This is a genomic window from Rhodococcus yananensis, assembly GCF_020515525.1.
GTDB classification, from domain to species: Bacteria; Actinomycetota; Actinomycetes; order Mycobacteriales; family Mycobacteriaceae; genus Rhodococcus; species Rhodococcus yananensis.
Genome location: NZ_JAIYEP010000027.1, coordinates 1 through 50374, shown reverse-complemented (window position 1 = coordinate 50374; position 50374 = coordinate 1). Strand labels below are relative to the sequence as shown.

Genomic DNA, 50374 nt, shown 5'->3' with positions numbered 1-50374 from the left:
ATCAGACACGAGTCCCGAGCCTACCCGCGCGTGTTTCTCCGTCCGTGCGGTGGCGACCCGGACGGCGTGTGAGCTCAGGAGCGGTGCACGGCGGCGGCGGCGATGTTGGACGCGAGCACATCACCACGCGGTTGACATCGGCGACCTCGTTGGTGATGCGGGTGGAGATCCGTTCCAGCGTCTCGTACGGCAGTCGGGTCCAGTCCGCGGTCATCGCGTCCTCGCTCGAGACGGGGCGCAGCACGATCGGGTGGCCGTAGGTGCGGCCGTCGCCCTGCACGCCGACGCTTCGGACGTCGGCGAGCAACACCACCGGGCACTGCCAGATCTGCCCGTCGAGCCCCGCGGAGGTCAGTTCCTCACGGGCGATCGAATCTGCGTGCCGCAGAATCTCGAGCCGGTCGCGGGTGACCTCGCCGATGATGCGGATGCCGAGGCCCGGTCCGGGGAACGGCTGCCGGCCGACGATCTCCTCGGGCAGGCCGAGCTGGCGGCCCACCGCACGCACCTCGTCCTTGAACAGCAGACGCAGCGGTTCGACGAGGTCGAACTGCAGGTCCTCGGGGAGTCCACCGACGTTGTGGTGGCTCTTGATGTTGGCGGTGCCCGTACCACCACCGGATTCGACGACGTCGGGGTACAGGGTTCCCTGCACGAGGAACTCGACCTTCTCGCCCTTCGACGCACCTTCGCCGAGGACCTCGGAGACGGCGCCCTCGAAGCTACGGATGAACTCGCGTCCGATGATCTTGCGCTTGGTCTCGGGGTCGGTGACTCCCGCGAGTTCCCGCAGGAAGGTCTCGGATGCGTCGACGGTGACCAGACGCGCGCCGGTCGCGGCGACGAAGTCCCGCTCGACCTGCTGACGCTCGCCCTCACGCATCAGGCCGTGGTCGACGAACACACAGGTCAACCGGTCTCCGATGGCACGCTGCACGAGCGCGGCCGCCACCGCCGAATCGACACCGCCGGACAGCCCGCAGATCGCGCGCCCGTCGCCGACCTGCTCGCGCACCTGTTCGATGAGCGCATCCGCGATGTTGGCTGCGGTCCACGCGCCGGGGATACCCGCGATCTCGTGCAGGAACCGGCTCAGGACCTGCTGACCGTGGGGCGAATGGAGCACCTCGGGGTGGTACTGGACGCCGGCGAGACGACGCGCACGGTTCTCGAACGCGGCGACGGGTGCGCCCGCGCTGCTGGCGGTCACCTCGAATCCCTCGGGGGCGGCGGTCACGCCGTCGCCGTGGCTCATCCACACCGGTTGCGTCGCGGGCAGACCGTCGTGCAGCAGCCCACCGGTCACCGACATGTCGGTGCGCCCGTACTCGCGTCCACCGGTGTGCGCGACGGTGCCGCCGAGCGCCTTCGCCATCGCCTGGAATCCGTAGCAGATCCCGAAGACCGGCACGTCGAGGTCGAAGAGCCGCGGATCGAGCTGCGGGGCACCGTCCTCGTACACGCTGGACGGACCACCGGACAGAACCACCGCGAGGGGTTCCTTCGCCGCGATCTCCTCCACACTCATCGTGTGCGGGACGACTTCCGAGTACACCTTCGCTTCACGTACGCGGCGGGCGATCAGCTGCGCGTACTGGGCTCCGAAGTCGACGACGAGGACGGGCCGGGACTGCTGGGTTTGCGACACCCGGACAGTCTAGTCTGCGCGCACCCCCGGACCGGAGCGGGCCGGGTCGTCGCGATCAGGCGATCTCGGCTCCACCGCGGACCTCGACGATGGGCAGCGACAGCGCACCGGGGGCGCCTTCCGGCACGACCGGATTCCGGGGCGCGACCGGCTGCACCCTGCGGTAGGGCCGGCCCTGGGCGGGGCGCACGTCGTCCTCTCCCTTGTTCGGCCACAGCGATGCTGCACGTTCCGCCTGTGCCGCAATGGTCAGCGACGGGTTGACCCCCAGATTCGCAGACACTGCGGCCCCGTCGACGACGCTCAGCGTCGGATACCCGAAGACCCGATGGTAGGGGTCGATCACGCCGTGCTCGGGGTCCGTGCCGATGACCACACCGCCGAGAAAGTGCGCTGTGAGCGGGATGTTGAAGATCTCCCCCCAGGTACCACCGGCGATGCCGTCGATCTTGTCCGCGATGCGGCGGGTCGCCTCGTTTCCGGCGGGAATCCACGTCGGGTTGGGTTCACCGTGTCCCTGCTTGCTGGTGACCTTCCGTCGCCCGAACAGGCCCTTCTTCGTGTAGGTGGTGATGGAGTTGTCGAGGTTCTGCATGACGAGCGCGATGATGGTGCGTTCGCTCCAGTCCTTCACCGAGAGCATCCGGAGCATCCGTGCGGGATTCTTCGCCACCTGGGCGAGGAACTTCACCCACCGCGGAACGGGACCGTCGCCGTCGGTCATCAACGTCTGCAGCAGTCCCATCGCGTTGGAACCCCTGCCGTAGCGGACGGGCTCGATGTGGGTGTCCGGAGTGGGATGGAAGGACGACGTGATCGCCACGCCCTCGGTCAGATCCATGTCGGGGTCGACGGTGAGCTTTCCGGCCCCGACGATCGACTCGGAGTTCGTGCGCGTGAGTTCGCCGAGCCGATCGGACAGCTTCGGCAGGGCTCCCGTGTCCTTGAGGTGGTGCAGCAGATGCTGGGTCCCCCACGTTCCGGCGGCGAGCACCACGTGCGATGCCGTGAGCATGCGCCGACCCTTGCGCAGGCGCGTGCCGGTGCGTTCGGTGAACACCTCCCAGCTTCCGTCCGGCACCGCCCGCAGATCGGTGACGGTGGTGAGCGGAAGGATGTCGACGCCGGCCTTCTCCGCGAGCCCGAGATAGTTCTTGATCAGTGTGTTCTTCGCGCCGTGACGACATCCCGTCATGCATTCGCCGCATTCGATGCACCCGGCACGATCGGGCCCGACTCCCCCGAAGTAGGGGTCGGGCACCGTACGTCCCGGTTCACCGAGGAAGACACCCACCGGTGTCTTGACGAAGGTGTCTCCGACACCCATGTCCTCGGCGACCTCCTCGATGATCTTGTCGGCTGCGGTCATGCGCTCGTACCGAACGACGCCGAGCATGCGCCGCGCCTGGTCGTAGAAGGGGCTCAGTTCGTCGTGCCAGTCGGTGATGTGCGCCCACTGCCGGTCCTCGAAGAACGCCGCCGGCGGCTTGTACAGGGTGTTGGCGTAGTTGAGCGAGCCCCCGCCGACCCCCGCCCCTGCGAGGATCAGGCAGTCGCGCAGCAGATGCACACGCTGGATGCCGAAGCATCCGAGTTTCGGTGCCCACAGGAAACGCGCGAGATCCCAACTGGTCTTCGCGAAATCGGCGTCGGCGAAGCGCCTGCCCGCTTCGAGCACCCCGACCTTGTACCCCTTCTCGACGAGTCGGAGCGCGGTGACGCTGCCACCGAAACCCGACCCGACGATCAGAACGTCGTAGTCCGTGACTCGTTTGCCCATGGGTGCACCTCCGCCGGAGCCGATTGTTACCGGTCAGTATGCACCCCCGATGTGACATTGCCTACACCGGATGCCCAACTGCTACTGCGGGTACCAGAAACCCCAGGTCACGCAATACGGGCGTGGCCGGACACCTGCCCGTGGTGTCACGGGAGGATGTCCGGCCACGAACGACGGAACGGGTCAGGCACGCACCGACAGTCCGACCTTCTGGAACTCCTTCAGGTCCGAGTAGCCCGACTTCGCCATCGCACGGCGCAGACCGCCCACGAAGTTCAACGATCCGTACGGATCGTCGGACGGACCGGTCAGCACGCGGGACAGACCCGCCCGGTCCTCGAACTCCTCCACCTGCAGCACCGCCCCACGCGGCAGCGACGGGTGAGCGGCAGCCGACGGCCAGTACCAGCCGCGGCCGGGTGCTTCCTCGGCCAGCGCGAGCGGCGCGCCGAGCACCGCGGCGTCGGCACCGCACGCGATGGCCTTCGCCAGATCACCCGAGGTCTCGATGTCACCGTCGGCGATGACGTGCACGTACCGTCCACCCGTCTCGTCGAGGTAGTCCCGACGGGCCGCCGCGGCATCGGCGATGGCCGTGGCCATCGGCACCCCGATACCGAGCGACGCGCTCGTGGTCGTCGCCCCGGCCGTCGAACCGAATCCGACGATCACGCCCGCCGCACCGGTACGCATCAGGTGCAGGGCCGTACGGTGGTCGCTCACACCGCCGGCGATGACGGGAACATCCAACTCGGAGATGAACGTCTTGAGATTGAGCGGTTCGTCGTCGCCGTGGGCGACGTGCTCGGCCGAGATGATCGTTCCGTGGATGACCAGCAGGTCGATGCCGGCACGCACGAGATCCGGTGTCAGCACCCGGGCGTTCTGCGGGCTCACCCGCACAGCCGTCGTCACCCCGGCGTCGCGGACCTGCGCGACGGCCGCGGCCAACAGATCGGGCTGCAGCGGGGCAGCGTGCAGTTCCTGCAGATACGCCACCGAAGCGTTGGGGTCGGGATCGGTTTCGGCGATCTCGATGAGCCGGGCGATCGCCGCGTCGACGTCTGCGTGCCGGCCCCACAGACCTTCACCGTTGATCACGCCGAGGCCACCGGCCTTGCCGAGTTCGATCGCGAACGCGGGCGAGACCAGCGCATCGGTCGGGTGTGCCAGCACGGGGATGTCGAAGCGGTAGGCGTCGATCTGCCACGCGGTCGACACCTCTTTCGACGACCGGGTGCGGCGGGACGGAACGATGTCGATGTCGTCCAGCTCGTACGTGCGGCGGGCGGTCCGGCCCATGCCGATTTCAACGAGGTCGCGCACGCGCGCCCCTTTCTCGTGAGAAGACGGTTCCCGCCGCAACCGGACGGGACCACGGTCTACCGAACGCGCAACCGCTAGCGGGTCGCGTAGTTCGGCGCCTCCGCGGTGATCGTGATGTCGTGCGGGTGGCTCTCCTTGAGTCCCGCCGCGGTGATCTGGACGAACTGTGCGTGGTGCAGCTCCTCGATCGTCGACGAGCCCGTGTAACCCATCGCCGCGCGCAGGCCACCGATCAGCTGGTGGGTGACCTGTTGGAGCGGACCGCGGAACGGCACCCGCCCCTCGATGCCCTCGGGCACCAGTTTGTCCTCCGACAACACGTCGTCCTGGAAGTAACGATCCTTGGAATACGACTTCGCCTCGCCGCGGCTCTGCATGGCGCCGAGCGAGCCCATGCCGCGGTAGCTCTTGAACTGCTTGCCGTTGACCAGGATCAGCTCACCCGGAGACTCCGCGGTGCCCGCGAGCAGAGATCCGAGCATGGCCGCGGATGCACCGGCGGCGAGCGCCTTGGCGACGTCGCCGGAGAACTGCAGGCCACCGTCCGCGATCACGGGGACGCCGTGGGCCTTCGCCGCGGCGGACGCCTCGAGGATCGCCGTGATCTGCGGTGCACCGACACCGGCGATGACGCGGGTCGTGCAGATCGAGCCGGGCCCGACGCCGACCTTGACCGCGTCGACACCGGCCTCGATGAGGGCGAGTGCGCCCGCGCGGGTTGCGACGTTGCCGCCGATGATCTGCACCCGATCACCGATCTCGGCCTTGAGCTTGGCGATCATCGACAGCACACCGGCCGAATGCCCGTGGGCACTGTCCACGACGAGCACGTCGACGCCGGCGTCCGCGAGGGTCATCGCGCGCGACCACGCCTCGTCGCCGACGCCGACTGCGGCGCCGACCAGGAGCCGGCCGTCGCGGTCCTTCGTGGCGTTCGGATGCTGCTCGGTCTTGACGAAGTCCTTGACCGTGATCAGGCCGGTGAGGCGTCCCTGGCCGTCGACGATGGGCAGCTTCTCGATCTTGTGGCGGCGCAACAGCCCGAGTGCGGCCTCCGCGGTGACCCCCTCGCTGGCCGTCACGAGCGGCGCCTTGGTCATCACCTCGGCGACCGGGCGGTTCTGGTCGACCTCGAACCGCATGTCGCGGTTGGTGATGATGCCGACGAGTTGACCGTCGGCGTCGGTGACCGGCAGTCCGGAGATGCGGAACCGGGCGCACATCGCGTCGACTTCGGCGAGCGTATCGGTCGGCTTGCAGGTGACCGGGTCCGTGACCATGCCGGCCTCGGAGCGCTTGACGGTCTCGACCTGCGCGGCCTGCGTCTCGGTCGCCATGTTGCGGTGCAGCACACCCATGCCACCGGCACGCGCCATCGCGATCGCCATCCGAGACTCGGTGACGGTGTCCATCGCGGAGCTGACGAGCGGGATCCGCAGGGTGATGTCGCGGGTGAGGCGGGTCGAGGTGTCGACCCGGTTCGGAACGACATCCGACGCGGCCGGCAGCAGCAGCACGTCGTCGAAGGTCAATCCCAGCATCGCGACCTTGTTCGGGTCGTCACCGCCGGTGTGCACATGCCCTCCGGTACTACTCATGCGGTTCGGACCCTCCGTGACGATCGATGGGTGCGGACGGACTCGAGGCCGTCCGGCAACGGGAAGTGGGGGACGACGGCGCCGTGGAGGCACAGCCGCCTGGTGTCCATGGTATCGGTTTGCGTCGGCGGATCCGCCGACTACCCGGCCACAGCCGCTTCGAGGTGCGCAAAATCTCTCCGCTCCGCGATCGCGTCGGCGTGTCCCTGCCTCGACCGCTGGCGCAGAACCCCTCGACCTGCGTACCGTGGTGGCGTGCGTGATCAGTTGCCCCCCGGTCTGCCACCGGACCCGTTCGCAGGAGATCCCGACGATCCGTCCGCGGCGCTGGACGCGATCGAACCGGGCCAACCACTGGATCCCGCCGAGAGACTCGCGGTCGAGGAAGACCTCGCCGACCTCGCGGTCTACGAGGCGTTGCTGGCGCCTCGCGGTGTGCGCGGCCTCGTGGTGTGCTGCGAGGACTGCAATCAGGAGCACTACCACGATTGGGACATGCTCCGCGCCAACCTGCTGCAGTTGCTCGTCGACGGAACGGTACGACCGCACGAACCCGCCTTCGATCCGTCGCCCGACGCGTACGTCACGTGGGACTACTGCCGCGGGTACGCCGACGCCTCGATGAACGAAGCGCTTCCGGCCGATCCGTACGGTCTCGATTCCTGACGTCTCCACATGAACGAGGGGGTCCGGCAGTTGCCGGACCCCCTCGTTCATGTTCTGGCCACGCCGGTCGGCAGACGCTCAGGCCTCGCCGGTGGTGGTCGCCTCCATCACGTCCTGGGGAAGACCCTGGCTCGTGGTGGTCGTCTCGGTACCGGTGGCCGGTGCGGATGCCGTCGTGGTCACCGGTGACGGTGTCGTGGCGGTGGGGCTCGGTGTCGACGGCGCCGAGGTCGGAGACGTCGGCGTTGTCGGCTCCGGGGTGCCGGTCCCGGTTCCGGGATCGTCGAGGATCGTCGGGTCCGGGGTCGTCGACGGCGCCGTGGTCGCGTCGGGGGACGGGCTCGGCGTCGTGGTCACCGGGGCCGTCGGGCTCGGCTCCGTGGGGACGACGGTGGTGTCGGGGGTCTCGGGCGGCGGGGCCAGCGGCAGTTCGGTCGGCAACGGCGGCGGTTCGGTGGGGATCACCCGGTTCAGTTCCTCGGTGAGCCGTCGCAACCAGTCGCCGAGTTCGTCGCGTTGCCCGACGTCGGTGACCGCCGACGACCGGACCTCGGCGGACTCGAGCAACTGCTGCGCTTCGGCGGTCTCCCCGGATGCGATGAGTTCCTCCGCGCGCTGCAACGACGACGTCGTGTCGATCCGCGCCACGGTCGATTCCGCTTGCTCGCTGAACACGACCGATTTCACGCCCCACAACGGGTCGCCGGGCTCCGCGCTGTAGGAGAAGACGGCCGCACCGCCGAGAGCTGCGGCGACGAGCGCCGCCGCACCCGCGAGAGGCCGCAGCAGACGCAGCGGCGCCGACGACGACCCGCGACGTGTCGCGAGCGCGTCACGCGCTCCGATCTCGCGGTTGACCGCGGCGACGACCTCGTCGAAGTCGGGCCCCGCCGGCAGCGGTTCGGACACGATCTCTGCGCGCCAGCCCGCCAGCAGCGTGGCCAGTTCGTACTCCTCGCTCGACTGCGTCTCGACCGGACCGTCGCCGGCGATCGCATCGATGAGGGCGTCGTCGCGACGGATGGCGGCGATGTCGGCGGGCATGCCGTCGTCGGGAAGACCCTCGGCAGAGTAGTCGTCCGAGTCACGCCTCCTACCCATGTCGCTCACCTTCTTCCGTCACAGCTTTCTTGAGTTTCGCGATGGCACGGTGCTGAGCCACCCGGATGGCGCCGGCCGTGCTGCCGACGGCGGCGGCGGTCTCCTCCGCGGACAGCCCCATCACGAGCCGGAGGATCAGGATCTCGCGTTGCTTCTCCGGCAACGTGCCGAGCAGGTCCTTCATCTGCCGGCTCGCTTCGGAATTGAGCGCGTGCTCCTCCGGGCTGTCGTCGAGCGAGATCACGTCGGGAACGTCCGCGACCGGTTCCGCCCGGTTCCGCGCGGCGCTGCGATGTGCGTCGGCGACCTTGTGTGCCGCGATGCCGTACACGAACGCCATGAAGGGCCGTCCCTGGTCCTGGTATCGAGGCAGAGCCGTCATCACCGCCAGGCACACCTCCTGCGCCACATCGTCCGCGGAGAGCTGACCGCGCTCCGCGGAACCGACCCTTGCCCGGCAATACCGCACGATCGGAGGCCGGACACTTGCAAGTACCCGAGCGAGAGCAGCCCGATCGCCCTGCGCAGCCGCAGCGACGGCGGAGTCCAACTCCTCACCCATAACAGTCATCGAATGCGCAAGTCCTGGCGTTACAAACGGCACGTTCCACACGGAAGTGCTTCCACCCGGTGGTGGAACACACCCAGACTAACGACCCGCCACGACCGCCCGCGGAGCGCATGGGCGCACTAGCCGTGCAGCGGCACGAAGACCCCACCGCCGCGCTTGACCGCCGCGGCACATTCGTCACGGATCCCGACGGCGCCCGGACCGGCATCCAACCCGGTCAGAAGCATCGCGGCCGCCCATCGCAGCGGGACGAGACCGTGTTCGCCCGCCCGTTCGCAGACGTCCTGCGCCCGCTCCCGCGCCTCCAGCGTGTCGCTGTCGCCGGTCGCCGCAGCAGCACGCAGCAGGTCCGATTTGACGAGGTGACGTACCGAGCCGAAGCGGTGCGCGTCGTCCACCGCCCGCGCCGCGAACGCACGGGCGGTCCCGAAGTCGCCGCCCGCCAGCGCGGTCTCCGCCGTCACCCACGACAGGCGGATGCGTTGCCGCAGGAACACGTCACCGTGCACCGCACGCTCCGCACCGGCGAGAAGCCCGTCACATCGCCCCAGGAGCGCCCGCGCCTGTGCGAGTCGGCCGCGGCCGAGCGCATCCGCCGCCAGACCCGTCAGGGCGTCCGCCTCGGCCTCCACGGCCAGGTGTCCCCCGCCCGGATGCCCGGCACGGTGCCGGGCGTGCTCGGTGATCGCCGCGAGCGCCCGGCCGTCGTGGACCGCGGCGGCGCGGTGCCCGCCCAGTTGCCGGAGCAGTGACGCCTCGGTGCTCGCCGCGAGCGACGCCCACACCCCGCGGCCCCGTGTGATGCCCCGGATCTCAGCGAGTTCGGCGCGGGCCGCGGCGTATCGCCCCTGACCACCGAGCGCGACCGCACGGAGCCACCGCGCGGAGGGACCGCTCGCGCACGGAACGGCGCGCAGGCCCGGCACGGATCCGAAGGCGGCGGATTCGAGGGTCGCCACCACGTCCGGTGCATCGGCACCCGACCCGGTGACGATGTCCGTTTCTCGGCCGGTACACATCGACATCCCGAAATCATCGCACCGACGCCATCATCCGTTACATCCGGTTCCACCATTATTTCGCACCGGGTAGGCAAATTATCTCGCCATCCGGGAACCGGTCCGGGTTTCGCGAATTGAACATCCACCGAAACAACAGGTGAATTACGTACAGGATGTTTGTATGTACGAATATCGTCCCTCCCGGTGACGACTTCGCGGCACCGTCGACAGAACGACACGCGATCCACAGAAACAGCAGGTAGAACGCATCGGATGGCACCGCTGCATTCATCCGGCACAGAATGCGCGGATCCCCCGGCCGTACGGAATCACGGTCGGTGCAGGTTGTAAACCGGTACGACGTTAATTCTTGCCCGCCCCGTTATGGACTTCGCCACTGGCTGAAAGCATTGACGGCAAATCGAGACCCTAATTACGGTGGAGATGCTGAATTTGTTCGGTTCGGCCGGGGGGATCATTCCGGTCGACGGTCCGCTCGCTTTCGGTTACGCGAGCACGCTGCGAAGGAGTGCCACATGCCTGCACCACACCACCTCCCCGGCCCCAACGCCGATCTCTGGGACTGGCAGATGCACGGCAAGTGTCGCGGTGTGGACTCCTCGGTGTTCTTCCATCCGGACGGCGAGCGCGGACGCGCGCGGGCACAGCGCGAGAGCCGCGCCAAGGAGTTGTGCCGGACGTGCCCGGTTCTCGCGCAGTGCCGCGAGCACGCACTGCGCGTCGCCGAGCCGTACGGGATCTGGGGTGGGATGTCCGAAGCCGAACGCGAGTTGTACGCGCGCCACCACCGGCGGAGGGCGGTGGCGGTGTGACCGTCCCCGCCTCCCCCGCCGAGCCGCTCACGCTGCTCGGCGGAGGAGGACCGCAGGGATGACCTGCCCCGATACCCGACGAAGCCCCGCACGGATCGGTCCGTGCGGGGCTTCGTGCACCCCCGGAGGTGCTGTGCCCACCGGGGGTGGCACATCCCTAGTGGGCGTGTCCGTGGCCGTGCGCGGCGTCGTCGTCCTCTTCCGGCTTGTCCACGACGGCGCTCTCGGTGGTGAGCACCATGCGCGCGACGGACGCGGCGTTCACGACGGCCGACCGCGTGACCTTGACCGGGTCGACGACACCCTCGGCGACCAGATCGCCGTAGGTGAGGGTCGCGGCGTTGAAGCCCTGCCCCTGGGGCGCGTCGCCGACCTTGTCGACGACGACGGAGCCGTCGAGACCCGCGTTGGTCGCGATCCAGTACAGCGGCGCGGTGAGCGCCGTGCGCAGCACGGCCACACCGGTCGCCTCGTCACCCGACAGCGACGACTCGAGGTCCGCGAGGGCACGCGAGGCCTGGACGAGGGCGGAACCGCCGCCGGGGACGATGCCTTCCTCGACAGCCGCCTTCGCGGCACTCACGGCGTCCTCCACCCGGAACTTGCGTTCCTTCAGGTCCGTCTCGGTGGCCGCACCGACCCGGATGACGGCGACGCCGCCGGCGAGCTTGGCCAGCCGTTCCTCGAGCTTCTCCCGATCCCAGTCGGAATCGGTCGCCTCGATCTCCCGACGCAGCTGCGCGGCGCGCGCCTCGATGTCCTCGACGGTGCCGGCACCGTCGACGATCGTCGTGGTGTCCTTGGTGACGACGACCCGGCGCGCGGAGCCGAGCAGGTCGAGTCCCGCTTCCTTGAGGCTGAGCCCCAGATCCGAGTTGATCAACGTGCCCGAGGTGACCACGGCCAGGTCCTCGAGGAACGCCTTGCGGCGGTCACCGAAGAACGGCGCCTTGACCGCGACGGCCTTGAGCGTCTTCCGGACGGCGTTGACCACGAGCGTCGAGAGGGGCTCGCCCTCGATGTCCTCGGCGATGATGAGGACGGGCTTGCCCGACTCGGCGATCTTCTCGAGCAGCGGGAGGAAGTCGGGCAGCGAGCTGATCTTCTCGCGGTACAGCAGGACCTGCGCGTCCTCGAGGACGGCTTCCTGCGAGTCGACGTCGGTCACGAAGTAGGGCGACAGGTAGCCCTTGTCGAACTGGACACCCTCGGTGACCGCGAGCTCGGTGTGCAGGGTCGAGGACTCCTCGATCGTGACGACACCGTTCTCCCCGACGACGGTGAGTGCCTCGCCCACCATCTCGCCGATCTCCTCGTCGCGCGAGGACACGGTCGCGACCTGCGCGATCGCGGTCTTGCCCTCGACGGGGGTCGCGGCGGTGCGCAACGCCTCGGAGACGACCTCGGCACCCTTGGCGATACCGACGCCGAGCGCGATCGGGTTGGCACCGGCTGCGACGTTCTTCAGTCCGCCCTTGACGATGGCCTGGGCGAGCACCGTGGCGGTGGTGGTGCCGTCACCGGCGACGTCGTTGGTCTTGGTGGCGACGCTCTTGACCAGCTGCGCACCGAGATTCTCGAACGGATCCTCCAGCTCGATCTCACGCGCGATGCTCACACCGTCGTTGGTGACGGTGGGTCCGCCGAACGCCTTGGCGAGAACCACGTGGCGCCCGCGGGGGCCGAGGGTGACCTTGACGGCGTCGGCGAGCTGGTCGACACCGCGTTCGAGGGCGCGACGTGCGGTCTCGTTGAACTCGATTTGCTTGGACATGTTCTCCGACTACTCCTGGACTCGGGTGTTGCCGAACGCATTCCGCCCCGGGTCCGTGTCGGAACTCCGGGGCGGAACGGTTACGGCCTACTTGGCGACGACAGCCAGGACGTCGCGAGCCGACAGGATCAGGTACTCCTCGCCGGCGTACTTGATCTCGGTTCCGCCGTACTTGCTGTAGATGACGACGTCGCCTTCCTTGACGTCCAGCGGGATGCGCTTGTCGCCATCCTCGTCCCAGCGGCCCGGGCCGACGGCGACGACGGTGCCCTCCTGGGGCTTTTCCTTCGCCGTATCCGGGATGACCAGGCCGGAGGCAGTCGTCGTCTCGGCCTCGTTGGCCTGGACGAGGATCTTGTCCTCGAGCGGCTTGATGTTCACGCTCGCCACGATGAGCCCTCCACTTTCAGGGGTTCTCGGGTCCGAGGCTCTCGTCGTCCTCGGACTCTGGGTTGTTCAGTCACCACGGTGACTCCGCACGCGGTCCCGTCGTCGCGGGTGCCGGGCCGGCGTTCGGCGTCACTAGCACTCTATACATGCGAGTGCCAGCGCTCAAGAGCTGCGGGTGCTGACACACGGAAAGCACGGATCGGGGCCGCTATGTTACGGTTCAATAACGGAAACCGAGAGCGTGACCATTCGGTGACCTCGGGGTCGCGACAGCGCCGTCCCGACGTCACCGGGCCCACGCACGGGAGGTGAACGATGCGAACATCGCTGGGTATCTCCGTCGGCGCCTCGGGCGTCGGCGCAGCCCTGCTCGCGGAGACCCCCACCGGTCATACGTCCGAGTACCGCCGGCTCGCCCTCGACCCCGATCAACACCGCAGGACCGGCGATCTCGTGTTCGATGCCATCGACCTGATGGCGACCCAGGTCGGCGGCGACCGGACCCCCGACTCGATCACGGTGGCCTACCGGACCGAGGAACACGCCGAGTCCGTGCGCCGCGCGGCCCAGAGGAAGGGCCGCCTCGTCCGGTTGGTGCCCGAGACGACCGCCGTCCTCGCCTACCTGCACACCGTCGGGGTGCGCGCCGACGCCGGAACCGTGGCCATCGCCGACGTCGGAGCGTCGGGTACCACCGTCTCCGTCGTCGAACGATCCAGCGGCGCCGTGCTGCGATCCTCGCGCACCGACGCAGTCGGCGGCGACGCCGTCGGCGCACGCATCTACGACCACGTCCGCGGCATCGCCGACGGTATGCGCACGCGCATGCCCGTCGATCCCGACCTGCTCGCGTCACGCTGCCAGGGCGCCCAGGAGGTTCTCACCACCGGCGACAGCGCCCGCATCGACATCGTGGAGGGCGGACCGGACACCCACATCACCCTCACCCGGGCCGATGTGGCGGATCTGACGGCCGACCTGGGCGACACCGCCGCCGCGTTCGCCCGCCGGATCTGCGACGACGCAGCGCCCCGACCGTCTGTCCTCGCGCTGGTCGGCGGGGCCTCCGCCGTCCCCTCGATCGCCGATGCGCTCACCGACGGTTTCGACGGCTCCGTCGTCACCGTCCCCGAACCCGCTGCGGCCGCAGCCCAGGGTGCGGCACTGCTCTGCGAATCACCGCACCTCGGTTCCGCCCGGTTCGGTGGATACGTCGTCGGCTCGACACGTCCTCGCACGGGAACCGCCGGCGGCCGGATGTCCGGCGCGGTCGCGACCGTCCTGGTCCTCGGCGCCGTCCTCGCCGGGTTCGCGACCGAACGACTCACCCAGCACACCACCGTCACGCCCGTCGCCCCGGCGGGAACGAGCGGCGCGGTCGACACCGGAGATCCCCCGGATCCGGCATCCTCGACGGCGACCCGGATCCCGACGGGCGACCCGCAGTCGGTCGCCACCACCGAGACCGGAGACGACTCCCTCGACGGCACGCCCATGCCGCCACCGGCCACGACGACCACCACTGCCGAGCCGACCGGGTCCACCCCGCGCACCACGGTGACGCCGACACCGATCGACCAGGTTCCGACGCCCGACCTGTCTGTGCCGGCCACACCCGGGCACGTCGACGAATCCACGGACCACCGGCCCCATCCCGGATCGTCCACCCCGGACGGATCGTCGACCACGCAGCCGACGCTGCCCGACCTCACCAACCTGCCGTGGCCCCCGCCGACGACGGACCCGACCGACGAACCCGACCCGACCGACGAACCCGACCCGACCGACGAACCGGAGCCGACCGGACCACCGGATCCGTCCACCGAACCCGAAACGACTCCCCCGGCGACGACCACACCGGACTCCTCCGGCGGAAACGAGATCGCACCCCCGCAATCGACTGCCTCACCGAGCCCTGAACCCAGTGCGGCACCGAGTGCGGCACCGTCCACGATCGGATCGGCGGTGTCGTCGCCGGCTCCCGCCGAGCCGCCGCTCATGACGGCACCCGCCGACGGAAGTTGATCCGACCCCGGTCAGATCACCTGCGGAATCGACACCGGCAGCCCGGGATCCGTTCCCGCCGTGAGCGGTGACGGCTGCGCCCCACCCGCGATGAGGTGTGCTCCGAGGGCCGCGATCATCACCCCGTTGTCGGTGCACAACCGGCGGCGGGGCACCCGCAGCGTGATCCCCGCCTCGGCGCACCGTTCCTCGGCGAGTTCACGCAGCCGCGAATTCGCGGTCGCGCCACCGCCGAGAACCAACGTCCGAACACCGAGATCGCGGGCCGCGCGCACCGCCTTCATCGTGAGCACGTCGGCGACCGCTTCCTGGAACCCGGCGGCCACGTCCGCGACGGACACCGGTTCCCCCGCCCGCTCGCGGGCCTCGACGAAGCGTGCCACGGCAGTCTTCAGGCCCGAGAACGAGAAGTCGTGGCGGGCGTCGCGCGGCCCCGTCATCCCCCGCGGGAACACCACCGCGGTGCGGTCCCCCTCCCGCGCGATACGGTCGATCTCCGGCCCACCCGGGTATCCCAGGCCGAGCAGACGCGCAACCTTGTCGAACGCCTCACCGGCGGCGTCGTCGACGGTGGTACCGAGTTCGACGATCGGACCGCCGATGTCCTCGACGTGCAGCAGGTGCGTGTGCCCACCGGAGACCAGCAGCGCCACACACGGCGGCATCGGTCCGTGCTCGAGGGTGTCGACCGCGACGTGCCCCGCCAGATGATTGATCGCGTAGAACGGAACGTCCCAGGCCGCGGCGTACGCCTTGGCGGCTGCCGTCCCGACGAGCAGCGCCCCGGCGAGACCCGGACCGATCGTCACACACACGGCGTCCGGCTTGTCGACTCCCGCGGACGCCAGTGCGCGGCGCATCGTCGGCACCATCGCCTCGAGATGCGCACGCGACGCGATCTCGGGGACCACCCCACCGAACCGGGCGTGTTCGTCGACGCTCGATGCCACCTCGTCGGCGAGCAGTTCCAGGGAGCCGTCCTCGAGCCGGCGGACGATCCCGACACCCGTCTCGTCGCACGAACTCTCGATACCCATCACGATGGGCGCAGCGTTCACGGCCGTGGCTCCTCTCGCCGATCCGGGCGGCGCATCGTGAATGCATCCGCCCCGCTCGGCTGGTAGTAACGCTTCCTGGTTCCGACGATCTCGAAACCCTCTCGCCGATAGAGACCGATCGCCGCGTCGTTGTCGGTGCGCACCTCGAGGAACACCGGTCCACCCCACCGGTCCGCAACGCTCAGCAACTCGCCCAGCAGCATTCCGCCGACACCCCGGCGCCGCACCGCCGGGTCGACACCGATCGTGTGGACCTCGGACTCCGGATCGATACCCGTACCCAGACGCGCGAGTCCCGCGTATCCGACCAGCGTGCCCGCCTCGTCACGGGCAGCGACGTAGTGGTTGTGCGGCGACGCCAGCTCCGACCGGAAGGCATCGGCACTCCACGGGTCGTCGCCGGGGAAGAGCACCCGTTCGAGCTCGGCGCACCTGTCGGCGTCGTCGGCCCGAAGCGCGGTGAGATGCACGTTCACCTGCGACGATCCGCGGTCTCGACCGCATCCGGGCGGCGCAGGTACAGGGGCACGAGCGGATCGGGCGCGACACCGGAACGCAGCGCATCGGCGGCCACCTCCACGAGCCCCGCGGGGGTGGGGGTGTGCACTGCGACGGACGGAAGCTCGAACAGCGCGGCATGCACGGGTGATCCCGCGACCCGCGTCGACGGCGCCGCGGGAACGTCGGCGGGTCTGCGCACGTCCGGTCCCTCGACGCGGATGTCGCCGACGTAACGGGCGAAGTACACCTCGCGCCGCCGGGCATCCGTGACGACGAGCAGGTTCGCGTCGTCGGGCGCGGCGGCGCGCACGTCGGCGGCGATCGCATCGAGGCTGCACACTCCGTGCACCGGCACACCCAGGGCATCGCCGAACGCCGCGGCGGTCGCCATCCCCACGCGCAGTCCGGTGAACGGTCCGGGACCCACCCCCACGACGACGGCGTCGAGATCGGCGGGGCCGCATCCGGCCTCGGCGAGGCACTCGAGGATCTGCGGGGTGAGGACCTCGGCGTGGGCCCGCGGGTTGTCGGTGACGCGCGCGGCCACCGTGTCGAGGCCGGAGCGCCCCTCGGCGCCCCCTGCGACGTCGAGTCGGACGAGACCGGAGGTCACGACGGGCGTGGAGGTATCGACGGCGAGCACGAGCACGATGTACCAGGGTACTCCGCGCCCCGGGATCAGCCGATCCAGGCCCAGTCCGCCCGGCGCACGTCGGACTCGGGATCGCGGCGCAGGCGCACCCGCAGGTGGCGATCGGTGAGGGTCTCGACGAGTCCTTCGCCCCACTCGACGACGACGACCGCCGCGGTCAGATCGGTGTCGAGGTCGAGCGCGTCGAGTTCGTCGAGCGCGTTCGGGCCGTGTCCGAGGCGGTACGCGTCGACGTGCACCAGCCCGACGGGCTCCGATCCCTCCCGGACGCCGGGCCGGTGCTCGCGGGCGATCACGAACGTCGGGGACGTCACCCTGCCCAGCACACCCAGACCCGCGGCGATCCCGCGGGTCAACGCCGTCTTGCCGGCGCCGAGCGGCCCGTCGAGCACGACGAGGTCGCCGGCCCGCAGGTCTGCCGCGAGTTGCCGACCGAACGCCTCGGTGTCCTCGACGGTGGGGAGTTCGATGTGCCGGTCGTCAGACAATGGCCGCCCGCCTCGTCGCTACGTCGTGTGCGAAACCGCGCTGGATGAGCCGGTCGATCGCGCGGTCGACCACCTCGGGGAACTCGAACTGCACGAGGTGCCCGGCACCGCGCACCGCCTTCAACTCGCATCCGGGCAACGCCGCGGCGAGTTCTTCCGAGCTCGAGAACGGAATGACCATGTCGGCGTCACCGCACAGCACCAGTGTGGGCACCGTCCCCAGCACCGGTAGTGCGGCCGACTCGTCGTGCAGCTCGAGTGTGCGCAGGAAGTTCACGATGGTGAGTACGGATGTCTCGTCGAGCATGCGATTCGACAGGTCGACGAGGCGGGGACTGACCACGGTGCCGTAGGACGCCGCCCGCAGGATCGGCGACACGACGGCGCGGGCCATGCCCCGCGCGGACTGCACGAATCCGGGGGCCGTGCGTGCCGCGAACCGGAACGCATCGATGACGGGGTTGTCGAGGTTGCGGCCGATTCCGGTGCGGCTGAGTCCCGCCGCGGTCGTCGACAACAGCCCGACGCCGACGATCCGCGAGTCGAAGAGATCGGGGCGCTGCGCAGCGAGCGCGATCGAGGTCATCCCGCCCATCGAATGGCCGACCACGACGACGGGGCCGCGCGGCGCGGTCTCGTCCACGACCCGGCCCAGGTCGCGGCCCAGTTGCGCGATCGTGCACGACGCGGAGCGGGGCATCCCGGATTCGCCGTGCCCCCGCTGGTCGTAGAACACCGTGCGCACGTCGCCACCCCAGCGTTCCACCAGGTGCCGGTACTGCAGGTGCCAGGACTGCATGCGCAGGCAGTAGCCGTGAACGAAGATCACGGTCAGGGGCGCGGTCCGCGGCCCGGATTCGCGGACGGTCAGCGGTACGCCGTCGTCGGTGAGGACCGTGCGGACGGGTAGGCGCAGGATGTCGTCGAAATCCTCGTCGACGTAGCGCTCCACCGGCGGCATCCCGGCGCTGCGCACCGCGTACAGCCCGGCGGAGGACGCCAGTGTCATCAGGCTCGTGCCCAGCATGCCCATCCGGCCGAGGATCGTCATCGCAACTCGCCTCCTTCTCCGCCGACATACGTGCGTACGGTCCGTCCTCCGATCCCGGTGACGACCTCGTAGTTGATCGTGTCGAGCAGGTCCGCCCAGTCCTGGGCGCCGGGTTCGCCGCGGCGACCGTCACCGAAGAACAACGCTTCGTCGCCCTCCTTTACTCCGTCACCGTCCGGTCCGAGATCGACGACCACCTGGTCCATGCAGATCCGACCGACCTGGGGGCGGCGACGTCCACCCAACTGCACCTCGATGCGGCCGCTGAGGTTGCGACGGATCCCGTCCGCGTATCCCATGGGCAGCAACGCGACCACGGTGTCGCGCGGGGCCGTCCAACGGTGCCCGTACGACACTCCGGAACCTGCCGTCACCTTCTTCACCAGAATCACCCTCGTCCGCAATGTCATCGCCGGCCGGAATCCGAAATCGCCCTCTTCCGGGATCGGCGTCAACCCGTACATCGCGATTCCGGGGCGAACCATGTCGAATCGCAGGTCAGGGCGGGTGAGGGTGGCCGCGGAATTCGCGATGTGGACGATCTCCGGTGCTGTGCCGTTGCGACGCAGATCGGCCACCGCCTCGACGAACCGGTCGCGTTGCGCGTCGGTCTCCGGGTGGCCGAGTTCATCGGCGCGCGCGAGGTGCGAGAAGGCACCGCGCAACCGCACCGCGCCTTCCGCCTGTGCCCGGCCCAGCTCGCGCAGGAACACCGGCCATTCGTCGGGTGCGAGCCCGTTGCGGTTCAGACCCGTGTCGATCTTCGCGCTGACCGTCGCGGTGGTTCCGACCTGCCTCGCCGCGTCGACGATCGCGGCGAGATGCCGCGGTGACGACACACCGAGTTCGACGCCCGCGGCGATCGCCGGTGCGAAGTCGGCGTCGACGGTGTGCAACCACGACAGCACGGGCACGTCGATGCCCGCTGCCCGCAGGGTCAGGGCCTCGGAGAGGGTCGTCACACCGAGTTCGCGGGCGCCGGCGGCGACGGCCGCGCGCGCGACCGGGACCGCACCGTGGTTGTAGGCGTCCGCCTTGACCACGGCCATCACCGCGGCATCACCTGCGTACTCGCGGAGACGGCGGACGTTGTCGGCGACCGCATCCAGATCGATCACCGCCTCTGCCTGGGGAAGGGAGCGGCGGGACTGGTTCTCGGTGCGTTGGACGGTGGTCACGTGAATCGATCCTGCCACCGCGCCCAGCGGCGCGGACGAGGTGGTGGGGTGTGTCCGGTCACGATTCGGGCATACCGGGACGGTGGTCACCGTCGACGAGATGCGGCACCCGGTGTCTCGTCAGGACAGGCAGGCTCCTGGGAACCGATCAGGATCCGTGGGCACGCAGTGCCCGGACGGCGGCGCGGAGCTGCGCGAGGATCGCGCTCGCCGATACCGGGGCTGCCGCGTTACCGTCGTGTGCGGCGAGATTCGCCGCGAGTGCGTGCGCCCGTGCCCCCGCCGCAGCCGCGAGATCCACCGGCATCCCCGAGGACATCAACGCGCCCACGATGCCCGCCAGCAGATCACCGGCACCGGCCGTCGACGCCCAGGATCCGCCGGCATCGTTGACGAACACGTGGCCGTCCGGGCGGGCGATCAGGGTCGCGCGGCCCTTGAGCAGCACGTGCACCCCCCAATCCGCGGCGAGTTGCCGCACCGCGGCGAGCCGGTCGGGTCCCGGCGCTCGCCCGGTCAGGCGCGCGAATTCGCCGGCATGCGGTGTGAGCAGCGTCGGAGCGCTGCGACCGCGGACCGGCGAGGGATCGCGGGCGAGCAGCGACAGACCGTCGGCGTCGACGAGGACGGGCAGGTCCGTGGCGAGCACCGCGGCGAGGGTTCGGGCTGCGGCCGGATCGGTGCCCCCGCCGGGCCCGACGACCCACGCCTGGGCGCGACCGGCCGCGGCGAACGAGGTCGCGGCCACCACCTCGGGGTGACGAGCGAGCACCTCCGCCGCAGCCGTTCCCGCGTACCGCACCATGCCGGACGTCGCCGCGACCGCGGCGCCGGTGCAGAGCACACCCGCCCCCGGGTAGGTGGCGCTGCCCGCGACGACACCGACGACGCCCTGACTGTACTTGTCGTCGTCGGGGCCGGGGGTCGGCCAGATCGCGCCGATCTCGGCGGGTTCGGCGGCGACCAGATCCGATTCCCGCAGGTCGAGGCCGATGTCGACGAGCTCGATGCGTCCGCAGCGCGCCGCGGCGAGCGCGTGGACCGGTTTGAGAGCCCCGAAGGCGACGGTCACGGTCGCGGTGACCGCGGGGCCGTCGACGGCACCGGTGTCCGGGTCGACACCGCTCGGGGTGTCCACCGCGACGATCGGCGCGGTGATCTCGTCGACGATCGCGGCCGCCGCGGGACGCAGGGCGCCGCGGCCGGAGATCCCGACGATGCCGTCGAGCACGAGGTCGGGATCACCGAGGTTCCCGGCGGTCGCTGTTCGCACCCGTCCCCCTGCCGCACGCAGTGCCGCGAGACCTGCGGGATGCGCCCGGTCGGGATCGAGCAGCAGCGCGGTGACAGCGACACCGCGTCGACGGAGGAACACGCCCGCCCACAACGCGTCGCCGCCGTTGTCGCCGGATCCGACGAGCAGGCTCACCCGCCGACCCGCGACCGCGCCGGTGCGGGCGGCCAGTTCCGTCGCGACCACCCGCGCCAGTCCGTACGCCGCGCGGCGCATGAGGGTGCCGTCGGGCAACGCCGCGAGCAGTGGTGCCTCCGCGGCGCGGACCCGGTCGGACCGGTGGTAGCTGCGCATCGGGCCTCCCGCCTGTTCCCGCGCGAGTGCCGTCGCGCGGTCGCCGTTCCTATTCGACCGTGACCGACTTCGCGAGGTTCCGCGGCTTGTCGACGTCGTAGCCGCGTTGCTGCGCGACCTCCGCGGCGAACACCTGCAGCGGCACCGTCGACAGCAACGGTTGCAGCAGCGACGGCGAGCTGGGGATCTCGACGAGATGATCGGCGAACGGCCGCACCGTCTCGTCCCCCTCCTCGGCGATGACGACGGTGACGGCACCGCGCGCCTGGATCTCGCGGATGTTGCTCAGGAGTTTGCTGTGCAGCACGGCGCGGCCCTTCGGAGACGGCATCACCACGATCACCGGCAGTCCGTCCTCGATCAACGCGATCGGCCCGTGCTTCAGTTCTCCCGCCGCGAAACCCTCGGCGTGCATGTAGGCGAGTTCCTTGAGCTTGAGTGCGCCTTCGAGCGCGACGGGATAGCCGACGTGACGCCCCAGGAACAGGACGGCCGGCGACGACGCGAGCGACCGGGCGAGGGCGCGGACCGGGTCCATTCCGGTGAGCAGCCGTTCGATCTTGTCGGGCATCGCGGCGAGATCCTCGTACTCGCGGGCCACCTCGTCGGGATACTTGGTACCGCGGGCCTGCGCCAACGCCAACCCGACCAGCAGATTGGCCGCCATCTGCGCGAGGAACGCTTTCGTGGAGGCAACCCCGATCTCGGGGCCGGTTCGGGTGTAGAGCACCGCGTCCGCCTCACGGGGAATCTGAGCACCGTTGGTGTTGCACACCGCGAGCACCCGGGCCTTCTGGTCCTTGGCGTGACGGACCGCCTCGAGGGTGTCGGCGGTCTCCCCGGACTGGGAGATCGCGACGACCAGCGTCGACCGGTCGAGCACCGGATCCCGGTAACGGAACTCGGATGCGAGTTCCACCTCGACGGGAAGTCTCGTCCAGTGCTCGATCGCGTACTTGGCGACCAGCCCGGAATGATACGAACTGCCACACGCGACCACGAACACCTTGTCGATGTCGCGGAGTTCCTGATCGGACAGGCGCTGTTCGTCGAGGACGATCCGGCCGTCGACGAAATGGCCGCGCAGCGTGTCGGCGACCGCGGCGGGCTGCTCCTCGATCTCCTTGAGCATGAAATAGTCGTGACCGCCCTTCTCGGCGGCGGCGAGATCCCAGTCGATCGTGAACGGCCGCGTCGGCACACCGGTGTTGCCGTCGAAGTCGGTGACCTCGTAGGAGTCCTTCGTGATCACCACGACCTGATCCTGGTCCAGTTCGACCGCGTTGCGCGTGAACTCGATGAACGCCGCGACGTCCGAGGCCACGAACATCTCGCCGTCTCCGACACCGACGACGAGCGGCGTCGAACGGCGGGCCGCGACGATCGTGCCCGGGTGATCGGCGTGGGTGAACACCAGAGTGAATGCACCCTCGAGTCGACGCAGCACACCGCGCACGCTCTCGACGAAGTCGCCCGCGGTCGGTCCCTCGGAGTAGGCGCGGGCGACGAGATGCACGGCCACCTCGGTGTCGGTGTCGGACACCAGATCGGTCCCGGCCTTCTCGAGTTCGACGCGTAGCGGCGCGAAGTTCTCGATGATTCCGTTGTGTACGACGGCGACGCGGCCACTCGAGTCACGGTGCGGATGTGCGTTGCGGTCGGTGGGCCGGCCGTGGGTGGCCCAGCGGGTGTGCCCCATCCCGGCGGTGCCCGCGAAACGTTCCCGGCCGACCTCGTCGAGTTCGGCCTCCAGGTTCGCCAACCGGCCGGCCTTGCGTTCGACTGCGAGCCCGCCCGCACCGTCGAGCACGGCGATACCGGCCGAGTCGTACCCGCGGTACTCCATCCGCCGCAGCGCCTCCACCACGACGTCGAGAGCACTGCGATGCCCGACATACCCCACGATTCCGCACATGGTTAGCAGGGTACTTGCCGCCCACGCGTGGTAGGCAACTCACCGGCACCCGTGGGAACGCGTGATCGCCGCGGCGCGCCCCGCACTCCCCCGCCCGCCCCCGGCGGGGATCGGCTAACGTTCACGCCGTGGCGGCGAACCCCAAATCCCTGGCCAAGAAGCTCACCCTGCGCGGCCCGCACACCGTGCTGCGAGGCGACCTGGCGCTCGCCGGGCTCCCGGGTGTGGTCCACACCCCCGCGGAGGGCTTCGACCTGCCCGCCGTGGCGTTCGGTCACGGGTGGCTGACCGGCGTCGCCCGCTATTCGGGGTTGTTCGAGCATCTCGCGTCCTGGGGCATCGTGGTGGCCGCACCCGACACCGAACGCGGCCCGGTTCCGTCGGCGATCGGATTGTCCGCCGATCTGCTCACCGCGCTCGACGTGTGCACCGGTGTGCGTCTCGGCACCGGCCGTATCAGCGTGCACTCACATCGCCTCGCTCTCGTGGGGCACGGCATGGGGGCCGGCGCGGCCGTGCTCGCCGCAGCGCGACGGGAGGTCGCGGCCGTCGCTGCCCTGTACCCCTCACCGACGTCCCCGCCCGCATCGGCGGCGGCCGCACGCATCGACGCGCCCGGTCTCGTCCTCGTCGGTGAGAAGAGTCTGGGGTCGATGACCAGCGACGCCGTCGCCGTCACCCGCGCGTGGGGCGGCGACGCATCGCTCCGCATGGTGGACGACGCCGACGACGAGGGGATGGTCGAGGGACGTCGTCTGCTCGGCGCACTCGGATTCGGTGGCGCCGAACGCCGCACCCAGCAACGTACGAGGGCTCTGCTCACCGGGTTTCTGCTGCACCGGCTCACCGGCGACAAGGCGTACGCGGACTTCTCCGATCCCGAGACGGTGTTCCCCGGGTCGTCACCGATGCTCGATCTCGAATCGATCGACGACGACTTCGGCACCCGATTGACGAAGACTCTCAGCCGCTAGGAGTCTCACAACGGTCCGGCTTCCGCCAACACGACACCATCGTCGGGTTCGGGATCGGGATCGGGCACCGTCGGGTGGGCGGCATCCGCGTGGCCTGGTTCCGCCGTCGCGGTGCCTGCGGGCACATGTCCCTCGGACGCAGACCCCTCGGGCACCGCCACGGACCCTCTCGGCACCGTGTCCTCACCCGAGGATGCCGGCTCCGACGACGACCGCTCCGGCTCCGTCTGCGGTCCGCCGTCGACGGCCCCGCCGGTCGGCGGCTCGGCCCCGACCGGTCCGCGCCGGTCCACCGACCCCGCGGTCTCGTGCCCCTCGGCCGGCCCGACGGCCCCTGCACCCTCGGCCGGCCCGAGTGCCTCGATACCCTCGGCTGTGGCGTGTACTGCCGCGGCAGCGAGGTCGGTGACCGCCGCGGCGAGACCCGTCACCGCCTCCGCCAGTCCGTGACCGGCGTCGACGAGATCCCGCGCCGCAGCCACCGCCGCGGCCGGTGCGGGTACCCCGAATCGCTCCGGTGCGCCGAGCAGTGTCGCGTTCGGCGGCCGGTTCGGATCCGCGGCCGGTACGGAATCGTTCGATCGCTCGCCGACCTCCCCGAAGGCGCGGACCATCCCGTCGAGAAGGTCCACCACCGCGGCGTCCGCGGTGTCGCACAACGCGACGAACCGGTCGAGCGCCGCCTCGAACTGCGGCTCGAACACCCCCCGAAGCCACGATCGGCACCAGTCCTCCACCGTGTCGGTGCCGCCCGGTGGCGCACCTGATTCGGCACACCACCGGGCGAGCGTCCCGGTGTGCGTGGTGTCGGCGACCCCTTCGGCACCCGAGATGATGAGGTCGACGTCGGCGGCGGACCGGCCGTCGACGGTCGCCCCCGTGAACTCCGCCGTGCCGCGGGATTTCTCGGCCACCGCAGCGACGATGCCGTCGGCTGCGGCCGCCGTCGCCGCGGCGACGGCACCCACAGCCGCGGTCAGCGACTCCCCACGCAGCACCGTGTCCGCAACGTCCCGGTGGGCGACCGCACCGACACCACCGGTCCATGCCTCACCGAGGGACCGGGCACCGCGCGCCTGCTCGTCGACGACCGTTGTGAGGCGGCCGGCCAACCTCGTCAGCACGGGCACATCCGCAGCGAGTGCGTCCGTGTCCAGGCCGCGCTGCTCGTCGTAGCGTTCGCGCAGGAACTCGACCGAGATGTGACCGGCGCGCCCCAGCCTGTGCACACACGGCAGGTAGGCCGCGAAGAACTCCAACCCCGGGGCTCCGTCGTCGAGCAACCGATCGGGGACAGTCACGGGATCCACCGTTCGCCTGCGGCCCCGAACGCCTCGGCCGCGGTGTCGACGGCCCGCGCGTAGTCGGAGCCGGCCGCGACCAATCTGCCGGACAGCATCTCCGCCCCGGCCGCCCACTCCTCCAGGGACCTCCGCAACGCCAGATATCCGAGTTCGATCGCGGATCCGTGCGTGCGGTACCGCACGCCGACCGTGTGCTCACCGAACTCCACCGTGCCGAGAGCTCGCGTGTCGTCCTCCGCGGCGATCGCGGAGGACGACAGGCACGCTGCGACGGCACAGACCGCCGGGCCGTCGAACCGGACCTCCTCCGCGTGCGTTCCGTCCGGTCGTGTTCTCCCCGATCGCGTCATGTCCGCCCCTCACATGTCGTGGATACCGTCACAGACTTGGACGCAGCACGGAGGCGATCGGTTCCCTCGCCGCCCGGATTCCGGTGATCGGGGCGACGGTGGGCACGCGGCGGCGGCTCAGACCCCCGCGACGACGGTCGCGAGACGATCGGCGAGGGCGCGTGCACAGGTGTCGTCGGCGGCTTCGACCATCACCCGCACGAGTTGCTCCGTTCCGGACGGACGCAGCAGCACCCGCCCGGCTCCGCCGAGTTCACGTTCGGCCTCCTCGACGGCCAGCGCGACCGCGGGGCTCGCCGCGACGGTCGCCTTGTCGCTGACGGGCACGTTCACCAGCACCTGCGGCAACGAACGCATCACCGCGGCCAGGTCGGACAGGGCGATGCCGGTCGTCGCCATCCTCTCCATGAGTCGCAGGCCGGTGAGGACGCCGTCACCGGTCGTGCCGTGGCCCGGGAAGACGATGTGCCCGGACTGCTCACCGCCGAGGCTGAACCGACCGCGCCTCAACTCCTCGAGAACGTAGCGGTCGCCGACACCGACGGTGACGATGTCGATCTCGGCCTCCCGCATCGCCAGATGCAGTCCGAGGTTGCTCATGACCGTCGCGACGAGGGTGTTCCGGTGGAGGCTGCCGCTCTCACGCATCCCGACGGCGAGCACCGCCATGATCGCGTCTCCGTCGACCAGAGCACCCGACGCATCGACGGCCAGGCACCGATCGGCGTCGCCGTCGTGGGCGAGCCCGAGATCGGCGCCGTGCTCGAGCACGGCCTTCTGCAACGCCTCGGTGTGCGTCGACCCGCACTCGTCGTTGATGTTCAGTCCGTCGGGGTCGGCGTTGATCGCGATCACCGTCGCGCCCGCCGCCTCGTACGCGGCCGGCGCGACCCGCGATGCCGCTCCGTGCGCGCAGTCGACGACGACGGTGAGCCCGGTCAGCGGCGCGGCGGTCGCCGATGCGAGGTGGTCGAGGTACCGGTCGATCGCGTCCGCTGCCACGCGGGTGCGGCCGATGCCCGCGCCGGTGGGGCGAGTGAGGCCGCCGGTGCCCTGCAGCACCTCCTCGATGCGGTCCTCCACTGTGTCGTCCAGTTTGTGACCACCCGCGGCGAAAATTTTGATTCCGTTGTCCGGCATGGGGTTGTGCGACGCCGAGATCATCACTCCCAGGTCGGCACCGTAGACCCCGGTCAGGTGGGCGACGGCGGGGGTGGGCAGCACGCCCACCGACACCACGTCGACTCCCGACGACGTCAGGCCGGCGGTCACGGCGGCCTCGAGCATCTCACCGCTCGCCCGCGGATCACGGCCGACGACCGCGACGGGTCTGCGGCCGTCGACGTCCGTCGTCAGGACGGTCGCTGCGGCACCCGCCAGGCGCACCGCCAACTCCACCGTCAGATCCCCGTTCGCCAATCCGCGAACACCGTCCGTGCCGAACAACCGACCCATGTACACGTCCTTCACGTCGAATGCGGCCACCACCGCCGATGACAAGTCTCCCCGCCTGCATCCCCCTCTGTCGCCGGCCCCCGCCGACGTCACACTTCCTACCCGCACGACCTCGCCGGCGCACGTCCGCCGCCCGTCACCACCGTGACGACGGGTGCCGCACATACACGAGAGCAGGCGCCGGTAGATTTCGCTACCGACGCCTGCTCTCGTGCTCGCGCAGGTGCCGACACCGACACAGTCGGCATCGGCGACACATCAGCGCTTCGAGTACTGAGGTGCCTTGCGGGCCTTCTTCAGGCCGTACTTCTTGCGCTCGGTCGCACGCGGGTCACGCGTGAGGAAACCGGCACGCTTGAGCGCCGGACGATCCTCGGGGGTGACCTCGGTCAGCGCGCGGGCGATGGCCAGGCGCAGCGCGCCTGCCTGACCCGACGGTCCGCCACCGTGCAGACGCGCGTGGATGTCGAACGACTCCGTGCGCTCGACGGTCACCAGCGGCGACTTCACGAGCTGCTGGTGCACCTTGTTCGGGAAGTAGTCCTCGATGGTGCGGCCGTTGAGCACGAACTGTCCGGTGCCGGGCACGAGACGGACACGCGCGACGGCCTCCTTGCGGCGGCCGACGGTCTGGACGGGACGATCGATGACGATCGGCGCGACCTGAGCCGCAGCGACCTCCTCGACGACGTACTCGTCCGCGGCGACCTCGACGTTGTCCGCGTACTCTTCGGGATTCACGTTCTGCTCCTCCGGCGCCGTCACTGGGCCACCTGCTTGATCTCGAACGGCACCGGCTGCTGCGCGGCGTGGGGGTGGTTCGGGCCCGCGTAGACCTTCAGCTTCTTCGCGATGGCGCGGCCCAGCTTGTTCTTCGGGAGCATGCCGGTGACGGCCTTCTCCACGAGACGATCGGGGTTCTTCTCGAGAACCTCACCGACCGAGCGGGCACGCAGACCACCCGGGTGACCCGAGTGGGTGTAGAGGAACTTGTCGGTCCGCTTGTTGCCGGAGACGGCAACCTTGTCGGCGTTGATGATGACGACGAAGTCGCCACCGTCGACGTGCGGGGCAAAGGTGGGCTTGTGCTTGCCGCGGAGCAGGTTCGCCGCCTGCACCGCGAGGCGGCCGAGCACCACGTCGGTGGCGTCGATGACGTGCCACTGATGGGTCACGTCGCCGGCCTTCGGTGTGTACGTAGACACAGATCTTCCTCGTCTATCGTTTCGCTGCTGGCCCACGTGCCGTCCGATGGTCGTCCCCGGCGGCCAGTTGGGACCCGGGAGACGATGTCCGTCACGCACGAGGACGTGACGGCGCGCGACACGCCAGTGGTCCACGATACCCGGCTCGGGACGCGAGGGTCAAAACGATCCGGAGCACGCACAACGTCCCGGTGGCCTCTCCACCACCGGGACGTTGCACGGCGAGCCCTCCCCGCGACTCACCGGGCCGGAGGCGCTGCGGGATCCGTGATCAGCGGATGCTCGACATCCGACGCCGGACGGTGTCGTCGGTGTTCTGGAAGCCCTCGTTACCCGAACGGACCGCTGCGCTCACGTCCGCGAGCACCTGATCGAGGCCCGTCCTGGCCCGGTTCCATTCGGCCTGCGTGACCGCGTACTCCTCCTGGGCCGTGCTGCTCCAGGTGGCGTAGAGGGCATCGGCCTGGGCCTTGACCCGGTCGAGTGTGGAGTCCATGGCCACCTTCAGCGTGGTCAGCCTCGTCGCCAGGTCGTCGACCTCACCGTAGTTGTGGTAGATCTCGCGGCCGTTTCCCATCGTCTCATCTCCTCGTCGTTCGTGGATCTCCGGTTCGTAACCGGAGTGGGCACCCTGATACCGGGTGGGGCGGTCACGGGTGAGGCGGTCACCAGCCCCCGCCGTTGAGGTACCCGCTGGCGTCCGCGGCGCGGCCGATCATCGTCGAGGCCTCCGTCGCGGTGTCGTCGTACGACTGGCCACCGGTGCGGATCGCTCGGCTGATGTCGTCGAGCGCCTCGGTGAGCTTCCCGCTGTGCACGGTCCACCGCACGATGACGTCGTTGAACGTCACCGCCGCGTCGTGCCGCCACGCGTGCTGCGCATCGGCGAGCGCCTTGACCAGCGCCGTCTTGGTGTCCTCGAACTCTTCGCGGGAGCCGTCGAGCTGCGCGGCGACCGTCTCCATGACCGTGACGTCGACCGTCACCTGGCCTCCGTTGGAGCCACCCCCTGCCGACGGGTCCGAGCTGTCGTTGATCATCGTCCACTCCTCTCGAATTCGTTCATCGTTGCGACTTCATCGGGTCTGTGCGTCCCGATCCGTCCTGCACTTGTTTGGACGCACCAGGTGCAGGATCGGTTCCATCCGGATCCGGAGAAATCTCCGGAGTCCGCCGAACCCTCGTGTGTTCGCTCCCGCGGGACTGCTCACGGCACGACCACCGCCGTGTGGACGGCCTGTTCGCATTCGCTCCGGATTCCCGTCCACTCGTCGACGAGGTACTGGCATCCGATCGCGACCTGCACACCGTCCTCGACGATCACCGACCACCGGACCATCGAGTACTCGTCGGGCACTTCGGTGTACGCGATGACGGGACGATCCCCGAACGTGGTCGCGGCGTCGAGGTCGCGGATGACGTCGCCGCGCTCGACGGCACGCTCCGCGAGCGTCGCGGCGACGGCAGCGGTGTCGATCCCGTCGGCAAGTCGGCTGTGCACGACGACGATCCGTCGATCCGGGCCCGAATCGGGCAGCAGTTCCACGCGCGCGGCCCCCACCGAGCGGAGGTCGCGGACCCGCCACCGCGACGGCAGATCGACGCGGATGCCGCCCAGATCGAGGGTCACCGACGAATCGGCGCCGCGAGCGACGCCCGGTGCCGTCTGCCGCGCTGCGTCGCCGGGCGGGGGCGCGGTGCCGTCGCTCCGGTCGGCACTCCCGTGCGCGACCGTGTCACCGACCGGCACCGCGACCACGACGACGAACCACGCGACGACGGCAGCGGCGGCGAGGCCGGCGGCAGCGACCGCCCACCCGCCGGCGTGCCGCCACCGGGACGGTTCCGGCGCCGGATCACGCACGTCCCGGAGCCAGTGGGCCGTCGACTCCGCGGCGGGAACCGGCGCAGACGCAGTCGTGGGCTCTCGACCGTCGGGGGCGTCACCGATCGCCGCGAGGATCTCACCTGCCGCGACCGGTACGACCCGGATCCCCCGTCCGATCCGGTCACGGATCCGGCCGCACAGGCCGACCCCGGCGGGTTCTCCGGGGACCCCGGTGACGATGACGACGTCCGGATCGATCGGCCCGGACACGGAACCGACCAGCGCGTCGACGGCATCGAACCCGGCGTCGGTGTCGACGTCGTCGGCGCCGAGATCGGGCACGCGGGCGAGCCTGCCGAGGGCGGGTTCGCCGCCCCGACCCGCCGCGAGCGCCACCGCGGTGACGCCGCGCGGCGCGACCTCGAGCACGACGCACCGTTCGGAGTCGGCGACCTCGACCACCTGCCCGGCCGCGACCGCGACGGGCACCAGTTCGGCGTTGCGCGCGATGTGCCGCGCCGCCGTGCACAGCATCTCGCGGCGCCGGGGACTCCATCCGCTCGGGTGCACCACCACGACGGTGCCGGTGTCGCACGCGGCTCCGGTGACGGCGGCGACGTACCGCAGCAGTCCGGTCTGCATGCGGACATCGTCACCGGCACGGTCGAAGACCGCTTCCGCGGCGCTCGTCGCGGCCACCGCCGCCGCGGACTCCCCGTACAGCCGGTCCCCACCGAGCGCTGTCGCGACCGCCGGCACACGCACCGTCTCCGTCCCGCGCCGCGCCCACACCGCGTCCGGACCGACGCACATCGCCAGCACGTCACCGGTCACTGCAGCGGCGACCATGCGGTCTGGATCAGCTCGGTACCGTTGCGCCGCACGAGAGTTCCACGCCCCGGCGGCATGGGGCCCGGCCGGACCGACCCGATGAGCGCCCCTTCGTCACGGTTGCCGCTCATCACCAGTCCCGGTGTGGCGAGCTCCCGCAACCGGCCGATCACCGGCTCGTACAGGGCACGGCCCGCGCCACCGGAGCGACGCGCGATGATCAGATGCAGACCGATGTCGCGTGCCTGAGGCAGATAGTCGAGGAGCGGGCTCAGCGGGTTCTGGCCCGACGTCGCGACCAGATCGTAGTCGTCGACGACGACGAACACTTCGGGCCCCGTCCACCAACTCCGGTCCCGCAGTTGCTGCTGGGTGGTCTCGGGGCCGGGCAGTCGCCGTTCGAAGATCCCCGCCAGTTCCGTCGCCATCCCGGACAGCACCGATGCCGACGGTGCATACCCACCGAGGTGTCCCCCTTCGACGACACCGAGCAGGGTGCGCCGGTAGTCGGCGACGATCAGGCGGGCCTGCATGTCGGTGTTCGAGGCCATCAGGTGCCGGCACAGTCCGCGCAGCAGTGAGGTCTTGCCGCACCCGGAGTCCCCGAACACCAACAGGTGCGGGCTGTCCGCGAACTCCACTGCCACCGGCGCGAGTTCGGATTCGCTGATCCCGATCGGAACCGTCAGTCGCTGCGCGGCGGGCGCGGTGCGCGGAGCGGGCCCACCACCGGGGAACGTCGCCAGTTCGGACACGGTGATCAGGTCCGGCAGCATCCGCACCGGCGGCGCATGCCGGCCGGGTGTCGCCGCGCCGATCGCCGCGACCGCCGCCCCAGCGGCTTCCCCGAGGTCGTCCACGGCACTGCTTCCGTCGATCCGCGGCAGCGCGATCAACACGTGGAGTCCGTCCCGGTCGATACCGCGGCCCGGGCGTCCCTGCGGAACGAGTTCGGCCTTCTTCCTGCCGTATTCCGATTCCGTGGGATCGCCGAGGCGCAACTCGAGCCGGGTACCGAGGTGGTCACGCACCGCCGATCTGACGTCGGCCCACCGCGGTGCACTCAGAACGACGTGGATCCCGAACGACAACCCCCGCGCGGCCAGCACACCGACCGGTTCCTCCAGAGGTTCGAAGTCCTGACGGATGCTGGACCACCCGTCGATGACGAGGATCACGTCCCCGAACGGATCCGCGTGCACGGGCGACGCGGGATCGGCGCGCAACCGCCGGAACTGCGCCATCGATTCGATGCCCCACTCCCCGAACTGCCGTTCGCGGGCACGCAGCAGGCCGGTGAGTTCGGCGACGGTCCTCCGGACCCGGTCCGCGTCGAGCCGGTTCGCGACCGATCCGACGTGTGGCAGGCCGGCGAGTCCCGCGAGGGCACCACCACCGAAGTCGAGGCAGTAGAACTGCACCTGCTCCGCGGTGTGGGTCGCCGCCGTCGACAACACGAGGGTGCGCAGCAACGTCGACTTACCGGATTGGGGTCCACCGACGACCACCACGTTGCCCAACGCTCCGGAGAGGTCGACGACGAGCGGATCACGACGCTGGTCGTACGGTCGGTCCACGATGCCGATCGCGCTGCGCAGCGAGGCGACTGCCGGGACGTCGCCGGTGAGCAGCGACCGGGGCAGAAGCCGGTCCACGGGGGGTGACACGTCGAGCGGAGGCAACCACACCTCGTGCGCCGGTGTGCCGTGCCCGCGGAGTGCGGCCACGACGACGTCGAAGACGCTCCGCCCCTCGGACTCCGGCGTGTCCTGCTGTGGCTCGGGTTCCGGGATCGGCACCGGCACGGGGTCCGCGGGGACCACCCGCGCGGTGAACACCCGCGGCGACGGGATCCCCGCGGCCGGCACCCGACGGGTACGCCGCGGTGACCGTCCCGGCGTGTACGGACCGGACACGTACGCGGTGTCGAATCGCACGATCTCCGCGGAGTCGCATTTGAGGTAGCCGGCGCCCGGCGACGACGGCAGACCGTATGCGTCGGCGACACCGAGCACACTGCGTGACTCGTTCGCCGAGAAGGTTTTCAGCGCGATCCGGTACGAGAGGTGACTGTCGACACCGCGCAGTTTGCCCTCGTCGATCCGCTGGGTGGCGAGCAGCAGATGCATGTGCAGCGAGCGCCCGAGACGCCCGATGGCGGTGAACAGCCCCGCGAATTCCGGCTGCTGGGTGAGCAGTTCGGAGAACTCGTCGACGACCACGAACAACGCCGGCAGCGGCGCCAGCGGCGCACCCGCCGCCCGGGCACGCTCGTAGTCACCGACGTTCGCGAAGTTGCCCGCCGACCTCAGCAGTTCCTGACGGCGGTTCATCTCACCCTCGAGCGCGTCCTTCATGCGCTCGACCATCGCGAGTTCGTCGGCCAGGTTCGTGATGACCGCGGCGACGTGCGGAACGCCTTCGAGACCGAGGAACGTCGCACCGCCCTTGAAGTCGACGAGAACGAGGTTGAGCGCGTCGGGCGAATGCGTCGCCACCAACCCGAGGACGAGGGTGCGCAGGAACTCGGATTTGCCCGAACCGGTGGCGCCGATACACAACCCGTGGGGGCCCATGCCGTTCTCGGCGGCCTCCTTGAGGTCGAGTTCGATCGGTGCACCCTCCGGCCCGTATCCGATCGGTACCCTCAACCGATCCCGCGCAGGTCGCGGTGCCCACATCTGGACCGGATCGAGTTGCCCGACGTCACCGAGCCCGAGGAGCTCCTGCCAGGTCGAGGCCTTCCCGTCGTCGCTGCCGTCGTCGAGCGCGAACTGGGTGGGTGCGCGGAAGGGCGCCAATCGCCGCGCGACCGTCTGCGCCTGCGGGATGCTCAGCGCATCGGTGTCGGCGAAGAACTCCACCGACGACCCCCCGCGCACACCGATCTTCCCGTCCTCGGCCACCAACTGCAGTCCGTGCACCGCCGCCAGCCTCGGGGCGAAGCCGGACAGATCCAGCACCGTGACCGCGTCGAGGCCGTCCGCGAGCAACCCCGAACCCGACCCCGCCACCCCGCCGTCCACGACGACCACGAGATGCGCGGTGCCCTCCACCACCGGCGAGTTCCGCACGAACCGTCCGCGTCTCGACAGGTCGGTTGCGAGCACCGTCTCGAGTTCCAGGACCGACCCGAACACCATCCGCACGGTGCCCGCACCGTCGTGCACGTCGGCGTGCTGGGCGTGCGGGAGCCACTTGACCCATTCCCACTCGGTTGCGGTGTCCGGCCCGCACACGACCGCGACCTGCACGAGATCCGGTCCGTGAAAGGTGCACAGCTGCGCCAGCACGGCGCGCGCGAGGTGACGGGCCACATCGCGGTCACCGTCGACGGCGATCGACGGGAAACTCCGCAGCGACACCGCGGTCGGGAGGTCCGGCACCACCGAGTGTGTCCGCACGAAGCGGCGCAGCGCCGACGCCGCCACCGGTTCCAGATCCTCCACCGGACCGGTTTCCGGCGCGATCAACCGCGTCGCCAACCGTTGCGTCCCGACGCCGATCCGCACATGACAGAAGTCGGGGTCGGCGGTACCGCGTTCCCACATCCGGACGGTGCCCACGAGGGTCCACAACAGTGCGGGGTCGGGATTCGACCATTCCAGGGCTCGGCGCTGCTGCTCACCGGTGTCCGCGACCTCGCGGCGCATCTTGTCGAGGTACCGCAGGTAGTCCTTGCGATCCTCGTCCGCTTCCGCGGTCTTCGGTCCGCCACGAGCGTTGTTCGCGAGCATGCCGGCCATCGACACCATCATCATCAGCGGGAAGATCAGCGACATCGGACTGCGTGCCATGCCCGAGGTGAACATCAACGCCATCATTCCGACCATCGCCGCGACCATCACGACCGGCAGGAGCTTCGTCAGCAGATTTCCCGGTGCCGCGCGGGGGATGTCCGGTGGCGGTTGAAGACTCACCTCTCCACCGGGTGAACGCGGCGCATCGCGCCGTGTCCGCCGAGCGAACCGCACGGTACTCATCCGACTCCCCCCCCTGCAACGCCGTCACCGACGACGACCGACCCCCACGGTCGAGGAACAATAGCGCACCGCCGGCGTGTACACATCCGCACGGGCGTGCATGCGGTTCCGGCGATGTCGTAAGGTCTGCGTCGTCCGGTCGACTCCGCACCGCGGAACCGCGCGGAGCGCACCGGCGAGCGAACACGACGACGGGGGGATCGGACGATGACGGCTGCACAGGCCGCTCAGGGTGGGGGCGGCGCGGTGCGGGCTCCCGAACTGTGCCGGATCACGGTACTCACGCGACACTCCGAGGTGGATGTCGCACTGCCGCTGGGTGTTCCCGTGGCGTTACTGCTCGCCGGCATCGTCGACCTGGTCTCCGCCCACCGGGCCGACAACGAATTCGATTCGGGCGGTGAACGCGTCGAGCCGGAGACGTGGACGCTCGCTCGGATCGGTCGGCAGCCGCTACCGGGCGCGTTGAGCCTCGACGAGTGCGGTATCCGGGACGGCGAGCTCCTGGTTCTCGAAGAAGCCGCGGCACCCGCTCCCCCACCCCTGTTCGACGACGTCATGTACAACGTGGCGGTATCGGGCCGTGACGAGCTGCGACGCTGGTCGGATCGCACGGCGGCGCGGGTCGGGTCGATCGTGGCGTTCGTGGCGATCGTTCTCGGCTGCGGGGCGCTGCTGCTCGCGCCCGCGGGTGGAGACCGTCTCGTCGCGGGGGCCGTCACCGCCACCCTGACCGTGCTGCTCGTCGCCGCCTCGGCGCTCGTCGCTCGGAGTACCGCGGACACCTCCACCGGATTCCTGTTCGCGTGCAGTGCGCTGCCGGCGGCATTCACCTCGGGGATGCTGTTGGTCCCCGGTGAATTCGGGGCCCCGCACGTGCTTCTGGCGACCGTCCTCACCGGCGCGGTCGCGGTGGTCACCGCCGGTGTCGCCGCCGTCGGCACCGCGACGTTCACTGCGATCCCGGTGACCGCCGGTGTCGCCGCGGTCGCGCTGCTCGTCGACACCGTCACGGACGTCGCACTCTCGGCACTCGGCGCGGGAGTGGTCACGGCCGCGCTGCTGCTCGCGACGTTCGCGCCGCGCATCGCGATGCTCACCGCCGCGTTGCCGTTGCCGCAGATCCCGACGCCGGGCACGACACTCGACCCCGTGGCACCCGACCCGGACGTGGCGAATCCGCCGCCGTCGTTCTCGGAACTGGAGGCGAAGGCGACGCGGGCGCGCGCCCACCTGACCGGGCTGCTGTACGCGGTGGCCGTCCTCGGTGCCGCAGGCGCGTGGTGCACGGCACATCCGTGGGATCCCGACGGATCGTCGCGGCCGGCAGTGGCCTTGGCCGTCGTCACCGCGCTGGTCCTGCTGTTCCGCGGACGCACCTACACCGGGGCCGACAAGGCCGCGCCGCTGATCGCCGGTGGCGCCGCCACCCTCTTCGGACTGATCGGGTGCGGCGCGCTCAGCGGGATGTTCACGCCGGCGGTGGCGTTCGGTGCCGCAAGCGCAGTGTTCGTCGGGGCGATCGTGTTCGGGATCGTGGCTCCCCGACGCACGTTCACCCCGGTGCAGAGACGCATCGCCGAGTTCGCCGAGTACGCGGTGATCGCGTCCGTCGTGCCGCTCGTGTGCTGGGTCGTCGGGCTCTATTCCGCCGTGCGGGGACTGTGACGGTGCGGTCCCGGCGTCGCGCGGGGATCGTCCTCGCACTGACCGCGACGGTGATGACGACCTGCGCCGCGGTTCCGGCCACCGCCGCACCCCCCGCACCGGATCCGGGTCTGCTGCCCGACGGAACACCCGGTGCGCCCGAACCGACCGAGCAACGCGCGCTGTGCACCGCGGTCCAACCGTTCCCGGACGGTCCGCAGGTTCCCGTCGCCCAGCAGACGATGGACTTCGCGGCGGTATGGCCGCTCACCCGGGGAGCCGGACAACTCGTCGCGGTCATCGACACCGGCGTCGCCCCCCATCCGCGCCTACCCGAACCGATTGCGGGCGGAGACTACGTCTCGGACGGGGACGGACGGAGCGACTGCGATGCACACGGCACTCTCGTCGCCGGGCTCATCGCCGCACGCCCCGCGGACGGATCCGGATTCGCCGGGGGCGCACCCGAAGCCGGGTTGATCGCGATCCGTCAGTCGAGTCGCAATTTCTCCGACCGGAGCAGCGGCGACGACGAGGCGACACGGAACTCCACCGGATACGGCGACGTCCGCACCCTCGCCGCCGCGGTACGCCGCGCGGCCGACCTGGGCGCCACCGTCATCAACATCTCGGAGGTCGCGTGCGCACTGGCGTCCGACGGGTTGGCCGACGGCGCACTCGGCGCAGCCGTGCAGTACGCGACGGACGTCAAGGACGTCGTGGTGGTCGCCGCTGCCGGCAACACCGATGCGTGCCGGGCGTCGAATCCCGGTGGGGTCGATCCGCTGCACCCGGCCGCGGATCCGTGGGATTCGGTGGTCACGGTCGCCTCCCCCGCCTGGTACGACGATTACGTCCTCACCGTCGGTTCGGTGGAACCCGACGGCAGCCCGTCGCCGTTCGCTCTGCCCGGTCCGTGGGTGGATGTGGCCGCACCGGGTAGCGGCATCGTCTCCGTCGACCCCGCGTCCGACGGCCTGACCGCCGCATACGTCGGCACCGACGGCCCCGTTCCGATCGCGGGAACCAGTTTCGCGGCACCACTCGTCGCGGCGACGGCCGCGCTGGTGCGGGCGTATCGTCCGGAGCTCGACGCCCGCGCGGTCATGGACCGCATCGAACGAACCGCCCACGCACCTGCGGAAGGCTGGAACCCGCGGGTCGGGCACGGTGTGGTCGACCCGCTCGCCGCGGTCGGTGCTCCGCTACCGACCCGCGACGACGCGATTCCCCCACCGCGGGTGATCGCGGCACCCACTCCGATTCCTCCCCCGGACAACACCTCCCGGAACGTTGCCTGGATAGCGAGCGCCGTCGTATCGGGTCTTCTGGTCGTCGCCGCGCTCGGCGCAGCGGTCGCCCGGCGCCGCGTCCGGCCGCGCGCTCACCCTCCGGGAACCAGCGGGGCAGGCCCGGGATCCGGTTCCATGCCGTCGTGAGCGAGGAGCGCCGCCTCCCGACCCAACGCCGGTCCCGGCGCGAGAAGTTCGATGATCTGCCACGGTGCACGCGCCGGTGCGGCCGTGAAGCCGAGCGCCTCGGCGGCGGAGGCGTCCACGATCCCGTAGCGCACACCGGTATCGGCGATGTAGAACAGGGTCCCGCGCCGCTCGCTGCCGTCCGTCACCGACGTCGACTGCGCGAACAGGCCGCGCCCGGGCGGGACGTACACCGCGTCGACGTTCGGGCCGGCCCCGTCCGCGCGGGCCGGTGCGACGGGTTCGGCGGCCGGGTCGAGCGGGAGCGATCGTCCCGCCGACAGGGTGACGGTGGATCGGCGCTCGGCGTCCCCATCACCCGACGGGCGCCACGTCAGACACCCGACCTGCCGATCTCGGGGGTCGACGATCCGTGGGACGGTCACCGGGAAGGTGTCCACGGCCAGATGCCGTACGGACGGTGCCTCGTTGAGCCGATCCGGGGGGACGACCGGAATCTCGGCGTGTCCCTGGGAATCCGCGGCGTGGATGATCTGGGCCGCGGCCTGGGTCACCTCCTGGACACCGTCGTCGAGGACGACGAAGAAGCGCTGCCCTCCGGGCTCGGCCAGCGCCACGACCGAACCCACCGTCGCGTCGCCCACGGGGACCCGTGGTGCAGCACCGGCGCCGTCGATCGGGGGCGACACCAATCCGGGCAGCTCCGGCAGTGCCGCCATCAAGCCCGGTCCTGCCGGACGCGCCGCCGCGAGATCGATACCCAGGACCCGGATCAACGCGCGGTCGTCCGGATCGATGCGCGCCCGCCCACCCCCGTACGCCAGGTGGTACGCACCGTCGAAGGTGATCAGGAGCGCTTCGTCGTCGGCGAGTTCGGCGCTGTCGTCACCGAACTCCGGTTCACCGGCGAACACCGTCGTGGTGGTCGCGACACCGCCCGCCTGCCCGACCGTGTCGCACACCGTCCACGGCAGTTCGCCGTCGTCGTGTGCCAGCGACGAGGGCGCACCCGGGATCCCGACGAGCGGGCCCCTCGGCCGGTCGGCGAGTTCCTCGTCCGCGACGACGGCCGGCTCGGCCGCCGACCCGAGCACGAGCCGTGCCGAGGCGAGGTTCAGTGCGGGATGGAACGTCCCGTCGATCGACACGTACAGTGCGCCGGAATCCCTGCCGACGACGAGTTGCGCGTCACCGATCCGATCCTGCGGGCGGAACAACGCCATGGCGGCACATCCCGCGAGCACCAGGCACGCACCGACGGTGCCGACGATCAGGGCACGTCGCTGCGATCGCATCGGATCGTGGATCATCCGGACGTCGCGTCGGACGAGTGCGTGTTCCATCCTGCGCACCAGGAACCGGTAACCACTGATCTGCCACCGAGTGGTGGGTTGCGCCGCCATATGTCCTCCCCCGTGTGGCACGCTCACTGCCGCAACACAGTACAGTTCGTGCACGGATCGTCGGGCGGGCCCCTGGGGCCCGACCCGGCCGGTATCGGGGGGAGTGTCGTGGATCGAGCGGTGCCTGAGCGCGGGCGTCGACGCCCCACGGGTGTCGGACGGATCGTGGTCGCGCAGTGCGCGGCGGTCGCCGTGTGGGTGGCGTCGGCGGCCGGTGGGGTCCCGTGGTGGGTGGCGGTGTCAGCGGGTGTCCTCACCGCGGCGTTGCTGTCGGTCCGGATCCGCGGTCGCGGTGTACTCGACCTCGCGGTCATCCTCGTCCGGTACCGCTTTCCCGCGCGTCGCGAACCGGGCGACCTCCGCGACTTCCCGCAGTCGACCGGGCGACCGGTCGGCCTGCGGTGGGACGGCACGACGGTGTCCACGGTCGTCGAGGTTCTCCCGCCGCCGGGGATCGTGACCCGGATCGGGCGGGACGGTTCGGATTCCGAGATCACGCTACCGGTCGCCGCGATCGGCGCGTGCCTGCGTCGGCACGACGTCGTTCTCGACGGTATCGACGTGATCGCGCACGGTCGACGGGTACTCGACGCCACCCCGGCCGGCCAGGTCTACTCGCGGCTCGTGGGCCCGCTTCCCGCGGCGGCGACCCGCACGGTGTGGGTGGTCGTCCGACTCGACGCGGCCGCGACACCCGACGCCGTCGAGCGGCGGGGCGGCGGCGCCGACGGCGCAGCCCGAACGGTCATCGCATCCACGCATCGCGTCGTTCGCACGCTGGGCGAATCAGGTTGTGCAGCAAGAATTCTGAGCTCGTCCGAGATCCGGGGAGCGATAGGCCGGGTGTCGCACGGCGCCGATCCGTTCGACGCTCGGGCGTCGTGGCGCCACGTGCAGCTCCCCGTCGGGTTCAACACCGGCGGCGTCGTCGACCCCCGCCGGATCGACGCGGCATCGCTGTCACGCGTGTGGACCGTCCCGTCGTTGTCGACCACGACGGTGCTCCGGCTCCGTCCCGGCGCGGGCGGGTCGATACGTGTCGGCGCCCACTCCCGGTTCACGAGCCGCACTCCCGACGGCCCGGATCTCGGTGGTGTGCGCCCGCACCACGGTCGGCACCGCGACATGTTCCTCGCTTCACTGCCGTGCGGGATCGGTGGGCTCGAGGACGTCACCGCCCAGGGGTCCGTTCCCGACCTCGACGAACTGGCGTTTCCCGTGGCCGGCTGCGGTCAGTTGATCGGATCCGACGGTTCCGGACGTGCGGTCGCGGCCCGGTTGACCGGCCCGGGGGTCCGTTCGGTGTACATCGCCGGTGAGTTGTATCTGGCACAGCAGATCGTGTTCCGCGCGGTTGCCGTCGGCGCACGGGTTCTCGTCCACACCGACCGGCCGGACAGTTGGCGCCCGCTTCTCGGCGGAGCGGCGGGACCCGACCGGCTGCGGATCGCCGGCGAGCACCCCGGCGACCGCGAGTTCGACACGGTCGTCCACGACGGCATCGCTCCGCTCCCGTCGGAATCGCACGCGACCGTCGTCCACGTCCACACCCGCCCCGACACCTGGCCGCGCGACCGGCCCACCGTCTCGATCGTGCAGCCGAATGCGGCGGGCGACCGGATCGTGCTCACCGCCCGCGGCCGGCGTACCGCCTTGACGCTCGTGACGATCGCCGCCGAGACCGCCCACATCGGCCGGCCGCGCGCGGTCTCGGATCGTGTCGCGGCACACTGAGTGATCGGCGACGCCACGTCGGAACCGGGACGCGCAGCGGATCGCTCAACACCGAGACGCGCAGCGGATCTCTCAACCCGGATAGGAGTCGCGGGCGTCACGAACCGTGCGTCCCCACCACGCGAGTTGGCCGAGCATCCGCTCCGCGGCGTCGATCGCGGCGCCGTCGCGCGTCGTACCGTCGGACGCGAAGGCATGTTTGACCCGGTGGAAGCTCACCGATTCGCGGACGGGCACCATGTGCACCTCGACGACGACCTGACGGAGTTGCTCGACCGCCCGTAGGCCGCCCGACAGCCCTCCGTACGACACGAATCCGACCGGTTTCGTGCGCCATTCGTGTTTGACGCTGTCGATCGCGGTCTTCAGTGCGGCGGGGTAACCGTGGTTGTACTCGGAGGTGACGACGACGAACGCGTCGGCGGCACCGATCCGGCGCGTGAATGCGTCGACCGCGGCGCCACCCGAGAGATCCTGGGGCAGCGGAGTATCGGCCAGATCGATCACTCCGACGTCGAACTCGTCGCGTCTCCTCGCGGTCTCCGCGAACCATCCGGCGACGACGGGAGCCACCCGTCCGACACGGACACTGGCGACGATGATCTCGAGGCGGATCGGCTGATCTTCGGTCATGCGTCGATGGTAGGGCGCAGACCGCCCCGGGAACGCGCCCGCGTGGGGGCCCTCACACGGCGGCGCGTGTCAGCAGCAGCCGCGTGCGATCGGACCGCGGGTCTCCCGTGTCTGCATGTTACGCGCGGCCAGGTCCTCGTCGGCGGGATAGTCGACCCCCACCAGTGACAGCCCGTGCGCGGGCGCGACCGCCACCGACGCGGCACGTTCGCGTTCGTCGAGCAGGGCCGTCATCCACTCGACGGTCCGTCGGCCCTCGCCCACTGCGAGCGCAGCCCCGACGAGGCTGCGGACCATCGACCAGCAGAAGGCGTCCGCGCTCACGTGTGCCGTGAGCACGTCACCGGAGCGACTCCAGTCGTAGCGCTGCAGTTCACGGACGGTGGTCGCTCCTTCACGGCGTTTGCAGAACGCCGCGAAGTCGTGCAACCCGAGCAGTGACGCCGATGCGCGCTGCATCGCGTCGAGATCCACCGGTTTCGGCCACGCGGCGGTGTCGCGGGCGCGCAGCGGGTCCGCTCCGTACACCGCGGTGGTCACCCGGTATTCGTAGTGTCGGCGGATCGCCGAGAAACGCGCATCGAAGTGCTCGGGTGCCACGGTGATGCTCTTCACCCGCACGTCGCGGGGCAGAAACCTGGCGAGGCGCCGCACCATTCTCGACGGATCGTCGGGTAACGCGTCGGTGGGAACATCGACGTGCGCGACCTGGGCGGCCGCGTGAACCCCGGCATCGGTGCGTCCCGCGACCGTCAACAGCACGGGGGTGCGCACGATCGCCGACAGTTTCTCCTCGATCTCCCCGCACACCGTGCGCCGACCGGGTTGCCTCGCCCAGCCGGAGAAGTCGGTGCCGTCGTAGGCGATGTCGAGCCGTAGACGTGTGAGAGCCGGTGACTCGGAAGCAACGAGCCCGCCGCCCCCGAAGGGAGCGGCGGGCTCGGGTGCTTCAGCAGATGCCGAAACCAAGGGGACTAGTCCTTCTTGGCCTCGTCGGCGTCGGCAGCCGTCGCGGTGCTGTCCTCGACACCCTCGACGACGGCGTCGGCGTTGTCGACCTCGGCCTCGGTGGCCTCGGCCTCGACGGCCTCGACGGGGTTCTCGTCCGCAGCCTGCGATGCGGCGACACGGCGAGCCCGGTCGGCCTCGGAGGTCACGGTCTTCTCGCGGACGAGCTCGATGATCGCCATCGGCGCGTTGTCACCCTTGCGCGGCATCGTCTTGATGATGCGGGTGTAGCCACCGTTGCGGTCCTCGAACGAGGGGCCGATCTCGGCGAACAGGGTGTGCAGGACATCCTTGTTCCGGATGACCTTCAGAACCTCGCGACGGTCGGCGAGGGTGCCGGCCTTGGCCCTCGTCACGAGCTTCTCGGCGTACGGGCGCAGGGCCTTGGCCTTGGCCTCGGTGGTGGTGATGCGGCCGTGCTCGAAGAGCGCGGTGGCCAGGTTGGCCATGAGCGCCTTCTGGTGCGAGGCCGACCCGCCGAAACGGGCGCCCTTCTTGGGCTTGGGCATGATTTTCTCCTAGTAACGGACCGTGAGCTGCTACAGCTGCTCGGTCTCGGCGTAGTCCTCGTTGCCGTCGTTGTCGCCGAACGATCCGGCATCGGTGTCGCTCCAGGTACCGGTCGCGGCGTCGTAGCCGGCGACACTGCTGGGATCGAACGATGCCGGGCTGTCCTTCAGCGACAGGCCCAGCGAGTGAAGCTTGACCTTGACCTCGTCGATGGACTTCTGGCCGAAGTTGCGGATGTCGAGCAGGTCGGACTCCGTGCGTGCCACGAGCTCACCGACGGTGTGCACACCTTCGCGCTTGAGGCAGTTGTAGGACCGGACGGTCAGGTCCAGATCCTCGATGGGAAGTCCGAAGGAGGCGATGTGGTCGGCCTCGGCGGGCGAGGGACCGATCTCGATGCCTTCTGCTTCGACGTTCAGCTCACGAGCCAGACCGAAGAGCTCCACGAGCGTCTTGCCCGCCGAGGCGAGCGCGTCGCGCGCGGTGATGGAGTTCTTGGTCTCCACGTCGAGGATCAGCCGATCGAAGTCGGTGCGCTGCTCGACACGGGTGGCCTCGACCTTGTACGTCACCTTCAGGACCGGCGAGTAGATCGAGTCGACCGGGATACGGCCGATCTCGGCACCCGAGGCCTTGTTCTGGACGGCGGGGACGTAGCCGCGACCGCGCTCGACGACGAGCTCGATCTCCAGCTTGCCCTTGTCGTTCAGGGTGGCGATGTGCAGGTCGGGGTTGTGAACCTCGACACCGGCCGGCGGCACGATGTCCGCGGCGGTGACGTCACCCGGGCCCTGCTTGCGGACGTACATCGTGACCGGCTCGTCCTCCTCGGAGCTGACCACGAGGCCCTTGAGGTTCAAGATGATGTCGGTGACATCCTCCTTGACCCCGGGAACCGTGGTGAACTCGTGGAGCACACCGTCGATACGGATGCTGGTGACCGCTGCGCCCGGGATGGACGAGAGCAGGGTGCGACGAAGCGAGTTGCCGAGCGTGTACCCGAAGCCGGGCTCGAGGGGTTCGATGACGAACTTCGAGCGGTTGTCGGCGATGACCTCTTCGGCCAACGTGGGTCGCTGCGAAATGAGCATGAGTTGCCTCCTTGTGGGCGTCCGCCATATGACGCCCTGATGGACGGTGTGGTGCCCTCCTCACCCGACCAGCGGGAGGGAGGACACCACGGCACGGTGTGCCCTTACTTCGAGTAGTACTCGACGATGAGCTGTTCCTGCAGCGGGATCTCGATCTGCGCGCGCTCGGGGAGCTGGTGGACCAGCACCCGCAGACGCGGACCGATGACCTGCAGCCAACCCGGAACCGGGCGCTCGCCCTGGGTCTCGCGGGCGATCTGGAACGGCAGGGTGCTCAGCGACTTCTCGCGGACATCGATGATGTCGTACTGGGAGACGCGGTAGCTCGGGATGTCGACCTTCTTGCCGTTCACCAGGAAGTGACCGTGGGTCACCAGCTGGCGGGCCTGGCGGCGCGTGCGCGCGAGGCCGGCGCGGTAGACGACGTTGTCCAGACGCGACTCGAGGATGGTCAGCAGGACCTCACCGGTCTTACCCGGGCGGCCGGCAGCTTCCTCGTAGTAGCGGCGGAACTGCTTCTCCATGACGCCGTAGGAGAAACGTGCCTTCTGCTTCTCCTGCAGCTGGAGCAGGTACTCGCTCTCCTTGATCCGCGCGCGGCCGTGCTGGCCCGGCGGGTAGGGGCGACGCTCGAACGCCTGATCGCCTCCGACGAGGTCGACACGCAGACGACGCGACTTACGGGTGACAGGTCCGGTATAACGAGCCATTCTTCTTTACCTTCCTTCCCGTTAGACGCGACGCCGCTTGGGCGGACGGCAACCGTTGTGCGGCTGCGGGGTGACATCGGAGATGGTGCCCACTTCGAGGCCGGCGGCCTGGAGCGAACGGATCGCCGTCTCGCGGCCCGAACCCGGGCCCTTGACGAAGACGTCGACCTTCTTGACACCGTGCTCCTGCGCCTTGCGGGCAGCGTTCTCGGCGGCGAGCTGCGCGGCGAACGGGGTCGACTTGCGCGAACCCTTGAAGCCGACGTGGCCGGAGGACGCCCAGGAGATCACGTTGCCCTGCGGGTCGGTGATCGAGACGATGGTGTTGTTGAAGGTGCTCTTGATGTGAGCAGCGCCGTGCGGGACGTTCTTCTTGTCCCTGCGCCGAGCCTTCTGGGTCTTCTTCGGACCGGTGCTGCGTGACTTCGGAGGCATTACTTCTTCTTTCCTGCGACGGTGCGCTTCGGACCCTTACGGGTGCGGGCGTTGGTCTTGGTGCGCTGTCCACGCACGGGCAGACCACGACGGTGTCGCAGGCCCTGGTAGCAGCCGATCTCGATCTTCCGGCGGATGTCCGCCTGGACCTCGCGGCGGAGGTCACCCTCGACCTTGTAGGTGTCCTCGATGTGCTCACGGAGCTTGGCGAGGTCCTCGTCCGTCAGATCCTTGCTGCGCAGGTCCGGGCTGACACCCGTTGCCTCGAGGATCTCCTTGGAGCGGGTACGGCCGATGCCGTAGATGTAGGTCAGTGCGATCTCCATCCGCTTTTCGCGGGGAAGATCGACACCTGCGAGACGTGCCATGTGGCATTCCTATTCGGTGTGCGGAGGTCTGCTCCCAGCCCGTCCCCTGCGTCCAGAAAACTGTGTAGTCGCTACACACAGTGGGGCCCCGGCCTCCGAACCGGGGGTTGATCGCACGGCTCCCCGACGAATCGGGGATCCCTACCGTACGACTGGTGCTGGAAGGTCTTCTTCGGCTTGTTGCCAAGCTGCTCGTTGCCAAGCAGATCTTCGCGACGAAGCGCGCGATCTAGCCCTGACGCTGCTTGTGGCGCAGGTTCTCGCAGATCACCATGACCCGACCGTTGCGGCGGATCACCTTGCACTTCTCGCAGATCTTCTTGACGCTAGGCTGAACCTTCACGTTCGTCCGATCTCCTGTATGTACGCCCCCGGAGCAGCACGAGACCACCCGGAGACATGTTTCTCCCCGACCGTCCGGCCGGGGAAGTCCGTTACTTGTAGCGGTAGACGATGCGTCCACGCGTGAGGTCGTAGGGCGAAAGCTCCACGACAACCCGGTCCTCGGGAAGGATACGAATGTAGTGCTGCCGCATCTTTCCGCTGATGTGGGCCAACACCTTGTGACCGTTTTCCAGCTCGATGCGGAACATCGCATTGGGCAGCGGCTCGATGACCCGACCTTCGACCTCGATTGCCCCGTCTTTCTTAGCCATATCCTCCGCGATCCGTTTGTTCGACGTGTGGTTGCATCGGCATCCGATACCGTGAACGCTCGGCTCCGGATCCGGTTGCGGCGACGTCATGACGACACCGACCGACCGGAGCGCAGGGCGCACCACCGATCAATGGTACGGGAACTTTCCCACCAGGCCAAATGCAAGGGAATGAGGAGGACGCGCGTGCGGGCACTGGTTCAGCGGGTCACGGGCGCGGCCGTCGCGGTCGACGGCACGGAGGTCGCGCGGATCGCGCCGCCGGCCGGCGGTCACGGCCTGCTCGTACTCGTCGGCGTCACCCACGACGACGATGCCGCGAAAGCCGCGACGCTCGCCCGGAAGGTGTGGACGATGCGGATCCTGGACGACGAACGCTCGGCATCGGACCTCGACGCTCCGCTGCTGGTCGTCAGCCAGTTCACGCTCATGGCGGACACGCGGAAGAGTCGGCGGCCGTCGTGGTCGGCGGCCGCGCCGCGAGCAGTGGCCGAACCACTCGTCGACGAGTTCGTCTCGGCGCTGCGGACGCTCGGAGCGAAGGTGGAGACGGGGGTGTTCGGAGCCCACATGGAGGTGAGCCTCGTCAACGACGGCCCCGTCACTCTCCTCGTCGACGTCTGATACACGCCGTCGCCCCTCCCCTGCTCGCCGTCGGCTTCGGCCGCTTCCCCGTCGGCCGCTACCCCCGTCGAGCGAACGTATCGTTCGCTCGATTGATTGGAACGACGGGTACATTCGCCCGGCGCGGCGGAGCACCGGCCCGGCGGAGCACCGGGGACCGGGGCGACTGGCGACTGGGCGACGGGGAGCGACTACTCGGGCCGGGGGGTGAGGATCCGGGGGCCGTTCTTGGTGACGGCCACGGTGTGTTCCCAGTGCGCGGCACGACTGCCGTCGGTGGTCACGACCGTCCACTCGTCGGCGAGTACCTCGGTCTCGTAGGTGCCGAGTGTGAGCATCGGCTCGATGGCGAGTACCGAGCCCACGACGAGCTGCGGGCCCTTGCCGGGCTTGCCCTCGTTCGGGAGGAACGGATCCATGTGCATCTCACGGCCGATTGCGTGCCCGCCGTAGCCGTCGACGATGCCGTACGCACGACCGTGGGCGCGTTCGGCCGCGTGGGTGCCCTTCTCGATCGCGTGCGAGATGTCGGTGAGCCGGTTACCGGGGAGCATCGCCGCGATGCCGGCCTCCATCGACAGTCGGGTGGCGTCGCTCAGATCCGCGTCGGCGGCGGACAGCGCACCGACCCCGAACGACCACGCCGAGTCACCGTGCCACCCGTCGAGGATCGCACCGCAGTCGATCGAGACCAGGTCGCCCTCGGCCAGGATCTCGTCGGCCGACGGGATGCCGTGCACGACCCGGTCGTTGACCGAGGAACAGATCGACCCGGGGAACCCGTGGTAGCCGAGGAATGACGGGACGGCGCCCGCATCGCGGATCACCGCCTCCGCCACCCGATCGAGTTCCAGGGTGCTCACACCCGGTTTCGCCGCCTCCCGCACCGCGACGAGTGCCGTACCGACGACGGCACCCGCCGCGGCCATCGCATCGAGTTCGCCGGAAGTGCGGAACGGAACGACCTTGCGCTTGCGCCCGAAACCCATGTCGATCTTTCCTCTGTCCTTCGCGTACCGGACGCGGTACTACTTGCCGAGCGCGGCGAGTGCCCGCGCGTTGATCTCCTCGACGTCACCGACGGCGTCGACCGTGACGATCGAGCCCTCGTAGTGATCGAGCAGCGGCGCCGTCTCCTCGCGGTAGACCCGGAGGCGGTTACGGATGACGTCCTCGGTGTCGTCGGCGCGCCCACGCGCGAGCATCCGCTCGACGACGACGTCCTCGTCGATGTCGAAGGAGAGCACCGCGTCGAGGGACACCCCGAGGTTCTCGAGGATCTTGGTGAGCTCACGGGCTTGTTCGACACTGCGCGGGAAGCCGTCGAGCAGGAACCCGTTGGCCGCATCGGGCTCTGCGAGCCGCTCGCGCACCATGTTGTTGGTGATCTCGGCAGGAACGAGTTCGCCGGCGTCGATGTACTTCTTCGCCTCGAGGCCGAGGGCGGTGCCCTGACCGATGTTCGCCCGGAAGAGATCGCCGGTGGAGATGTGGGGAACACCGAGCTTCTCGGAGAGGATGGCGGCCTGCGTGCCCTTGCCGGCACCGGGAGGACCGAGGAGTACAAGTCTCACTTGAGGAACCCTTCGTAGTTGCGCTGCATCAATTGACTTTCGATCTGTTTGACAGTGTCCAGCGCGACACTGACGAGAATGAGCACCGCCGCGCCACCGAAGATGCTGGTGGCCGTCTGGCTACCGGACAGGAAGAAGTGCGGCAGCGTGGCGATGGCAGCGAGGTAGATCGAGCCCGGGACCGTGAGGCGGTTGAGCACGTAGGTGAGGTAGTCGGCGGTGGGGCGTCCCGGACGGATACCCGGGATGAACCCGCCGTACTTCTTCATCTCGTCGGCACGTTCCTCGGGATTGAACGTGATGGCGACGTAGAAGAACACGAAGAACACGATCAGCGCGAAGTACAGCGCGATGTACACCGGATTGCTCGGATTCACCAGGTATTCGTTGATGAAGCGCTGCCACCAACTCGGATCGGGGGTGGTCGTGGCGCCGGTGAGCTGGGCGATGAGGTTCGGCAGGTACAGCAGCGACGATGCGAAGATGACCGGGATGATGCCGGCCTGGTTCACCTTGAGCGGCAGGTAGGTGGACGACCCGCCGTACATGCGACGGCCGACCATGCGCTTGGCGTACTGCACCGGGATACGGCGCTGACCCTGCTCGATGAACACCACACCCGTGATCAGCACCAGCGCCGCGACGCAGACGAGGGTGAACGCCAGACCACCGCTCGCCTCGAGGATCATCCGCCCCTCGGACGGCAGGCGCGACGCGATACCGGCGAAGATCAGCAGCGACATGCCGTTGCCGACACCACGCTCGGTGATGAGCTCACCGAACCACATCACCACGGCCGCACCGGCCGTCATGACGAGGACGATCACCACCATCCCGAAGATGCTGTCGTCGGCGAGGATCGGCTCGGAACAGCCCTGCAGCAGCTGACCGCGCGCGGCGAGCGCGACGATGCCTGTGGACTGCAGCACGGCGAGGGCCACCGCGAGATAACGCGTGTACTGCGTCATCTTCGCCTGGCCCGCCTGACCTTCCTTGCGGAGCTCCTCGAAACGAGGGATCACGACGGTGAGCAGCTGCACGATGATGCTGGCCGTGATGTACGGCATGATGCCGATCGCGAACACCGACAACTGCAGCAGCGCGCCACCGGAGAACAGGTTGATCAACGAGTAGATTCCGGCCTGCTCGCTACCCGCGAGCTGGTCGACACACGCCTGGACGTTTCCGAAATCGACCCCCGGGGACGGCACCGTGGCGCCGAGGCGATACAGCGCGACCAGACCGATGGCTACGAGGATCTTCCGCCTCAGGTCCGGTGTCCTGAGGGCCGAAACGAAGGCGGAAAGCAAGAATCCTCCTGGCAGGCCGATCGGGAACGACGACCGGACTCGGTCGTCGGACAAGGACAACTCTAGAACTCTAACAGTGTGTGCCCGCACGGACGGTGACAGCGTCCGGTGACGAGCAGAGACGCGAACGGCCGCGATGCAGGATGACCTGCATCGCG

General features: G+C 69.6%; 46 protein-coding genes and 1 pseudogene. 8 read left to right on the top strand and 39 right to left on the bottom strand.

Annotated elements, in window-relative coordinates; translation table 11 throughout:
- Positions 1–91 precede the first annotated feature (91 nt).
- From guaA to guaB, 4 genes and pseudogenes are all read right to left on the bottom strand, one after another.
- Positions 92–1648 (bottom strand): annotated as a pseudogene (gene guaA / locus LDQ05_RS09170) (glutamine-hydrolyzing GMP synthase); the annotation flags it as partial.
- Positions 1649–1703: 55 nt separating this feature from the next.
- Positions 1704–3428, bottom strand: a complete 1725-nt coding sequence (locus tag LDQ05_RS09165) for an FAD-dependent oxidoreductase (protein ID WP_226436608.1) — start codon at positions 3426–3428, stop codon at positions 1704–1706.
- Positions 3429–3611: 183 nt separating this feature from the next.
- Complete coding sequence (locus tag LDQ05_RS09160; RefSeq protein ID WP_226436607.1) at positions 3612–4754, bottom strand: GuaB3 family IMP dehydrogenase-related protein; 1143 nt, start codon at positions 4752–4754, stop codon at positions 3612–3614.
- Between the two features lie 74 nt (positions 4755–4828).
- Positions 4829–6352, bottom strand: coding sequence for an IMP dehydrogenase (gene guaB, locus LDQ05_RS09155; protein ID WP_226436606.1), 1524 nt, complete (start codon positions 6350–6352; stop codon positions 4829–4831).
- A gap of 255 nt (positions 6353–6607) precedes the next feature.
- Between guaB and LDQ05_RS09150 the strand changes: the two genes are divergently transcribed.
- A complete protein-coding gene (locus tag LDQ05_RS09150; RefSeq protein ID WP_226436604.1) occupies positions 6608–7018 on the top strand; it encodes a DUF5319 domain-containing protein in 411 nt (136 codons plus the stop codon).
- Positions 7019–7096: 78 nt separating this feature from the next.
- On the opposite strand, the gene LDQ05_RS09145 is transcribed toward LDQ05_RS09150, so the two are convergent.
- The 3 genes from LDQ05_RS09145 to LDQ05_RS09135 form a co-directional block, all read right to left on the bottom strand.
- The gene (locus LDQ05_RS09145; protein WP_226436603.1) at positions 7097–8119 is read right to left on the bottom strand and encodes an anti-sigma-D factor RsdA; all 1023 of its coding nucleotides are present in this window, start codon (positions 8117–8119) and stop codon (positions 7097–7099) included.
- A complete protein-coding gene (locus LDQ05_RS09140; RefSeq protein WP_226436602.1) occupies positions 8112–8690 on the bottom strand; it encodes a sigma-70 family RNA polymerase sigma factor in 579 nt (192 codons plus the stop codon). Before LDQ05_RS09140 ends, LDQ05_RS09145 begins: the two co-directional genes overlap by 8 nt.
- Before the next feature lie 119 nt (positions 8691–8809).
- Positions 8810–9715, bottom strand: a complete 906-nt coding sequence (locus LDQ05_RS09135; protein ID WP_226436601.1) for a hypothetical protein — start codon at positions 9713–9715, stop codon at positions 8810–8812.
- Between the two features lie 512 nt (positions 9716–10227).
- Here LDQ05_RS09135 and LDQ05_RS09130 point away from each other — a divergent pair.
- Positions 10228–10524 carry a WhiB family transcriptional regulator gene (locus LDQ05_RS09130; protein ID WP_226436600.1) on the top strand — a complete coding sequence of 99 codons (297 nt, stop codon included), beginning with the start codon at positions 10228–10230 and terminating at the stop codon, positions 10522–10524.
- 157 nt (positions 10525–10681) lie between these two features.
- Here the strand turns inward: LDQ05_RS09130 and groL are convergent, their stop codons facing one another.
- Together groL and groES are read right to left on the bottom strand one after the other, a co-directional pair.
- Complete coding sequence (groL, locus tag LDQ05_RS09125; RefSeq protein ID WP_226436599.1) at positions 10682–12298, bottom strand: chaperonin GroEL; 1617 nt, start codon at positions 12296–12298, stop codon at positions 10682–10684.
- Positions 12299–12385: 87 nt separating this feature from the next.
- Complete coding sequence (groES, locus tag LDQ05_RS09120; protein ID WP_006550071.1) at positions 12386–12688, bottom strand: co-chaperone GroES; 303 nt, start codon at positions 12686–12688, stop codon at positions 12386–12388.
- A gap of 315 nt (positions 12689–13003) precedes the next feature.
- On the opposite strand from groES, the gene LDQ05_RS09115 reads away from it, so the two are divergent.
- The gene (locus LDQ05_RS09115; RefSeq protein ID WP_226436598.1) at positions 13004–14713 is read left to right on the top strand and encodes an Hsp70 family protein; all 1710 of its coding nucleotides are present in this window, start codon (positions 13004–13006) and stop codon (positions 14711–14713) included.
- Positions 14714–14724: 11 nt separating this feature from the next.
- Here the strand turns inward: LDQ05_RS09115 and tsaD are convergent, their stop codons facing one another.
- From tsaD to glmS, 8 genes are all read right to left on the bottom strand, one after another.
- Positions 14725–15750, bottom strand: coding sequence for a tRNA (adenosine(37)-N6)-threonylcarbamoyltransferase complex transferase subunit TsaD (gene tsaD / locus LDQ05_RS09110; RefSeq protein WP_226436611.1), 1026 nt, complete (start codon positions 15748–15750; stop codon positions 14725–14727).
- A 17-nt stretch (positions 15751–15767) separates the two neighbouring features.
- Entirely contained in the window at positions 15768–16247 is a 480-nt protein-coding gene (gene rimI / locus LDQ05_RS09105) for a ribosomal protein S18-alanine N-acetyltransferase (RefSeq protein WP_226436597.1), read from the bottom strand.
- Entirely contained in the window at positions 16244–16921 is a 678-nt protein-coding gene (gene tsaB, locus LDQ05_RS09100; RefSeq protein ID WP_226436596.1) for a tRNA (adenosine(37)-N6)-threonylcarbamoyltransferase complex dimerization subunit type 1 TsaB, read from the bottom strand. The genes rimI and tsaB overlap by 4 nt, the downstream gene beginning before the upstream one ends.
- A gap of 29 nt (positions 16922–16950) precedes the next feature.
- A complete protein-coding gene (gene tsaE, locus LDQ05_RS09095) occupies positions 16951–17412 on the bottom strand; it encodes a tRNA (adenosine(37)-N6)-threonylcarbamoyltransferase complex ATPase subunit type 1 TsaE (protein ID WP_226436595.1) in 462 nt (153 codons plus the stop codon).
- Positions 17405–18463 (bottom strand): alpha/beta fold hydrolase, encoded by a 1059-nt coding sequence (locus LDQ05_RS09090; protein WP_226436594.1) that lies wholly within the window; start codon positions 18461–18463, stop codon positions 17405–17407. The genes tsaE and LDQ05_RS09090 overlap by 8 nt, the downstream gene beginning before the upstream one ends.
- Positions 18460–19641 (bottom strand): alanine racemase, encoded by a 1182-nt coding sequence (alr, locus tag LDQ05_RS09085; RefSeq protein ID WP_226436593.1) that lies wholly within the window; start codon positions 19639–19641, stop codon positions 18460–18462. The genes LDQ05_RS09090 and alr overlap by 4 nt, the downstream gene beginning before the upstream one ends.
- Positions 19642–19789: 148 nt before the next feature.
- Positions 19790–21229 (bottom strand): NAD(P)H-hydrate dehydratase, encoded by a 1440-nt coding sequence (locus LDQ05_RS09080; RefSeq protein WP_226436591.1) that lies wholly within the window; start codon positions 21227–21229, stop codon positions 19790–19792.
- Between the two features lie 49 nt (positions 21230–21278).
- A complete protein-coding gene (glmS, locus tag LDQ05_RS09075) occupies positions 21279–23144 on the bottom strand; it encodes a glutamine--fructose-6-phosphate transaminase (isomerizing) (protein ID WP_226436590.1) in 1866 nt (621 codons plus the stop codon).
- Positions 23145–23272: 128 nt separating this feature from the next.
- Between glmS and LDQ05_RS09070 the strand changes: the two genes are divergently transcribed.
- A complete protein-coding gene (locus tag LDQ05_RS09070) occupies positions 23273–24118 on the top strand; it encodes a dienelactone hydrolase family protein (protein ID WP_226436589.1) in 846 nt (281 codons plus the stop codon).
- 5 nt (positions 24119–24123) lie between these two features.
- On the opposite strand, the gene LDQ05_RS09065 is transcribed toward LDQ05_RS09070, so the two are convergent.
- The 9 genes from LDQ05_RS09065 to eccCa form a co-directional block, all read right to left on the bottom strand.
- Entirely contained in the window at positions 24124–25419 is a 1296-nt protein-coding gene (locus LDQ05_RS09065) for a hypothetical protein (RefSeq protein WP_226436588.1), read from the bottom strand.
- Positions 25416–25772 carry a hypothetical protein gene (locus LDQ05_RS09060; protein ID WP_226436586.1) on the bottom strand — a complete coding sequence of 119 codons (357 nt, stop codon included), beginning with the start codon at positions 25770–25772 and terminating at the stop codon, positions 25416–25418. The genes LDQ05_RS09065 and LDQ05_RS09060 overlap by 4 nt, the downstream gene beginning before the upstream one ends.
- A gap of 117 nt (positions 25773–25889) precedes the next feature.
- Entirely contained in the window at positions 25890–27227 is a 1338-nt protein-coding gene (glmM, locus tag LDQ05_RS09055) for a phosphoglucosamine mutase (protein ID WP_226436610.1), read from the bottom strand.
- Positions 27228–27485: 258 nt separating this feature from the next.
- The gene (gene rpsI / locus LDQ05_RS09050; RefSeq protein WP_226436585.1) at positions 27486–27992 is read right to left on the bottom strand and encodes a 30S ribosomal protein S9; all 507 of its coding nucleotides are present in this window, start codon (positions 27990–27992) and stop codon (positions 27486–27488) included.
- Positions 27989–28432, bottom strand: a complete 444-nt coding sequence (gene rplM, locus LDQ05_RS09045) for a 50S ribosomal protein L13 (protein ID WP_226436584.1) — start codon at positions 28430–28432, stop codon at positions 27989–27991. Before rplM ends, rpsI begins: the two co-directional genes overlap by 4 nt.
- Before the next feature lie 271 nt (positions 28433–28703).
- Positions 28704–29009, bottom strand: a complete 306-nt coding sequence (locus LDQ05_RS09040) for a WXG100 family type VII secretion target (RefSeq protein WP_226436583.1) — start codon at positions 29007–29009, stop codon at positions 28704–28706.
- Positions 29010–29097: 88 nt separating this feature from the next.
- On the bottom strand, positions 29098–29472 hold the full coding sequence (locus LDQ05_RS09035) for a WXG100 family type VII secretion target (protein ID WP_226436582.1): 375 nt from the start codon (positions 29470–29472) through the stop codon (positions 29098–29100).
- A gap of 167 nt (positions 29473–29639) precedes the next feature.
- Positions 29640–31109, bottom strand: coding sequence for a type VII secretion-associated protein (locus LDQ05_RS09030; protein WP_226436581.1), 1470 nt, complete (start codon positions 31107–31109; stop codon positions 29640–29642).
- Complete coding sequence (gene eccCa / locus LDQ05_RS09025; protein ID WP_226436580.1) at positions 31091–35074, bottom strand: type VII secretion protein EccCa; 3984 nt, start codon at positions 35072–35074, stop codon at positions 31091–31093. The genes LDQ05_RS09030 and eccCa overlap by 19 nt, the downstream gene beginning before the upstream one ends.
- A 207-nt stretch (positions 35075–35281) precedes the next feature.
- On the opposite strand from eccCa, the gene eccD reads away from it, so the two are divergent.
- Together eccD and mycP are read left to right on the top strand one after the other, a co-directional pair.
- The gene (eccD, locus tag LDQ05_RS09020) at positions 35282–36742 is read left to right on the top strand and encodes a type VII secretion integral membrane protein EccD (protein WP_226436579.1); all 1461 of its coding nucleotides are present in this window, start codon (positions 35282–35284) and stop codon (positions 36740–36742) included.
- Between the two features lie 53 nt (positions 36743–36795).
- On the top strand, positions 36796–38160 hold the full coding sequence (gene mycP / locus LDQ05_RS09015) for a type VII secretion-associated serine protease mycosin (protein ID WP_226436609.1): 1365 nt from the start codon (positions 36796–36798) through the stop codon (positions 38158–38160).
- Here the strand turns inward: mycP and eccB are convergent.
- On the bottom strand, positions 38106–39563 hold the full coding sequence (gene eccB, locus LDQ05_RS09010) for a type VII secretion protein EccB (protein ID WP_226436578.1): 1458 nt from the start codon (positions 39561–39563) through the stop codon (positions 38106–38108). The two genes, mycP and eccB, sit on opposite strands and share 55 nt — an antisense overlap.
- A gap of 120 nt (positions 39564–39683) precedes the next feature.
- Between eccB and eccE the strand changes: the two genes are divergently transcribed.
- Entirely contained in the window at positions 39684–41297 is a 1614-nt protein-coding gene (eccE, locus tag LDQ05_RS09005) for a type VII secretion protein EccE (protein ID WP_226436577.1), read from the top strand.
- Positions 41298–41369: 72 nt separating this feature from the next.
- Here eccE and LDQ05_RS09000 read toward each other — a convergent pair whose 3' ends face one another.
- The 9 genes from LDQ05_RS09000 to infA all read right to left on the bottom strand — a co-directional run bounded on the left by LDQ05_RS09000 (position 41370) and on the right by infA (position 46708).
- The gene (locus tag LDQ05_RS09000; RefSeq protein ID WP_226436576.1) at positions 41370–41930 is read right to left on the bottom strand and encodes an NADPH-dependent FMN reductase; all 561 of its coding nucleotides are present in this window, start codon (positions 41928–41930) and stop codon (positions 41370–41372) included.
- 69 nt (positions 41931–41999) lie between these two features.
- Entirely contained in the window at positions 42000–42899 is a 900-nt protein-coding gene (gene truA, locus LDQ05_RS08995) for a tRNA pseudouridine(38-40) synthase TruA (protein WP_226436574.1), read from the bottom strand.
- A 5-nt stretch (positions 42900–42904) separates the two neighbouring features.
- Positions 42905–43447 carry a 50S ribosomal protein L17 gene (gene rplQ / locus LDQ05_RS08990; RefSeq protein WP_226436573.1) on the bottom strand — a complete coding sequence of 181 codons (543 nt, stop codon included), beginning with the start codon at positions 43445–43447 and terminating at the stop codon, positions 42905–42907.
- Between the two features lie 30 nt (positions 43448–43477).
- Positions 43478–44539 (bottom strand): DNA-directed RNA polymerase subunit alpha, encoded by a 1062-nt coding sequence (locus LDQ05_RS08985; protein ID WP_226436572.1) that lies wholly within the window; start codon positions 44537–44539, stop codon positions 43478–43480.
- A 104-nt stretch (positions 44540–44643) separates the two neighbouring features.
- Positions 44644–45249, bottom strand: coding sequence for a 30S ribosomal protein S4 (gene rpsD / locus LDQ05_RS08980; RefSeq protein ID WP_226436570.1), 606 nt, complete (start codon positions 45247–45249; stop codon positions 44644–44646).
- 21 nt (positions 45250–45270) lie between these two features.
- Entirely contained in the window at positions 45271–45684 is a 414-nt protein-coding gene (rpsK, locus tag LDQ05_RS08975; protein WP_006554585.1) for a 30S ribosomal protein S11, read from the bottom strand.
- Positions 45684–46052 carry a 30S ribosomal protein S13 gene (rpsM, locus tag LDQ05_RS08970; RefSeq protein ID WP_226436569.1) on the bottom strand — a complete coding sequence of 123 codons (369 nt, stop codon included), beginning with the start codon at positions 46050–46052 and terminating at the stop codon, positions 45684–45686. Before rpsM ends, rpsK begins: the two co-directional genes overlap by 1 nt.
- A 229-nt stretch (positions 46053–46281) precedes the next feature.
- The gene (rpmJ, locus tag LDQ05_RS08965) at positions 46282–46395 is read right to left on the bottom strand and encodes a 50S ribosomal protein L36 (RefSeq protein WP_003938068.1); all 114 of its coding nucleotides are present in this window, start codon (positions 46393–46395) and stop codon (positions 46282–46284) included.
- A 91-nt stretch (positions 46396–46486) separates the two neighbouring features.
- Positions 46487–46708 (bottom strand): translation initiation factor IF-1, encoded by a 222-nt coding sequence (gene infA, locus LDQ05_RS08960; RefSeq protein ID WP_006554587.1) that lies wholly within the window; start codon positions 46706–46708, stop codon positions 46487–46489.
- Positions 46709–46894: 186 nt separating this feature from the next.
- On the opposite strand from infA, the gene dtd reads away from it, so the two are divergent.
- Positions 46895–47332 carry a D-aminoacyl-tRNA deacylase gene (gene dtd / locus LDQ05_RS08955; RefSeq protein WP_226436568.1) on the top strand — a complete coding sequence of 146 codons (438 nt, stop codon included), beginning with the start codon at positions 46895–46897 and terminating at the stop codon, positions 47330–47332.
- Positions 47333–47523: 191 nt separating this feature from the next.
- Here dtd and map read toward each other — a convergent pair whose 3' ends face one another.
- From map to secY, 3 genes are read right to left on the bottom strand one after another with little or no spacing between them, the layout of a single operon-like run.
- Positions 47524–48321, bottom strand: a complete 798-nt coding sequence (map, locus tag LDQ05_RS08950) for a type I methionyl aminopeptidase (protein WP_226436567.1) — start codon at positions 48319–48321, stop codon at positions 47524–47526.
- Between the two features lie 39 nt (positions 48322–48360).
- A complete protein-coding gene (locus tag LDQ05_RS08945; protein WP_226436566.1) occupies positions 48361–48906 on the bottom strand; it encodes an adenylate kinase in 546 nt (181 codons plus the stop codon).
- The gene (gene secY / locus LDQ05_RS08940; protein ID WP_226436565.1) at positions 48903–50216 is read right to left on the bottom strand and encodes a preprotein translocase subunit SecY; all 1314 of its coding nucleotides are present in this window, start codon (positions 50214–50216) and stop codon (positions 48903–48905) included. The genes LDQ05_RS08945 and secY overlap by 4 nt, the downstream gene beginning before the upstream one ends.
- Positions 50217–50374 lie beyond the last annotated feature (158 nt).

What these genes read in the sequence shown, in the direction of transcription:
- LDQ05_RS09165 (WP_226436608.1), bottom strand. Translation starts at nt 3,428, where the DNA reads ATGGGCAAACGAGTCACGGACTACGACGTTCTGATCGTCGGGTCGGGT.
- guaB (WP_226436606.1), bottom strand. Translation starts at nt 6,352, where the DNA reads ATGAGTAGTACCGGAGGGCATGTGCACACCGGCGGTGACGACCCGAAC.
- LDQ05_RS09145 (WP_226436603.1), bottom strand. Translation starts at nt 8,119, where the DNA reads ATGGGTAGGAGGCGTGACTCGGACGACTACTCTGCCGAGGGTCTTCCC.
- LDQ05_RS09140 (WP_226436602.1), bottom strand. Translation starts at nt 8,690, where the DNA reads ATGACTGTTATGGGTGAGGAGTTGGACTCCGCCGTCGCTGCGGCTGCG.
- LDQ05_RS09135 (WP_226436601.1), bottom strand. Translation starts at nt 9,715, where the DNA reads ATGTCGATGTGTACCGGCCGAGAAACGGACATCGTCACCGGGTCGGGT.
- LDQ05_RS09130 (WP_226436600.1), top strand. Translation starts at nt 10,228, where the DNA reads ATGCCTGCACCACACCACCTCCCCGGCCCCAACGCCGATCTCTGGGAC.
- groL (WP_226436599.1), bottom strand. Translation starts at nt 12,298, where the DNA reads ATGTCCAAGCAAATCGAGTTCAACGAGACCGCACGTCGCGCCCTCGAA.
- LDQ05_RS09115 (WP_226436598.1), top strand. Translation starts at nt 13,004, where the DNA reads ATGCGAACATCGCTGGGTATCTCCGTCGGCGCCTCGGGCGTCGGCGCA.
- tsaD (WP_226436611.1), bottom strand. Translation starts at nt 15,750, where the DNA reads ATGGGTATCGAGAGTTCGTGCGACGAGACGGGTGTCGGGATCGTCCGC.
- LDQ05_RS09090 (WP_226436594.1), bottom strand. Translation starts at nt 18,463, where the DNA reads ATGACGATCCTCGGCCGGATGGGCATGCTGGGCACGAGCCTGATGACA.
- LDQ05_RS09080 (WP_226436591.1), bottom strand. Translation starts at nt 21,229, where the DNA reads ATGCGCAGCTACCACCGGTCCGACCGGGTCCGCGCCGCGGAGGCACCA.
- glmS (WP_226436590.1), bottom strand. Translation starts at nt 23,144, where the DNA reads ATGTGCGGAATCGTGGGGTATGTCGGGCATCGCAGTGCTCTCGACGTC.
- LDQ05_RS09060 (WP_226436586.1), bottom strand. Translation starts at nt 25,772, where the DNA reads ATGACGCGATCGGGGAGAACACGACCGGACGGAACGCACGCGGAGGAG.
- glmM (WP_226436610.1), bottom strand. Translation starts at nt 27,227, where the DNA reads ATGGGTCGGTTGTTCGGCACGGACGGTGTTCGCGGATTGGCGAACGGG.
- LDQ05_RS09040 (WP_226436583.1), bottom strand. Translation starts at nt 29,009, where the DNA reads ATGGGAAACGGCCGCGAGATCTACCACAACTACGGTGAGGTCGACGAC.
- LDQ05_RS09035 (WP_226436582.1), bottom strand. Translation starts at nt 29,472, where the DNA reads ATGATCAACGACAGCTCGGACCCGTCGGCAGGGGGTGGCTCCAACGGA.
- LDQ05_RS09030 (WP_226436581.1), bottom strand. Translation starts at nt 31,109, where the DNA reads ATGGTCGCCGCTGCAGTGACCGGTGACGTGCTGGCGATGTGCGTCGGT.
- eccCa (WP_226436580.1), bottom strand. Translation starts at nt 35,074, where the DNA reads ATGAGTACCGTGCGGTTCGCTCGGCGGACACGGCGCGATGCGCCGCGT.
- eccD (WP_226436579.1), top strand. Translation starts at nt 35,282, where the DNA reads ATGACGGCTGCACAGGCCGCTCAGGGTGGGGGCGGCGCGGTGCGGGCT.
- mycP (WP_226436609.1), top strand. Translation starts at nt 36,796, where the DNA reads ATGACGACCTGCGCCGCGGTTCCGGCCACCGCCGCACCCCCCGCACCG.
- eccB (WP_226436578.1), bottom strand. Translation starts at nt 39,563, where the DNA reads ATGGCGGCGCAACCCACCACTCGGTGGCAGATCAGTGGTTACCGGTTC.
- LDQ05_RS09000 (WP_226436576.1), bottom strand. Translation starts at nt 41,930, where the DNA reads ATGACCGAAGATCAGCCGATCCGCCTCGAGATCATCGTCGCCAGTGTC.
- rplQ (WP_226436573.1), bottom strand. Translation starts at nt 43,447, where the DNA reads ATGCCCAAGCCCAAGAAGGGCGCCCGTTTCGGCGGGTCGGCCTCGCAC.
- LDQ05_RS08985 (WP_226436572.1), bottom strand. Translation starts at nt 44,539, where the DNA reads ATGCTCATTTCGCAGCGACCCACGTTGGCCGAAGAGGTCATCGCCGAC.
- rpsD (WP_226436570.1), bottom strand. Translation starts at nt 45,249, where the DNA reads ATGGCTCGTTATACCGGACCTGTCACCCGTAAGTCGCGTCGTCTGCGT.
- rpsK (WP_006554585.1), bottom strand. Translation starts at nt 45,684, where the DNA reads ATGCCTCCGAAGTCACGCAGCACCGGTCCGAAGAAGACCCAGAAGGCT.
- rpsM (WP_226436569.1), bottom strand. Translation starts at nt 46,052, where the DNA reads ATGGCACGTCTCGCAGGTGTCGATCTTCCCCGCGAAAAGCGGATGGAG.
- infA (WP_006554587.1), bottom strand. Translation starts at nt 46,708, where the DNA reads ATGGCTAAGAAAGACGGGGCAATCGAGGTCGAAGGTCGGGTCATCGAG.
- map (WP_226436567.1), bottom strand. Translation starts at nt 48,321, where the DNA reads ATGGGTTTCGGGCGCAAGCGCAAGGTCGTTCCGTTCCGCACTTCCGGC.